General features: G+C 72.5%; 49 protein-coding genes (1 of these 49 running past the window's edge). 30 read left to right on the forward strand and 19 right to left on the reverse strand.

The window, feature by feature from the left end:
- Positions 1–268: 268 nt before the first annotated feature.
- On the forward strand, positions 269–847 hold the full coding sequence (locus AC6EI4_RS08305) for a GNAT family N-acetyltransferase (RefSeq protein WP_498451171.1): 579 nt from the start codon (positions 269–271) through the stop codon (positions 845–847).
- Positions 848–914: 67 nt separating this feature from the next.
- On the opposite strand, the gene AC6EI4_RS08310 is transcribed toward AC6EI4_RS08305, so the two are convergent.
- The 4 genes from AC6EI4_RS08310 to AC6EI4_RS08325 form a co-directional block, all read right to left on the reverse strand.
- Positions 915–3,041, reverse strand: a complete 2,127-nt coding sequence (locus AC6EI4_RS08310) for a xanthine dehydrogenase family protein molybdopterin-binding subunit (RefSeq protein WP_498451172.1) — start codon at positions 3,039–3,041, stop codon at positions 915–917.
- A complete protein-coding gene (locus AC6EI4_RS08315) occupies positions 3,038–4,033 on the reverse strand; it encodes an FAD binding domain-containing protein (RefSeq protein WP_498451173.1) in 996 nt (331 codons plus the stop codon). Before AC6EI4_RS08315 ends, AC6EI4_RS08310 begins: the two co-directional genes overlap by 4 nt.
- Positions 4,030–4,551, reverse strand: a complete 522-nt coding sequence (locus tag AC6EI4_RS08320) for a (2Fe-2S)-binding protein (RefSeq protein ID WP_498451174.1) — start codon at positions 4,549–4,551, stop codon at positions 4,030–4,032. Before AC6EI4_RS08320 ends, AC6EI4_RS08315 begins: the two co-directional genes overlap by 4 nt.
- Positions 4,552–4,656: 105 nt before the next feature.
- Positions 4,657–5,070 carry a CoA-binding protein gene (locus AC6EI4_RS08325; protein WP_498423382.1) on the reverse strand — a complete coding sequence of 138 codons (414 nt, stop codon included), beginning with the start codon at positions 5,068–5,070 and terminating at the stop codon, positions 4,657–4,659.
- Between the two features lie 87 nt (positions 5,071–5,157).
- Between AC6EI4_RS08325 and AC6EI4_RS08330 the strand changes: the two genes are divergently transcribed.
- A complete protein-coding gene (locus AC6EI4_RS08330; protein ID WP_498451175.1) occupies positions 5,158–6,342 on the forward strand; it encodes an acyl-CoA dehydrogenase family protein in 1,185 nt (394 codons plus the stop codon).
- 33 nt (positions 6,343–6,375) lie between these two features.
- On the opposite strand, the gene AC6EI4_RS08335 is transcribed toward AC6EI4_RS08330, so the two are convergent.
- Complete coding sequence (locus AC6EI4_RS08335) at positions 6,376–6,894, reverse strand: MarR family winged helix-turn-helix transcriptional regulator (RefSeq protein WP_498451176.1); 519 nt, start codon at positions 6,892–6,894, stop codon at positions 6,376–6,378.
- A 54-nt stretch (positions 6,895–6,948) separates the two neighbouring features.
- Here AC6EI4_RS08335 and AC6EI4_RS08340 point away from each other — a divergent pair, with 54 nt between their 5' ends.
- A complete protein-coding gene (locus AC6EI4_RS08340) occupies positions 6,949–8,412 on the forward strand; it encodes an MFS transporter (RefSeq protein ID WP_498423525.1) in 1,464 nt (487 codons plus the stop codon).
- 35 nt (positions 8,413–8,447) lie between these two features.
- Here the strand turns inward: AC6EI4_RS08340 and AC6EI4_RS08345 are convergent, their stop codons facing one another.
- From AC6EI4_RS08345 to AC6EI4_RS08375, 7 genes are all read right to left on the reverse strand, one after another.
- Positions 8,448–9,086, reverse strand: coding sequence for a maleylpyruvate isomerase family mycothiol-dependent enzyme (locus AC6EI4_RS08345; protein ID WP_498451177.1), 639 nt, complete (start codon positions 9,084–9,086; stop codon positions 8,448–8,450).
- Between the two features lie 77 nt (positions 9,087–9,163).
- Positions 9,164–10,801: a ribosomal protection-like ABC-F family protein gene (gene abc-f / locus AC6EI4_RS08350; protein WP_498451178.1), complete on the reverse strand. Its 1,638-nt coding sequence runs from the start codon at positions 10,799–10,801 to the stop codon at positions 9,164–9,166.
- Between the two features lie 173 nt (positions 10,802–10,974).
- Positions 10,975–12,612 (reverse strand): catalase, encoded by a 1,638-nt coding sequence (locus tag AC6EI4_RS08355; protein ID WP_498451179.1) that lies wholly within the window; start codon positions 12,610–12,612, stop codon positions 10,975–10,977.
- A 46-nt stretch (positions 12,613–12,658) separates the two neighbouring features.
- Entirely contained in the window at positions 12,659–13,138 is a 480-nt protein-coding gene (locus AC6EI4_RS08360) for a Fur family transcriptional regulator (RefSeq protein WP_498451180.1), read from the reverse strand.
- 19 nt (positions 13,139–13,157) lie between these two features.
- Positions 13,158–14,033 carry a crotonase/enoyl-CoA hydratase family protein gene (locus AC6EI4_RS08365; protein ID WP_498423369.1) on the reverse strand — a complete coding sequence of 292 codons (876 nt, stop codon included), beginning with the start codon at positions 14,031–14,033 and terminating at the stop codon, positions 13,158–13,160.
- Positions 14,030–15,283, reverse strand: coding sequence for an LCP family protein (locus tag AC6EI4_RS08370; protein ID WP_498423368.1), 1,254 nt, complete (start codon positions 15,281–15,283; stop codon positions 14,030–14,032). The genes AC6EI4_RS08365 and AC6EI4_RS08370 overlap by 4 nt, the downstream gene beginning before the upstream one ends.
- A gap of 10 nt (positions 15,284–15,293) precedes the next feature.
- Positions 15,294–16,676, reverse strand: coding sequence for a WS/DGAT/MGAT family O-acyltransferase (locus AC6EI4_RS08375; RefSeq protein WP_498423366.1), 1,383 nt, complete (start codon positions 16,674–16,676; stop codon positions 15,294–15,296).
- 205 nt (positions 16,677–16,881) lie between these two features.
- Here AC6EI4_RS08375 and AC6EI4_RS08380 point away from each other — a divergent pair, with 205 nt between their 5' ends.
- From AC6EI4_RS08380 to AC6EI4_RS08420, 9 genes are all read left to right on the forward strand, one after another.
- Positions 16,882–17,439, forward strand: a complete 558-nt coding sequence (locus tag AC6EI4_RS08380) for an acyl-CoA thioesterase (RefSeq protein WP_498423363.1) — start codon at positions 16,882–16,884, stop codon at positions 17,437–17,439.
- Positions 17,440–17,588: 149 nt separating this feature from the next.
- Positions 17,589–19,070 carry an LCP family protein gene (locus AC6EI4_RS08385; protein ID WP_498451181.1) on the forward strand — a complete coding sequence of 494 codons (1,482 nt, stop codon included), beginning with the start codon at positions 17,589–17,591 and terminating at the stop codon, positions 19,068–19,070.
- A 48-nt stretch (positions 19,071–19,118) separates the two neighbouring features.
- Positions 19,119–20,039, forward strand: coding sequence for a glycosyltransferase (locus AC6EI4_RS08390; protein WP_498451182.1), 921 nt, complete (start codon positions 19,119–19,121; stop codon positions 20,037–20,039).
- Entirely contained in the window at positions 20,036–20,941 is a 906-nt protein-coding gene (locus AC6EI4_RS08395) for a glycosyltransferase family 2 protein (protein ID WP_498451183.1), read from the forward strand. Before AC6EI4_RS08390 ends, AC6EI4_RS08395 begins: the two co-directional genes overlap by 4 nt.
- Before the next feature lie 36 nt (positions 20,942–20,977).
- Positions 20,978–22,171: a UDP-galactopyranose mutase gene (gene glf / locus AC6EI4_RS08400; RefSeq protein WP_498451184.1), complete on the forward strand. Its 1,194-nt coding sequence runs from the start codon at positions 20,978–20,980 to the stop codon at positions 22,169–22,171.
- On the forward strand, positions 22,168–24,225 hold the full coding sequence (locus AC6EI4_RS08405; protein WP_498451185.1) for a glycosyltransferase: 2,058 nt from the start codon (positions 22,168–22,170) through the stop codon (positions 24,223–24,225). Before glf ends, AC6EI4_RS08405 begins: the two co-directional genes overlap by 4 nt.
- A complete protein-coding gene (locus AC6EI4_RS08410) occupies positions 24,218–25,102 on the forward strand; it encodes an ABC transporter permease (RefSeq protein ID WP_498423352.1) in 885 nt (294 codons plus the stop codon). The genes AC6EI4_RS08405 and AC6EI4_RS08410 overlap by 8 nt, the downstream gene beginning before the upstream one ends.
- Entirely contained in the window at positions 25,103–25,879 is a 777-nt protein-coding gene (locus AC6EI4_RS08415) for an ABC transporter ATP-binding protein (protein WP_498423350.1), read from the forward strand.
- Positions 25,880–26,236: 357 nt separating this feature from the next.
- Positions 26,237–29,170 carry an FG-GAP-like repeat-containing protein gene (locus AC6EI4_RS08420; RefSeq protein WP_498451186.1) on the forward strand — a complete coding sequence of 978 codons (2,934 nt, stop codon included), beginning with the start codon at positions 26,237–26,239 and terminating at the stop codon, positions 29,168–29,170.
- A 169-nt stretch (positions 29,171–29,339) separates the two neighbouring features.
- On the opposite strand, the gene AC6EI4_RS08425 is transcribed toward AC6EI4_RS08420, so the two are convergent.
- Positions 29,340–30,050: a TIGR03089 family protein gene (locus AC6EI4_RS08425; protein WP_498451187.1), complete on the reverse strand. Its 711-nt coding sequence runs from the start codon at positions 30,048–30,050 to the stop codon at positions 29,340–29,342.
- A 51-nt stretch (positions 30,051–30,101) separates the two neighbouring features.
- On the opposite strand from AC6EI4_RS08425, the gene AC6EI4_RS08430 reads away from it, so the two are divergent.
- Positions 30,102–31,274, forward strand: coding sequence for a mannose-1-phosphate guanylyltransferase (locus tag AC6EI4_RS08430; protein ID WP_498423344.1), 1,173 nt, complete (start codon positions 30,102–30,104; stop codon positions 31,272–31,274).
- A 53-nt stretch (positions 31,275–31,327) separates the two neighbouring features.
- On the opposite strand, the gene AC6EI4_RS08435 is transcribed toward AC6EI4_RS08430, so the two are convergent.
- Genes AC6EI4_RS08435 through cofD form a run of 3 tightly spaced genes read right to left on the reverse strand, consistent with a single transcriptional unit; the run spans position 31,328 to position 34,132 of the window.
- Positions 31,328–32,068: a DUF3105 domain-containing protein gene (locus AC6EI4_RS08435; protein ID WP_498423342.1), complete on the reverse strand. Its 741-nt coding sequence runs from the start codon at positions 32,066–32,068 to the stop codon at positions 31,328–31,330.
- 40 nt (positions 32,069–32,108) lie between these two features.
- Positions 32,109–33,134 (reverse strand): coenzyme F420-0:L-glutamate ligase, encoded by a 1,026-nt coding sequence (cofE, locus tag AC6EI4_RS08440; protein ID WP_498451188.1) that lies wholly within the window; start codon positions 33,132–33,134, stop codon positions 32,109–32,111.
- Positions 33,131–34,132 carry a 2-phospho-L-lactate transferase gene (cofD, locus tag AC6EI4_RS08445; RefSeq protein ID WP_498423338.1) on the reverse strand — a complete coding sequence of 334 codons (1,002 nt, stop codon included), beginning with the start codon at positions 34,130–34,132 and terminating at the stop codon, positions 33,131–33,133. The genes cofE and cofD overlap by 4 nt, the downstream gene beginning before the upstream one ends.
- A 285-nt stretch (positions 34,133–34,417) precedes the next feature.
- Between cofD and AC6EI4_RS08450 the strand changes: the two genes are divergently transcribed.
- From AC6EI4_RS08450 to AC6EI4_RS08460, 3 genes are all read left to right on the forward strand, one after another.
- Entirely contained in the window at positions 34,418–34,633 is a 216-nt protein-coding gene (locus tag AC6EI4_RS08450) for a WhiB family transcriptional regulator (RefSeq protein ID WP_498423523.1), read from the forward strand.
- 68 nt (positions 34,634–34,701) lie between these two features.
- Entirely contained in the window at positions 34,702–37,644 is a 2,943-nt protein-coding gene (locus AC6EI4_RS08455; RefSeq protein ID WP_498451189.1) for a glycosyltransferase family 2 protein, read from the forward strand.
- Complete coding sequence (locus AC6EI4_RS08460; RefSeq protein WP_498451190.1) at positions 37,641–39,050, forward strand: DUF5719 family protein; 1,410 nt, start codon at positions 37,641–37,643, stop codon at positions 39,048–39,050. Before AC6EI4_RS08455 ends, AC6EI4_RS08460 begins: the two co-directional genes overlap by 4 nt.
- 121 nt (positions 39,051–39,171) lie before the next feature.
- Here AC6EI4_RS08460 and AC6EI4_RS08465 read toward each other — a convergent pair whose 3' ends face one another.
- Positions 39,172–39,543 (reverse strand): metallopeptidase family protein, encoded by a 372-nt coding sequence (locus tag AC6EI4_RS08465; protein ID WP_498451191.1) that lies wholly within the window; start codon positions 39,541–39,543, stop codon positions 39,172–39,174.
- A gap of 163 nt (positions 39,544–39,706) precedes the next feature.
- On the opposite strand from AC6EI4_RS08465, the gene AC6EI4_RS08470 reads away from it, so the two are divergent.
- The 14 genes from AC6EI4_RS08470 to secA all read left to right on the forward strand — a co-directional run bounded on the left by AC6EI4_RS08470 (position 39,707) and on the right by secA (position 56,489).
- Positions 39,707–40,087, forward strand: coding sequence for a DUF3499 domain-containing protein (locus AC6EI4_RS08470; RefSeq protein WP_498423332.1), 381 nt, complete (start codon positions 39,707–39,709; stop codon positions 40,085–40,087).
- 58 nt (positions 40,088–40,145) lie between these two features.
- The gene (locus AC6EI4_RS08475) at positions 40,146–41,522 is read left to right on the forward strand and encodes a phosphomannomutase/phosphoglucomutase (RefSeq protein WP_498451192.1); all 1,377 of its coding nucleotides are present in this window, start codon (positions 40,146–40,148) and stop codon (positions 41,520–41,522) included.
- Positions 41,519–41,689, forward strand: a complete 171-nt coding sequence (locus AC6EI4_RS08480; protein WP_498423328.1) for a Trm112 family protein — start codon at positions 41,519–41,521, stop codon at positions 41,687–41,689. Before AC6EI4_RS08475 ends, AC6EI4_RS08480 begins: the two co-directional genes overlap by 4 nt.
- A 17-nt stretch (positions 41,690–41,706) precedes the next feature.
- Complete coding sequence (locus AC6EI4_RS08485; protein ID WP_498423326.1) at positions 41,707–42,759, forward strand: SIS domain-containing protein; 1,053 nt, start codon at positions 41,707–41,709, stop codon at positions 42,757–42,759.
- 147 nt (positions 42,760–42,906) lie between these two features.
- On the forward strand, positions 42,907–43,908 hold the full coding sequence (locus tag AC6EI4_RS08490) for a DUF808 domain-containing protein (protein WP_498423324.1): 1,002 nt from the start codon (positions 42,907–42,909) through the stop codon (positions 43,906–43,908).
- 77 nt (positions 43,909–43,985) lie between these two features.
- Positions 43,986–45,431, forward strand: coding sequence for an adenosylhomocysteinase (ahcY, locus tag AC6EI4_RS08495; protein WP_498423322.1), 1,446 nt, complete (start codon positions 43,986–43,988; stop codon positions 45,429–45,431).
- Between the two features lie 58 nt (positions 45,432–45,489).
- On the forward strand, positions 45,490–46,182 hold the full coding sequence (gene mtrA / locus AC6EI4_RS08500) for an MtrAB system response regulator MtrA (protein WP_498423320.1): 693 nt from the start codon (positions 45,490–45,492) through the stop codon (positions 46,180–46,182).
- Positions 46,183–46,224: 42 nt separating this feature from the next.
- Positions 46,225–47,823, forward strand: coding sequence for an MtrAB system histidine kinase MtrB (gene mtrB / locus AC6EI4_RS08505; protein ID WP_498451193.1), 1,599 nt, complete (start codon positions 46,225–46,227; stop codon positions 47,821–47,823).
- Entirely contained in the window at positions 47,820–49,586 is a 1,767-nt protein-coding gene (locus tag AC6EI4_RS08510) for an LpqB family beta-propeller domain-containing protein (RefSeq protein WP_498451194.1), read from the forward strand. The genes mtrB and AC6EI4_RS08510 overlap by 4 nt, the downstream gene beginning before the upstream one ends.
- Before the next feature lie 65 nt (positions 49,587–49,651).
- On the forward strand, positions 49,652–50,461 hold the full coding sequence (locus AC6EI4_RS08515) for a ComF family protein (RefSeq protein WP_498451195.1): 810 nt from the start codon (positions 49,652–49,654) through the stop codon (positions 50,459–50,461).
- 427 nt (positions 50,462–50,888) lie between these two features.
- Positions 50,889–51,521, forward strand: a complete 633-nt coding sequence (gene hpf / locus AC6EI4_RS08520; protein WP_498451196.1) for a ribosome hibernation-promoting factor, HPF/YfiA family — start codon at positions 50,889–50,891, stop codon at positions 51,519–51,521.
- A gap of 136 nt (positions 51,522–51,657) precedes the next feature.
- A complete protein-coding gene (locus tag AC6EI4_RS08525; RefSeq protein ID WP_498423310.1) occupies positions 51,658–52,341 on the forward strand; it encodes a response regulator in 684 nt (227 codons plus the stop codon).
- Between the two features lie 10 nt (positions 52,342–52,351).
- Positions 52,352–53,563, forward strand: a complete 1,212-nt coding sequence (locus AC6EI4_RS08530; RefSeq protein ID WP_498451197.1) for a winged helix-turn-helix domain-containing protein — start codon at positions 52,352–52,354, stop codon at positions 53,561–53,563.
- Positions 53,564–53,672: 109 nt separating this feature from the next.
- A complete protein-coding gene (gene secA / locus AC6EI4_RS08535) occupies positions 53,673–56,489 on the forward strand; it encodes a preprotein translocase subunit SecA (protein ID WP_498451198.1) in 2,817 nt (938 codons plus the stop codon).
- A 7-nt stretch (positions 56,490–56,496) separates the two neighbouring features.
- Here secA and AC6EI4_RS08540 read toward each other — a convergent pair whose 3' ends face one another.
- Positions 56,497–57,012, reverse strand: a complete 516-nt coding sequence (locus tag AC6EI4_RS08540; RefSeq protein WP_498451199.1) for an Rv3235 family protein — start codon at positions 57,010–57,012, stop codon at positions 56,497–56,499.
- Positions 57,009–57,671 carry the 3' portion of a LysM peptidoglycan-binding domain-containing protein gene (locus AC6EI4_RS08545; RefSeq protein WP_498451200.1) on the reverse strand. Its footprint extends 69 nt past the window's final position, so the window shows 663 of its 732 coding nt (coding positions 70–732); the start codon falls outside the window, past its right edge; the stop codon is at positions 57,009–57,011. Before AC6EI4_RS08545 ends, AC6EI4_RS08540 begins: the two co-directional genes overlap by 4 nt.

The raw sequence follows: 57,671 nt of genomic DNA on the forward strand, positions 1-57,671 counted from the left end.
CCCAGCCCAAGCGCTGGCCGCGCTGCTGACAACAACGCCAGCAGCCTGACCCGTTGCTTCCACCGATAGACCCAGCCCACGGTGGCAGTGGGCATAACCCCGCGTTACAGCTGGCCGTACGTCGGGCGCCGGCTGTACGTCGTACGTCGGGCCGTACGTCGGGCGTCGGGCGTCGGGTCGGCCGGAGCGAGAGCGGGCGTTGAACGCGGGGGGCTCGAAGCGGGGTGTCGGCGGTGGGAGACAGTGCGTCGACCCCGACGATGGGGGCATGGTTTCCATGCTCGACGACGTCCCCTGGCCGGTCCTCACCGATCGGCTCTCCCTGCGTCCGCTGCGGATCGACGATCTGCCCCAGCTATGGGCTATCCGCTCCCTCGAGCCGGTCAGCCACTGGATGAGCTTCGCCGCACCGGACTTCGCGACCTTCGAGGAGCTCTTCGCCGATGACTCTCGGCGCGCCAGGACCTTGGTCGTGGAGCGCGAGGGCGCGATCATCGGCGACCTCATGCTGTCCATCCAGGACGCGTGGGCCCAGCGCGAGGTGGCCGATCGGGCCACCGGTGTGCAGGCCGAGATCGGCTTCGGGCTCAGCCCGGACCACGCGGGGCAGGGCTACGCCACCGAGGCGGCCCGCGCGCTGCTGCGGATCTGCTTCGTGGACCTCGGGCTGCGGCGGGTCACCGCCGAGTGCTTCGCCGACAACGAGCGCTCGTGGCGCCTCCTGGAGCGGATCGGGATGCGCCGCGAGACGCACAGTGTCCGCGACTCCCTGCACCGCTCGGGCGCCTGGCTCGACGGCTACGGCTATGCCCTGCTCGCCGAGGAGTGGCACTCCCAGTCGGCGTGAGTTCACGCCGACTCGGCGTCGTACGGCGGTGAGTTCACGCCGACTCGGCGTTGTGGGGCGCGGCCGGCTACTGGACGAAGTTGTCGGGGGTGACGGGCAGGTCGCGGACCCGCACGCCGGTGGCGTGGTAGGTCGCGTTGGCGACGGCGGCGGCGGTGCCGACGATCCCGATCTCCCCGACCCCGCGTGAGCCCATCGGGGTCACCGCCGGGTCGGACTCCTCGAGCCACTCCGCGTCGATCTCGCGCACGTCGGCGTGCGCGGCGATGTGGTAGGTCGCCAGGTCCTGGGTCACCACGTGACCGAACCGCGGGTCGCGCACGCCCTCCTCGAACAGCGCCGCGGAGAGGCCCATGGTGAGGCCGCCGATCAGCTGCGAGCGGGTCGTCACCGGGTTGATCACCCTCCCCACCGAGTAGACGCCGAACAGCCGCGGCACCCGGATCTCGCCGGTGAAGCGGTGCACCCGCGCCTCGGCGAACACCGCCCCGAACGAGTGCAGCGCGAACTCGCCGGCCATCGGGTCGTTGGCGGGGCTCGCGGTGAGCTCGCAGCCCGGCGTCGGGCGGTCGCCGAACCGCTCGCGGAACGCCTGGGCCGCGGCCACCACCGCGGTGCCCCACGAGCTCGTCCCCGAGGAGCCGCCGGCCACCGAGGCGGCCGGGAGGTGGCTGTCGGCGAGCTCCAGCTCGATGTCGGCGACCTCGACGTCCAGCGCGTCGGCGGCGATCTGCGCCAGCACCGTCCACGCGCCGGTGCCGATGTCGACGGCGCCGATCTGCACGGCGTACCGGCCCGACTCCAGTGAGCGCACGGTCGCCTCGTTGCCCGGCATCACCATCGCCGGGTACGTCGCCGCCGCCACGCCGGTGCCGACCCACCACTCGCCCTCGGCGGTGGCGCGCGGCTGCGGCGGCCGCTGCGCCCACCCGAAGCGCTCCGCGCCGCGGCGGAAGCACTCCATCAGCTGCCGGTCGTTGAACGGCTGCCCCGTCTCGGGGTCGAGCTCGGGCTCGTTCCGCGAGCGCAGCATGATCGGGTCCACGCCGCAGGCATACGACAGCTCGTCCATCGCCGTCTCCAGCGCGTAGGCGCCCGGCATCTCGCCCGGGGCGCGCATCCACGACGGCACCGCGACGTCGAGCTCGGCCACCCGGTGCGTGGTACGGCGGTGCGGCGCGGCGTACATCATCCGGGTCACCGTGGCGGTCTGCTCGGCGAACTCCTTGATCGCCGACGTCTGCGAGCTTGCGTGGTGCTCGATCACGTCGAGGCGGCCGTCGGCGTCGGCGCCGAGCCGGAGCCGCGAGACCGTCGCCGTGCGGTAGCCGGCCAGCGAGAACATCTGCTGGCGGGTCAGCGCCAGCCGCACCGGGCGCCCGGCGTGGGCCTGGGCGGCCAGCGCCGCGACCACCTCGTGGCAGTGCGGCAGTCCCTTGCTGCCGAAGCCGCCACCGACGTAGGGAGCCACCACCCGCAGCTCGTGCTGCTCCATTCCGAGCACCCCCGACAGCGTCGCGGCGACGGCGTGCACCCCCTGGGTGGAGTCCCACAGGGTGAGCCGCGGCCCGGAGCCGGACAGCGACCACAGCGCGGTGACCGCGTGCGGCTCCATCGGGTTGTTGTGCTCGTGCGGGGTCCGGTAGGTCGCCTCCAGCAGCGTCTCGGCCTCGCCCAGCGCGGTGTCCGGATCGCCGTCCTCGGTGTCGGTGGTCGCGCCCCCGTTGACCTCCTCGGGGGCGTAGAGCTCGCTGGCGTCGGAGAAGTCGGCGGCGTGCGGCTCGACCTGGTAGTCCACCTGGACCAGCCGGGCGCCCTCGCGCGCCGCCTCGGAGGTGCGGGCGACCACGCAGGCCACGACCTGGCCGTGGAAGCCGACCGCGTCGTCCTGGAGGACGGCGAGCTCACGGTCCTCGGTGTCGGCCAGCCGGGGGGCGTTGGTGTGGTCGAGGACCGCCACCACGCCGGGGTGGGAGAGCGCGGCGCCGGCGTCGACGCCGACCACGCGTCCCTTGGCGATCGTCGAGGTCACCAGCCACAGGTGCAGCGGGTTCTCGATGCCGTCGTCGGCACCGCGCTCGACGGCGTACGTCGCGGCGCCGGTGACCTTGGCCGCGCCGTCGTGGCGCCGCTCGGGGGTGCCCATCGACCGGGCGGCGATCGGGGCGGCCAGGTGCTCGGGGGTGGGGCTCATCGCTGGTCTCCTCGCGCGGCGGCGAGCCGGGTCAGCACCAGGGCCGTGGCCCCGCGCACCATCGCCACCTTGTAGCCGGTCTGCTCGGTGGTCACCGCGTCGACGAGCTCGGCGTCGGCGGCCGCGCGGACGGCCTCCTCGGTGAGCTGTGCGCCGCGCAGCGCCTCCTCGGCACGCAGGGCACGCCACGGCTTGTGCGCCACCCCGCCCCAGGCGATGCGGACGTCGCGCACGGTGTCGCCGTCGAGGTCGAGGGCCGCGGCCACCGACACCAGCGCGAAGGCGTACGACGCGCGGTCGCGCGCCTTGTGATAGCCCGAGAGCGCCGCCATCGGCAGGTCCGGCAGCTCGATGGCGGTGATCAGCTCGCCGTGCTCCAGGGTGGTGTCCTGCTCGGGGTGCTCGCCCGGCAGCCGGTGCAGCTCAGCGAACGGGAGCCGTCGCTCCCCGTCGGGTCCGAGCACGACGACGCTCGCGTCGACCGCGGCCAGTGCCACCGCGAGGTCGGAGGGGTGCACGGTCACGCACTCCGGCGACGCGCCGAGGATCGCGTTGTAGCGGCCGTAGCCCTCGGCCGCCGAGCACCCGGTGCCCGGCTCGCGCTTGTTGCACGGGGTGCTCAGGTCCTGGAAGTACACGCAGCGGGTGCGCTGCAGGAGGTTGCCGGCGGTCGTGGCCTGGTGCCGGATCTGACCCGAGGCGCCGGAGAGCAGCGCCCGCGCCACCACCGGGTAGCGCCGGCGCAGCTCGGGGTGGGCCGCCAGGTCGCTGTTGCGCACGTTGGCGCCGATGCGCAGCCCACCGTCGTGCTCCTCGACGGCGTCCATCCCCAGCCGGCGCACGTCGACCAGCGTGGTGGGGGTGGCGATCCCGAGCTTGAGGTGGTCGACCAGGTTGGTGCCGCCGGCCAGGAAGGCGGCGTCGGGGTCCGCGCTCACCGTGGCCACGGCGCCCGCCGCGTCGTCGGGGCGCCGGTAGTCGAGCTCCCTCATGCCGGGCTCCCGCTGGCGGCCTCGCGCACCGCGGCGCGGATGTTGGCGTAGGCGCCGCAGCGGCACAGGTTGCCGCTCATCCGCTCCCGGATCTCGTCGTCGCCGAGCTCGGCGTGCGCGCACAGGTCGTCGCTGACGCTGCTGGGGTGGCCCTGGGCCGCCTCCTCGAGCATGCCGACCGCCGAGCAGACCTGACCGGGGGTGCAGTAGCCGCACTGGAGGCCGTCGGTGTCGAGGAAGGCCCGCTGGACGGGGTGCAGCTCACCGTCGGCGGCGTCGGCCAGCCCCTGGGCGGTGACGACCTCGGAGCCGTCGAAGGCGACGGCCAGCGCGAGGCAGGTCAGGTGCCGGCGTCCGTCCAGGAGCACGGTGCACGAGCCGCACTGGCCGTGGTCGCACCCCTTCTTCGGCGACGTCACGCCGAGGCGCTCGCGCAAAGCGTCCAGCAGCGTCGTCCGGGTGTCGACCCGGACCCGTCGGGGCGCCCCGTCGACGGTGAGCTCGATCTCGGTCTCCACTCGCTTCTCCTCGTCCGGGGCCGGTGCGCGAGGGGCGGTATCCCAATCACCCGCGGGCAAACCCCTGTGGCGCCATGCCCGCCGGCTCGACGGGGCGGCGATGCGTCAGCGAGCGCGGCGCCACTCGATGGCGGGGCAGGTGTCCATCACCATCGCGAGGCCGGCCTGCGTCGTACGGCGGAAGGCGAGCTCGTCGATGACGCCGAGCTGGAACCACACGCCCTTCGCCCCGACCGCCACGGCCTCGTCGGCGAACTGACCGGCCGCCTCGGAGCGGCGGAAGACGTCGACCACGTCGATGTCGAACGGCACGTCGGCCAGCGTCGGGTAGCCCTGTTCGCCCAGCACCGTCGGTGCGGTGGGGTGGATCGGGACGATCCTCTTGCCGCGCTCCTGCAGCAGCCGGGCGATCTCGTAGGCGGTGCGGCTGGGGTCGCCGGAGAGCCCGACGACGGCCCAGGTCTCGAGCTCGTCGAGCATCAGTGCCACGGCCGCGGGATCCTGCCAGTCGGTGCTCATGGGGCCACGCTACGACGACCGGCAAGCCCTCGGCCGGCATCCCGGTCTGGCTGCATGGCACAACTACCCGCGGGTAGCATTGGGCGCATGAGCAGCCAGGACTCGTCGACCTACCCGCTGTACGCCCTCTCCGAGGAGCACCAGGCGATCCGGGAGGCGGTCCGGGCGGTGTGCGACGCCAAGGTCGCGCCGTACGCCGCGGCCGTCGACGAGGAGGTCCGCTTCCCGCGTGAGGCGGCTGCCGCGCTGCAGGCCGCCGACTTCCACGCCGCCCACGTGCCCGAGCAGTACGGCGGGGCGGGCGCCGACGCGCTGGCCACCGTGCTGATCATCGAGGAGGTGGCCCGCGCCTGCGTGTCCTCCTCGCTGATCCCGGCGGTCAACAAGCTGGGTTCGCTGCCGGTGCAGATCGCGGGCTCCGAGGAGCTCAAGGCCAAGTACCTCGGCAAGCTGGCCGCCGGCGAGGGCGGCTTCTCCTACTGCCTCTCCGAGCCCGACGCCGGCTCCGACGCACTCGGCATGAAGACCCGCGCGGTGCGCGACGGCGACGAGTGGGTGCTCAACGGCGTGAAGCGCTGGATCACCAACGCCGGCGAGTCAGAGTTCTACACGGTGATGGCGGTGACCGATCCCGCCGAGCGCAGCCGCGGCATCTCGGCGTTCGTGGTGGAGAAGTCGGACCCGGGCGTCTCGTTCGGGGCCCCGGAGAAGAAGCTCGGCATCAAGGGCTCCCCGACGCGCGAGGTCTACCTCGACAACGTCCGGATCCCCGCCGACCGGATGATCGGTGCCGAGGGCACCGGGTTCGAGACCGCGATGAAGACCCTCGACCACACCCGGGTGACGATCGCCGCGCAGGCGGTCGGCGTCGCCCAGGGGGCGCTGGACTACGCGCTGGAGTACGCCAAGGAGCGCCAGCAGTTCGGCAAGGCGATCGCGGAGTTCCAGGGCCTGCAGTTCATGCTCGCCGACATGGGCATGAAGGTGGAGGCCGCCCGGCAGATGACGTACGCCGCGGCCGGGCGCAGCGAGCGCGGGGACGACGACCTGACGTTCTTCGGCGCCGCCGCCAAGTGCTTCGCCTCCGACGTGGCGATGGAGGTCACCACCAACGCCGTGCAGATCCTGGGCGGCTACGGCTACACCCGCGACTACCCGGTCGAGCGGATGATGCGCGACGCCAAGATCACCCAGATCTACGAGGGCACCAACCAGGTGCAGCGGATCGTGATGGCACGCCAGCTGCTGGCGGGGGTGCAGAGCGAGCTGTGACGGGCTGGGGCCCGGGCTGGGGCGCCCAGCAGGTCACCTGGGCGGGGTTTCGCCGAGCGCCGGATCGGGCCCCTCGGTGGCCAGGGTGAGCAGGCGCAGGTCGCCGGCCAGGCGCTCCATCAGGTCGCGGTCGACGTCGCCGAACAGCTCCGCCTCGACTTCTCCGACCGCGGCGAGCACCTGCGCGAAGCGCGCGCGCCCCGCCTCGGTGAGCTCGACGTTGACCTGGCGCCGGTCGCGGCTGTCGAAGGCGCGCCGTACCGCGCCGGCCTCCTCGAGCTTGGCGATGCGGTGCGTGATGGCCCCCGGGGTCACCTGAGCGAGGTCCTGCAGGGCGCCGACGCTGAGCGGATCCGGCGAGCGGATCAGGCTGGAGAGCAGCGGCAGCTCCCAGAACTCGATGCCCTGCGGAGCCAGCCTGCGGCGGGCCTCGGTGTCGAGATGGTGAGCGAGTCGGCGCAGGCGGGTGTGCACCTCCTTCACGGTGAGGTCCACCCCCGGCCCGCGGACGTGGTCCAGGATCGAGTCGACGCGGTCTCGTCGCTGCGCCATCGGACCTCCTCGTTGGCATTACTTCAACGCTGCGACTATTTTAGCGTGAACCAAATGGAGGTCTGCTCGCCGATGTCGTCACCCACCACCTCAGCTCCGCGGGGCGCCGCCCTGCCCGCCGGACACGCCGATCACGCCAGGGCCACCATCGCGCTGGCGATCCTGGGCATCTTCGTCACCTACGTGCCCATCACCGCCGTCAGCGTCGCGCTCACCACCATCGGCGCCGACACCGGAGCCTCGACGGCCGGGCTGCAGTGGGTCTCGGACGCGTACGTGATCCCGATGGCGGCGGCGGTGCTCTCGGCAGGCGTGTTCGGCGACATCCACGGACGGCGCCGGGTCTTCCTGGTGGGGATGGTGCTCACCATCCTCGGTGGCGCGACCGCCGGCCTCGGCTCGGCTGTCCTCGACGACCACGCCCTGCGCGTCCTGTGGATCGGGCAGGCGATCGCCGGGCTCGGCGCCGGTCTGCTGATCCCGACCACCCTGGCCCTGATCGCCCAGGCGGTCCCGGACTTCCGCGCCCGCGGCAAGTTCATCGGCTTCTGGTCGATGGGCCTGATGTCCGGCCTCGCCCTCGGCCCGATCTTCTCCGGGACCGTGCTGCAGGTCGGTGCCTGGCACTGGATCTACGCCCCGTCCACCACGCTCGCGGTGGTGGCCACCGGGATTGCGCTGCGGCTGCTCCCCGAGTCGGCCCCGGTCGAGGGCCGTCGCCTCGACTGGCCAGGCCAGCTGGCCGCCACGGTCGCGATCGCATTCTCGATCTTCGGCATCATCGAGGGTGGCGAGCAGGGCTGGACGTCCTGGCAGGCGCTGGTCGGGCTGTGCGTGGGCGCGGTCGCCCTGCTGGCGTTCCTGGTGATCGAGCGGCGCAGCGAGGCCCCGCTGATGGACCTGGCGATCTTCCGCTCGCCGGCCTTCTCCGCCTCCGGGTTCGCCGGGGTGATCGCGATGTTCTCCATCGTCGGCGGCATGTTCCTGCTCAGCCTCTTCCTGGGTTTCGTGCAGCGCCTCGACGCGCTCGAGATCGCGCTGCGGCTGCTCTTCGCCACCGGGCTCGGTGTCGCGGTCGGGCCGTTGGCGGCCCTGCTGATGCAGCGGCTCAAGGCGATGCACGTCCTGGCCCTCGGGCTGGTCATCGGCGCCACCGGTCTGTTCTCGCTGACCTTCATCACCGCCGAGACCGGTGTGTGGGACCTCGGCTGGCGCCTGGCGATCTTCGGCCTCGGCAACACCACGATGATGACCGCGGTGACGACCGCCGCGATCAACTCGACCCCGCTGCGGATGGCCGGCATGGCGGCCGCCACCAACACCGTGCTGCGCCAGTACGGCGCCGCGCTCGGCCCCGCGATCCTCGGCGTGGTCTTCAGTCACCGGCTCGCCGGGGGCGCCACCCCCGAGGACGCCTTCGCGGCCGCGCTGATCACCAACGTCGCCCTGCTGCTGCTGGCCGCGGTGGTCTGCCTCGTGGCGGCGCGTCGAGAGACGCACCCGGCCGGCGCGCACTGAGCCGCCCGGCCCCCCGCCACTGCCGGGGGAGCGGATCAGGGCGAGGCGCCGGCCCAGGCGCGCAGCGTCGGCGCGCCGGGACCGGCCAGCTCCTCGGCGAGCGCGGCGCGCCCGGCGGCGGTGGTGGCCAGGGCCGCCGCCGGCCCGGTGACCTCGGGCCCGCTCCCGTGCCGCCACTCGAGGTCGACGGCGCGGTAGGACAGCGACGGCCGCCCACCCCGGATCATCCCCATCATCGGCAGGGGGCCGAGCAGGAAGTCCAGCACCGGAGACCAGTGCTCTACGGGCCGGTCGACGGGCAGGCCCAGCGGTACGACGATGTCGACGCGGTGGACCATCACGTCGGTCAGCGACGAGCGTGAGCCCAGCCCCGGCGGAGCGAAACGGTTGTCGGCCTGGCGGCGCAGCGCCGCGGCGAGGTCGGCGCCCGACCAGTCGGCGAGGGTGGTGGTGAGCCACTGGGTGGCCCGGCGCGGCACCCCCCGGCCGTGCACGAACGCGGCCGCCATCGTGCGCCGGTCCGCCTCCAGCACGCTGACCAGGTGGCAGGCCACCGCGTGCACCGTCCAGTCCGGGCACAGGCTCTGGGTCGCCCACTGCTCGGGACCGAGGGTGTCCCACAGATCCGCCATCGCCCGGCGCTCGGCCGCGATGCTCTGCCAGTGTTCGGACATCGTCCCAGTCTGGGCCGCGATCCCGCCGGGCGCGACCCCCTCGCCCGGAGCCCTACACCGGCGGCTTGCTCGCGAGGCTAGCGGAGCGTGACCCGACCGGCGTCGACGTCCCAGCGCGCGTCGAGCCGGACGTTGTCGAGCAGCCGCCGGTCGTGGGAGACCAGCAGCAGGGCGCCGTCGTAGCTCTCCAGCGCCTCCTCGAGCTGCTCGATCGCGGGGAGGTCGAGGTGGTTGGTCGGCTCGTCGAGCACCAGCAGGTTCACCCCGCGGGCCTGGAGCAGGGCGAGCGCGGCCCGGGTGCGCTCGCCGGGGGACAGGCGCGCCACCAGGCTCGCCACCTGGTCGGCCTTGAGGCCGAACTTGGCGAGCAGCGTGCGCACCTCGGCCGGCGTCATCTGGGGCACCACGGCCTCGAACGCGTCGCCGAGTGCCAGGTCCTCGGCCAGCCCGGTGCGGGCCTGGTCGATCTCGCCCACCGCCACCGAGGCGCCGAGGCTGACGCTGCCGGAGTCGGGGGTCAGCCGGCCCAGGAGCAGGCCGAGCAGGGTGGACTTCCCGGCGCCGTTGGGGCCGGTGATGGCGATCCGGTCGCGGGCGCTGACCTGCAGCGACGCCGGACCGAACGTGAAGTCGCCGCGGCGCAGCGTGGCCTCGTTGAGGGTCGCGACCACCGAGCTGGACCGGGGGGCCGCCCCGATCGTGAACTGCAGGGCCCACTCCTTGCGCGGCTCCTCGACCTCCTCGAGCCGGGCGATGCGCGACTCCATCTGGCGCACCTTCTGGGCCTGCTTCTCCGAGGACTCGGTGCTGGCCTTGCGCCGGATCTTGTCGTTGTCGGGAGCCTTCTTCATCGCGTTGCGCACGCCCTGGGAGCTCCACTCGCGCTGGGTGCGCGCCCGGGCCACGAGGTCGGCCTTCTTGGTCGCGAACTCGTCGTAGGACTCGCGGGCGTGGCGCCGGGACACCGCGCGCTCCTCCAGGTAGGCGTCGTACCCGCCGTCGTAGACCGCCACCTTCTGCTGGGCCAGGTCCAGCTCGACGATCCGGGTGACGCACCGGGCCAGGAACTCGCGGTCGTGGGAGACCAGCACCACTCCGCTGCGCAGCCCGCGGACGAAGGACTCCAGCCGCTCCAGCCCGGCCAGGTCGAGGTCGTTGGTCGGCTCGTCGAGCAGGACGAGGTCGAAGCGGCTGAGCAGCAGCGCGGCGAGCGCGGCACGGGCGGCCTGGCCGCCGGAGAGCGAGGTCATCAGCGCGTCGGCGCCGACGTCGAGGCCGAGGTCGGCCAGCACGGGTGGGATCCGCTCGTCCAGGTCAGCGGCGCCGCTGGCCAGCCAGTGGTCGAGCGCGACGGCGTAGGCGTCCTCGACGCCGGGGGCGCCGGACTCCAGGGCCGCGGCGCTCGCCTCCATCGCGGCGGTGGCCCGGGCGGCGCCGGTGCGCCGGGCGATGTAGTCGGCGACGCGCTCACCGGGGACCCGCTCGTGCTCCTGGGGGAGCCAGCCCACGAACGCGTCGGAGGGGGCGGTGGAGACGGTCCCGGCCAGGGGCGCGTCGAGGGCGGCGAGCAGCCGGAGCAGGGTGGTCTTGCCTGCCCCGTTGGCGCCGACGACGCCGACCACGTCCCCGGGGGCGACCGTGAGGTCGAGGGACTCGAAGAGCGTGCGGTGGGCGTGCCCTCCGGACAGATCCTTGGCGACGAGGGTTGCGCTCACGGGGGCATCCTAGGCGCCGGTGGATCGGCCCCCGACCGCCGTACCGGGCGAGCTCACGCCGACTCGACCGCCGTACGGCGCGAGCTCACGCCGACTCGGCGTTGTTCGTGCGCGAGCTCACGCCGAGTCGGCGCGAAACTCGGGTGAGTTCGCGCCGACTCGGCGTGGGTGGGTCAGCGGGTGACGATTACGTGCTCGTTGGGGACGCAGTGGGTCATCGTGTGACCGGTGACGTCGCGCGGGCCGTTCTTGCCCAGGTTCTCCAGGCGACGCTTCTCCTCGTCGTTGAGCTGCTGGGTCTCCAGCGGCGCGAGGTGGCGCACGTCGTCGGCAGTGATGCCGAGCCCGTCACCCACGCGCTGGCCCAGCTCGTCCTCGCACATGAAGAAGTGCCAGACCATCCGCTCCTGGACCTCCCGGGTGGCCTCGGAGATGTTCGCGACCAGGTTCGCGACCAGGTCGTCGCGCTCCCAGTCCTCCATCAGCCGGAACCGCTCGCCGGCCTGGGCGTAGTCGTTGGTCCGCGGGATCCGGGACCGGGTCAGCCGGCCGCTGATCTCGGGGCCGGTCTCCACGTGCCCGGGCTTGATGGCCTCGCTGAGACCGTTCATCGTGGACGGCTCGTAGTTCACGTGCGGGTTCTGCCCCTCGGCGAGGTCCACCTGGTAGGACATCTCGCCGCCGCGCTGGTTGGTCTGCACGCGGGCGTTCTTCGGCGCGTTCACCGGCAGCTGCAGGTAGTTCGGGCCGACCCGGTAGCGCTGGGTGTCGCTGTAGGAGAAGGTCCGCCCCACCAGCATCTTGTCGTCGGAGAAGTCCAGGCCGTCGACCAGGACACCGGTGCCGAAGGCGATCTGCTCGTTCTCGTTGTGGTGGTCCTCGACGTTGCGGTTGAGCGTCATCGTGCCGACGAACCTCGGCTCGAAGATCTCCTCGGGCCAGACCTTGGTGTCGTCGAGCGGGTCGAAGTCCAGCTCGGGGTGGTCGTGGTCCTCCATCAGCTGGACGAAGAGGTCCCACTGCGGGTAGTCACCGCGCTCGATGGCCTCGTAGAGGTCCTTCGAGGCGTGTCCCAGGTCGCCGGCCTGGATGTTGGCGGCGTCCTCCTCGGTCAGGCTCTTCACGCCCTGCCGCGGCTGCCAGTGGTACTTGACCAGGTGCGAGACGCCCTCGGCGTTCACCCACTTGTAGGTGTTCACCCCGAAGCCCTGCATGTGCCGGTAGTCGGCGGGGATTCCGCGCGGGCTGAACAGGTTCACCAGCATGTGCATCGACTCCGGCGTCTGCGACATGAAGTCGAAGATCCGGGCCGGCTCCTGGCGGAACGTGACCGGGTCCGGCTTCAGGGAGTGGATCACGTCGGGGAACTTGATCGCGTCGCGGATGAAGAAGACGCCCAGGTTGTTGCCGACCAGGTCCCAGTTGCCGTCCTCGGTGTAGAACTTCACCGCGAAGCCGCGCGGGTCGCGGGCCGCCTCGGAGGAGTCGCGCCCGCCGATCACCGTGGAGAAGCGGATCGCCAGCGGCGTCTTCTTGCCGGCCTCGGCGAAGAGCTTGGCTCGGGTGTACTTGGCGATCGGCTCGTCGCCGACCTTCCCGGAGGCCTCGAACTCGCCGTAGCAGACGAACCCGCGCGCGTGCACGACCCGCTCGGGGATGCGCTCGCGGTCGAAGTGGCTGATCTTCTCCAGGAAGTGGTAGTTCTCCAGCGTGGCCGGGCCGCGGGACCCGACCGTGCGCTGGTTCTGGTTGTCGTAGACCGGATGCCCCTGGCGGGTGGTGAGCATTCGACGGCCGTCGTCCTGGGTCATGGTGAATCCTCTCGTCGGTCGATGGTCGTGCGGGTGCGGGCGGGGGTCACGCGCGCGACGACTCCGGGGACGCGGCGCACGCGGGGCACAGGCCCCAGAAGGTCACCTCGGCCTCATCCACGACGAAGCCGTCGGTGGTCGACGGTTCCAGGCACGGCGCGGCACCCACCACGCAGTCCACGTCGACGGTCCGCCCGCAGGAGCGGCAGACCAGGTGGTGGTGGTTGTCGCCGACCCGGGCCTCGTAGCGGGCCGGGGAGCCGGCCGTCTCGACCCGGCGGGCGACACCGGTGCGTCCGAAGGCGTCCAGACAATCGTAGACCGTCTGGATGGAGACATCACCGGCCCGGGCCCGCGTGCGGGCCACGATGTCCTGGACGGGCAGGTGCTCCCCGTGTACGAGGGCATCCTCGAGCACGGCGAGCACGGCTACCCGCGGGCGCGTGACACGTAGGCCCGCTGCGCGGAGCCGTTCGGCTTCGGCTGCCTCCATGGGCGCCCTGGTACCCGATGCGACCCGATCCATGCCCGTCGCGCGGGCGGCGTCAGCCGGGGAAGATCCGCGGGAGGTCGCTGGCCCGGCCGGTGAACTTCGGCTCACGCTTGTCGCGGAACGCCGCCACGCCCTCCTTGCCGTCGCCGACCGAGGTGTGCCACATCGCCAGCGAGTCGGCGAGGTGCGCCTCGAGGGGGTGAGCGGCGGCCGAGTTGCGGTAGAGCATCTGCTTGGCCAGCGCCAGCGCGACGGGGGAGCGGCCCACCACGAAGGAGCGCGCGAGCTCGAGGGCGGCCGGCAGCAGGTCCTCGGGCTCGTGCACCGAGCGGACCAGCCGCCCGGCGTGGGCCTGCTCGGCGGTGAGGATGTCGGCGGAGTAGATCCACTCCAGGGCCTGCTGGATCCCCACGATGCGCGGCAGGAACCACGTGGAGCACGCCTCCGGCACGACCCCGAGGCGACCGAAGACGAAGCCGATCCGCGCCTTGGTCGAGGCCAGCCGAAGGTCCATCGCCAGCGTCATGGTGGCGCCGATGCCGACGGCCGGGCCGTTGATCGCGGCGATCACCGGCTTGGGGCAGGCGTGGATGGCGAGCGTCACCTTGCCTCCGGTGTCGCGCACGCCCTGGTCGTACGGCGCCTCGGTGAGGTGCGCGCGCAGCCCCTCCGGGGTGGGGTCGGCGTCCTCGTCGAGACCGAAGACGTTGCCCTCGGCGGAGAGGTCCATGCCGGCGCAGAAGGCCCGGCCCGCGCCGGTCACGACGATCGCCTTCACCTCGTCGTCGCGCGCCGCGTCGAGGAAGACCTGCTCGAGCTCGGCGGCCATCGTGACCGTGAACGCGTTCAGCGCGTCGGGGCGGGCGAGGGTCAGCGTGGCGACGCCGTCGGCGTCCACGCTCCAGTCGAGGGTGGAGAAGGAGGTCATCTGGGGAGTCCTGACGGTGTGCAGAGCTTCTTGGGGATGTCGTCGGTCTTGTCTTCGGCGATGTAGTCGAACATCTGCTGGGAGCGCTCCGCGTCCCAGGTCACCCGCAGGTCCGAGATCGGCACGCCGCAGGTGAGCCCCTTGTCGCCGTTCACCCGGGTCATCGCCATCGCGAACTTGCCCAGCGTGAAGACACCGGTGCCCTCGCTGACCCGCACCGCGTCGGCTGCCGCCGTGTTGAGGCGGAAGTAGCGCACCGGGTTGAGCACCGTCCACGGCGAGAGCACCTTGGCACCGAGCGCGGAGACCACCTCGCGCTGCGCCGCGGCACGGTCCACGTCTCCGCGCGCCGAGTAGGTCTTGCGTGAGCGGGCGTAGCCGAGAGCGGTGAGCCCGTCGACCTCCTGGCAGCCCTTCTTGATGTTCAGCCGCGCGGCGGGGTCCTTCATCGCCTGCTTCGGGCAGATCTCCACGCCCCCCACGGCGTCGACCATGTTGATCACGCCGCCGAAGCCGATCTCGATGTAGTGGTCGACGCGGATGCCGGTGTTCTGCTCGATGGTCTCCACCAGCAGCGGCGCCCCGCCGTAGGCGAAGGCAGCGTTGACCTTGCCGGTCCCGTGCTCGGGGATCTCCACGGTGGAGTCCCGGGGGATCGACATCAGCACGTTCGGGCCCGAGCCGGTGTGCAGCAGCATGATGGTGTCGGTGCGCTGGCCCTGGCGCTCGCCGGCGCGCACCGCCTTGCGCTGCTCGTCGCTGAGGTCGTCGGCCTTGTCGCTGCCGACGACCAGGTACGTCGTGCCGGGCTGCTCGCCGGGCCGGTCGCCCTCGGGGGTGGCGTCCACCTTCTCGACCTTCTGCAGGGCCCAGATGGGGGTCGCCACCAGGAAGATCAGCCACAGGATGAGCAGCGCCCACACCCAGCGCAGGCGGGGGCGCGGACGCCAGCGGCGGCCTCGAGGCGGCTCGCCGGGCGGGGCCGGAGCGGGGCGCGGTGGCGCGGTGCGCGTGGACGACGAGGGCCGAGGGGCCGGGCGCGGCGTGGGCTCGGCGGCGGGCCGACGGACACCGGGGGCCGGCTGCACCGGCATCACCTGGGTCTCGTCGGGGCGCGGGCGCCGGCGGGGCGTGGTGGGGATCGCCCGGGTGGCGTCGTCGGGCGGCGTGCCCGTCGCGCCGGAGCCGTAGAGCCAGTCGTACTCCGGAGTCCCCTTGTCGGGTCCGCCGTTGGGGGGACGGTCAACCATGTTCCAGACGCTACCGCGCCGCGCCCACCAGTTCGGTGACCGACGCCGCCATGGCGTCGACGAGCACGTCGAGGTCGGGGGCCGCGTCGTAGTCCGCGGTGATCCCGAAGGTCAGGGTGTCGCAGTAGGAGAAGATCGCCACGCCGAAGCGCACCTGGTCCGCGATCGGCACGTAGGGCAGCAGCGACACCGCCTCGCGGCCCAGGGCGTAGAGGGGCTGTCGTGGTCCCGGCACGTTGGTCGTCACCGTGCTGATCTGGCGCTGGGGCAGGCCCAGGCCCAGCTTCATCGCCCAGGCGACCGGGGCGAAGGCACTCAGCTCCAACGCGGCGGTCAGGTTGCCGCCGGCCTCGATCTGGTGGCTGGCGCGCAGCTTGCCGATGCGCTCGTGCACCGCCAGCAGCCGCTCGACGGGATCGGCGAGGTCGACGGGCAGGTGGGGCAGCATCATCGAGACCCGGTTGTCGGGGATCGACTCCTCGCCCGGCGCGCGGGTGGAGACCGGGACCAGCGAGCGCAGGGCCCGCGCGTCGGGGGTCTCCCCGCGGTGCAGCAGCAGCGCGCGGAAGCCGCCGGCCACGGCGGCGAGCGCGACGTCGTTGACGGTGACGCCGTAGGCCTTGCGCACCGCGCGCACGTCCTCCAGGCGGGTGTCGGTCCAGGCGTAGCGGCGGCTGCCGTCCAGGGCCCCGGTCAGCGAGGTGGCCGGGCCGGGGCGCAGCGTGCCGGCCAGGGCCAGCAGCCCGCGGGCGGAGTCCAGGCTCGAGCGCATCAGCCGGCCGGGGCTGCGCACGGTCCGGCCGAGCGCCGCCACCGTGTGGGCCGGGGTGGTGCTCAGGTCCCACAGGGCCTGCGCGGTGAACGCCGCCGTCGAGACCGGTGCCGCGGGCTGCCAGTCGTCGGGCACCGCGGGACGGGGCTCGGGGGTGGGGTCGAGCACGAGCTTGTAGAGGTCGGTGCCGGAGACCCCGTCGACGACGCTGTGGTGGAGCTTGGACAGCAGCGCCCACCGACCCTCGGGCAGGCCCTCGCAGAACCAGTACTCCCACAGCGGCCGGCCGCGGTCCATCCTGCGTGACATCACCCGGCTCAGCAGCCGGCCGATCTCGGCGGGACCGCCGGGCGAGGGCAGGGCGGTGTTGCGGATGTGCCAGCGCACGTCGAAGTCGGGGTCGTCGACCCAGGCCGGGGGAGCGATGTCGAAGGGGACCTGGCGCAGCTTCTGGCGGTAGCGCGGCACCAGCGGCAGGCGGCCGGCGATCGTCTCGACGAACTCGTCGAAGTCCGGGGCTGGCCCCTCGAAGATCGCGAACGATCCGATGGCCATCGAGGCGGTGGGATCGACGTCCTCCGCCTCCAAGAAGGCCGCCGCCAGCGGTGTGAGTCGCTCCATGTTCACTCCCTGTCCGGGAGCACCTCGGCCCCCCGCCAGGCGTCGGCCCCGTCACCACGCCCGGATCGACCATGGCAGAAGGGCGCCGCGCTGTCCACGGGTCGCACGCCCCCCGAGCGGGCTCGAGGAGATCCCCGCCACTTCTGCGCCCGATGCCCGCGGCCCTTCGGCGCCGCGGCCCTCGGGCGCGACTAGCGTTCCGCGCATGAGCGAGCACCAGACCGAGCTGATGGACCCCTCGGCACTGGCCCATTCGGCACTGGCGGAGCCGGTACTGGCGCATCCGCCGGCCTACGCACGGGTGTCGCTGGCGATGCTGATGCACACCGCCGAGGCGAACCTGCTCGGCAACGTGCACGGGGGCGAGATCATGAAGCTGGCCGACTCGACGGCTGGCGCGGTCGCCCAGCGGCACAGCGGCGGCCCGGCGGTCACCGCGGCGATGGACGAGATGGTGTTCCTCAACCCGGTCCGGGTTGGCGACATCGTCAGGACCTCGGCACAGGTCAACTGGGCCGGGCGCTCCTCGATGGAGATCGGCGTGCGGGTGGAGGCGCAGCCCTGGGACGACGCCGCGGAGCCCCGCCACGTCGCCTCGGCGTACTTCGTCTTCGTGGCCGTCGACGCCGACGGCGCGGCTCGCCCCGTGCCCGCCCTGGTGCCCGAGACCCGCACCGAGGTACGGCGCTCGCGTGAGGCCGAGATCCGGCGCTCCCACCGGCTCGCCCGCAAGCAGGAGATCGACCGCGGCCGCGACCGCTGAGCCGGGCCGTCCGGCGAGGAGAGTGAGCCGACACCGGCGCGTCGTACCCGCCTGTGACTGCTGGGACTGGTGATACTGGCTGTCTTGGGTCGGCCAGCTCCGCACGACCCATCAGCTCAGCAGGACCCATCAGTAGAGAGGCACTTCGGATGCCACCCGAATCTTCCCCCGGGTTGCCCGATCGAGACGGCGACCTGCCCGGCCCCGGACGACCGGTCGCGCTGAGCGCGGACGACCGTGCCGGGCGCGTGCGGTTCCGTCGCGCGATCACGCTGATGCTGATGACGCTGGTCCTGCCGGGCTCCGCGCAGCTGGTCGCCGGCAACCGGCGCGTCGGGCGGATCGCCCTGCTGACCTGCGCCGCGGTGCTGGCGATCGCACTGCCGGTGCTGCTGCTCGGCTTGGTCTGGCACGGCCTCCTCTACTGGCTCGGCACCAACACCTTCTTGCTGGGGGTCCTGCGGCTGCTGCTGATGGCGCTGGCCATCGGCTGGGCGGTGCTGTTCATGGACGCCTGGCGCCTCGGCGCCCCGCTGACCCTGCGCCAGAACCACCGGCTCGCGGTCGTCGGCGTCAACGGCCTGCTGTGCTTCTCGGTCGCCGGGACGCTGCTCTTCGGCGCCCACGTGGTGGGAGTCCAGCGCGACTTCCTGACGATGTTCGGCGACGGCAAGGTGGCCGGCTCCTCGGACGGGCGCTTCAACGTGCTCCTGCTCGGCGGGGACTCCGGCGCCGGCCGCTGGGGGCTGCGCCCCGACTCCCTCACGGTGGCCAGCGTGGACGCCGAGACCGGGCGCACGGTGCTGATCGGGCTGCCGCGCAACATGGCGAACTTCCCCTTCGCCAAGGGCTCGACGATGGCCGAGCAGTTCCCCGACGGCTTCGACTGCGACGACTGCTACCTCAACGGCGTCAGCACCTGGGCCGAGGACAACCCCGAGCTCTTCGGAGACTCCGAGCACCCCGGCATGGACGCCACCGTCTCCGCGGTGGAGGGCATCACCGACCTCGACATCAGCTACTGGGCGATGGTCAACCTCGAGGGCTTCAAGGACCTGGTCGACGCGTTCGGCGGCGTCACCCTCAACGTGCGCGACCGGATCCCGGTGGGCCTCCCGCACGACGACTTCTTCCACTACATCGAGCCCGGCGAGCGCAAGCTCGACGGTCACGACACGCTGTGGTTCGCCCGGGCCCGTGAGGGCTCCGACGACTACTCGCGGATGGCGCGGCAGAAGTGCGTGATGAACGCGATGATCACCCAGATCAGCCCGACCACGGCGGTCCGCAACTTCGAGAAGATCGCCGCGGCGAGCTCGGCGATGGTCTCCACGAATCTGCCCGGCAGCGAGTTGGACCGGTTCCTCCCGCTGGCTCTCAAGGCCAAGGGTCAGAAGATCTCGACGCTCTCGCTGGTCCCGCCGATGATCCAGACCGCGGATCCCGACATCGACCTGGTCCACCGCAAGGTCGCCGAGGCGATCGACGCCTCCGAGGGCACGGCGAAGGCGCCGAAGAAGAAGAAGGCGAAGGCGGCCCAGTCGCCGACCTCGGTGACCGGCGGCTCGATCGGCTCCCTGCGCGAGGGCTACGCCGCCAACCAGGCCGAGGACCTGGGCTCGGCCTGCTGAGCGGCGGCGGGTGCGGACCGGCTCAGGCCACGCCCTAGGGTGTATGCCGTGCCCCCCGACGACCATCCGAACGAGCGCGTGCTCGCCGTCGTGGTCACCTTCAACCGCCTGGCGCTGCTCCAGCGGCTGCTCGCCCGCCTCGCCCAGGTCGGCCGGCTCGACGGCGTGCTCGTGGTCGACAACGCCTCCACCGACGGCACCGGCGCCTGGCTGGCAGCCTCGGCCCCGGCGGGCGTGGAGACCCTCACCCTGCCGGAGAACCGGGGCGGCGCCGGAGGCTTCCACGCCGGTCTGGCCGCCGCTGTCGAGCGCGGTGCCGACCTGGTCTGGCTGATGGACGACGACGGGGTCCCCGAACCGGACTGCCTCGACGTGCTGCTGGGCCACCGCGACCTCGACTTCTGGGGCCCCGCGGTGCTGGCCGAGCAGGACCCGACCCGGCTGTGCTTCCCGATCCGCCTGCCCGGCTCCACCCAGGTCGTGCACGCGATGGCGCAGGTCGAGGCGGCCGCGCGCGACGGGCTGATCCCCGACGTGGTCATCCCCTTCAACGGCGTCCTGCTCACCCGCGAGCTGGTGGAGCGCATCGGCCTGCCGCGCGAGGAGTTCTTCATCTGGGGCGACGACGTGGAGTACCTCTGGCGCGCCCGCGCCGCCGGCGCCCGGGTGGCCACCGTCGTCGACGCCCGCTTCCTGCACCCGGCCACCGACGACCTGGGCACGCCGATGGCGCACGGGCGCACGACGTACAACCACAGCCCGAGCGACCTCAAGCACTACTGCATGGCGCGCAACAACCTGCTCAACCTGCGCGACTACCGCGGCCGCCTGCACGCGCTGGCGTTCGTGGCCAAGACCGCGTGGTTCTACACCTTCACCCGGCCCAGCGTCCGTCGCCTGCGGCTGAGCGCCCGCGCGATGTACGCCGGGCTGCGCGGTGACTTCACCGGGCACCGGAGGTACCTGTGAGCGAGAGCGTCGCGGTCGTCATCGTGACCTACAACCGGGCCGAGCTGCTCGCCCGGATGCTGGACGGGCTGGCCGCCCAGACCCGGATGCCCGATGCCGTCCACGTGATCGACAACGCCAGCTCCGACGAGACCCGCGCGGTCCTGCAGGCACGTCGCGACCTGCCCCTGGTGCTCACCCACAGCGACGAGAACCTCGGTGGGGCCGGCGGCTTCCACCTCGGCGTCCAGCAGGCCTACGAGGCCGGGCACGACCGGATCTGGCTGATGGACGACGACGTGGTGCCGGCCCCGGACTGTCTCGAGGTGCTGCTGCGCCACGACGCGCCGTGCCTGGCCGCGGTGCGCGAGGACCTCGCCGGACGGCTGGTGGAGAAGGCGGCCGTCCGCTTCGACCTGCGCAACCCGCTCGCGGTCCGGCCCAAGCGGGCCACCGTCGACTCGACGTACGCCGACCGGGGCGCCATGCCCGAGACGGTGCCGGTCGAGAACGTGGCCTTCGAGGGCTTCCTGGTGCACCGCCGGGTGATCGACGCGATCGGCCTGCCGGACCCGTCGTTCTTCATCTTCTACGACGACGTCGACTTCGCCGTGCGGGCCCGCCACGCCGGTTTCCCGGTGCTGGCCGTGCGCGACGCGGTGCTGGTGCGCCAGCTCGACTTCGACCAGCAGCACTCCCTGGACACGTGGAAGGGGTTCTACATGTTCCGCAACCTCTTCGTCGTCCACTTCCGCTACGGCGAGAACGCCCTCGTCCGACTCAAGCCCTACCTCATCGCCCTCGCCGTCGTCTGTCTCAGCCCGCTGCGCGGCGGACGGGCGGAGGCGGTGAACGTGATCCGTGCCATTCGCTCGGCGCGGACCATGCGTCGAGTGCCCGAGCGTGCCCTTTCCCGTCGCTAGACTGACGGTCGCGTCAACCCACAGGAGAAGCTCCCCTTGACTGACCCCGGCAACCCGCCCCTGCCCGACCTCGTCGTCGTCGGCTCCGGATTCTTCGGTCTGACCATCGCCGAGCGCTGTGCCGATGAGCTGGGACTCAAGGTCCTGGTGCTCGAGCGTCGTGCCCACCTCGGTGGCAACGCCTACAGCGAGATCGACCCCGAGACCGGGATCGAGGTGCACAAGTACGGCACTCACCTGTTCCACACCTCCAACGAGAAGGTGTGGGCCTACGTGAACCGGTTCACCGACTTCACCGACTACCAGCACCGGGTGTTCGCGAAGTACCAGGGACAGGTCTACTCCTTCCCGATGAACCTGGCGCTGATCAACCAGTTCTTCGGCCGCTCCCACACGCCCGACGAGGCGCGTGCGCTGATCGCCGAGCAGGCCAGCGAGATCGCCACCGCCGAGGCGACGAACCTCGAGGAGAAGGCGATCTCCCTGATCGGGCGCCCGCTCTACGAGGCGTTCGTGAAGGGGTACACCGCCAAGCAGTGGCAGACCGACCCCAAGGAGCTGTCGGCCGACATCATCACGCGGCTGCCGGTGCGCTACAACTTCGACAACCGCTACTTCAACGACAAGTACGAGGGCCTGCCGGTCGACGGCTACACCGCCTGGCTCGACGCGATGGCGGACCACCCGAACATCGAGGTGCGCCTGGAGACCGACTTCTTCGACGTCGCCGACGACTACCGCGGCAAGGTCCCGATCGTCTACACCGGCCCGGTCGACGAGTACTTCGACAACCGCGAGGGCCGGCTGTCGTGGCGCACCATCGACCTGGAGGCCGAGACCGTCGACGTCGACGACTACCAGGGCACCGGGGTCGTCAACGCCAACGACGAGGACGTGCCCTGGACCCGGGTCCTGGAGTTCAAGCACCTCCACCCCGAGCGCACCTACCTGCCGGGCAAGACGATCGTCGTGCACGAGTACTCCCGCTTCGCCGAGGAGGGTGACGAGCCCTACTACCCGGTGAACACCGCGGAGGACCGGGCCAAGCTGCTCAAGTACCGCGAGCTGGCCAAGAAGGAGGAGATGGTGCTCTTCGGCGGCCGGCTCGGCACCTACAAGTACCTCGACATGCACATGGCGATCGGCTCGGCGCTGTCCATGTTCGAGAACAAGCTCAAGCCGCACTTCGCCGAGGGTGCGCCGTTGACCAGTGGGGGAGTGGACGAATGAGCACCACAGAGATCGCGACCGGGACCCTGCAGAGCCAGGCGACGGGCACCGGCCCGCGCCGGGTGCTGATGCGCCAGGTGCTGCCGGCGGACCGGGACCTCGACGTCCTGCCGCTCTACGTGGACACCCAGCCGGTGTCCCTGGACGCCGACAAGTACGAGATCGGCACCAACCGCAACGCCCGGGCGCTGCACGCGGCCGCCATGCGCCAGTCCGCCTCGAGCGGCGACAGCATCCACCCCGACCAGATCGTCGGGCGCCACACGGTGCGGATCCTCTCGGGGGCGAAGCTCTCCTTCGGCACCTACTTCAACGCCTTCCCGGCCGGCTACTGGCGGCGCTGGTCGGTGGTCAGCCAGGTGCGCCTGACGGTGTCGCTGAGCGGGCGCGGCGCGTCGGTGGTGGTCTACAAGTCCACCGCCAACGGGCGCTCCCAGCGCGTCGACCAGGCCAGCACCGAGGACGTGGACAGCGCCACCTTCTCCTTCGACCTGCCGCTCAAGCCGTTCGTGGACGGCGGCTGGTACTGGTACGACGTGGTCGCCAGCGACGAGGACACCGAGGTCAGTGCGGTCTGGGACGCCGAGGTTCCCGAGGACCGGGCCACGCCCGGCTCGGTCGCCATCGCGATCACCACCATGAACCGCCCCGACTTCTGCGCCGAGCTGCTCACCCAGATCGGTGACGACGAGGGCGTGCACGAGCTGCTCGACGAGGTGCTCGTGATGGAGCAGGGCACCCAGAAGGTCTCCGACAGCCCGCTGTTCCCCGGCGTCGAGAAGTCGCTGGGCGACAAGCTGCGGGTGATCGAGCAGGGCAACCTCGGCGGGTCCGGCGGCTACGCCCGCGGGCAGCTGGAGACGCTGCGCAAGGGCACCGCGACGTACGTCATGTGCATGGACGACGACGTCGTCTGCGAGCCCGAGGGCATCATCCGCGCGGTCACCTTCGGCGACCTCGCCCGGCGCCCCACCATCGTGGGCGGTCACATGTTCAGCCTGTACGCCCGCTCGCGGCTGCACAGCTTCGGCGAGATCGTCCAGCCGTGGCGCTTCTGGTGGCAGTCCGCGCCGGGCGTCTTCACCGACTGGGACTTCGCCGCGCGCAACCTGCGCTCGACGCGGTGGCTGCACAAGCGCATCGACGTGGACTTCAACGGCTGGTTCATGTGCCTGATCCCGACCGTGGTGCTCGAGGAGATCGGGCTGTCGCTGCCGCTGTTCATCAAGTGGGACGACAGCGAGTTCGGGCTGCGGGCCAAGGCGGCCGGCTACCCGACGGTGAGCTTCCCCGGTGCCGCGGTGTGGCACGTGCCGTGGACCGACAAGAACGACGCGCTGGACTGGCAGGCCTACTTCCACCAGCGCAACCGCTTCATCGCGGCGCTGCTGCACTCGCAGTACGACCGCGGCGGGCGGATGCTGCGCGAGAGCCTCAACCACCAGATCGCCAAGCTGGTCGCGATGCAGTACTCCACCGTCGAGCTGCGCCACCAGGCGCTCGAGGACGTGCTGGCCGGGCCCGCCGCGCTGCACCGCGACCTGCCGGTGCGGCTGCCGCAGATCAACGCCTTCCGCAAGCAGTTCACCGACGCCCAGCTCGAGGCCGACCCGGACGCGTTCCCGCGGGTCCGGCGCTCCAAGCCGCCCCGCAAGGGCAAGGACGGCACCGAGATGCCGGGGCGGTGGGCGCTGCTGGTCACCGCCGGCGTCGCCCCGCTGCGCCAGCTCAAGCGGCCGCGTGCGCTCTCGCGCAAGCACCCCGAGGCGGAGATCCCCGCCATGGACGCGCAGTGGTACCGCCTGGCGCGCTACGACTCGGCGATCGTGTCGATGCCCGACGGCACCTCCGCGGCGCTGTACCAGCGTGATCCCGAGCGCTACCGCGACCTGCTGCGCCGTACGATCCTGATCCACCAGCGGCTGCGCCGCGAGTGGCCGCGACTGGCGCAGGAGTACCGCGACGCGCTCGACGAGGTGACCTCTCCGCAGGCCTGGGAGGAGACGTTCCGTCCCTGGATGGACCCGGAGGGGGAGGACCAACTCGGTGACTGAGCACGCGCAGGCGGTGCGGGTGGTGGACGCCCCCCTCGCCCCGCCGTCTGCCACCAGCGGCTTGTTCGAGGTGTTCCGGCGCCGCTACCTGCTCAAGCTGTTGGTGCGCCGGGAGATCTCGGCGCGCTACCAGGGTTCGTTCCTGGGTCTGTTCTGGTCCTACCTGCAGCCGGCGTTCCGGTTGGCGATGTACTACTTCGTGATCTCGGTGATCCTGGATCGCGGGATCGAGAACTTCGCGATCCACCTGTTCGCCGGCATGGTGATGGTGCACTTCTTCACCGAGACCTTCGGGGCCGGGACCCGCTCGATCGTGCGGAACAAGGGCTTCGTGAAGAAGATGGCGGTGCCCCGGGAGATGTTCCCGGTCGCCTCCACCCTGGTCTCGGCCTATCACGTGGTCCCCGGGCTGGTACTGCTCGTCTCCCTGTGCCTGTGGCTGGGCTGGACGCCGGACCTGACCGGGATGGCGGCGGCGGTGCTCGGCTTCGCGCTGGTCGCGGTCCTCGGCACCGCGCTGGGGTTGCTGTTCAGTGCGGCTAACGTGTTCTTCCGCGACTTCGGCAACGTGGTGGCGACGCTGACCCAGTTCACCACCTTCAGCGTGCCGATGATCTACCCCTACAGCATGGTGGCCGACCGCTTCGGGGAGTTCGCGCACTACTACCTGCTCAACCCCATCGCCGAGGCCGTGCTGCTCTTCCAGCGCGCCTTCTGGGTCGGCACCACCGACGACCCGACGGCCACCATCGCCGAGCACATGCCCGACCACCTCTTCGCGATCGGCTTCGCCCACCTCGGGGTCGCGGTGGTGCTGCTGGCCGTGGCCCAGCTGGTCTTCACCCGACTCGAGAACAAGATCCCGGAGCGTCTGTAGATGACCAGGTCCATCGTCGTCGAGGACGTCTCCAAGTCGTTCACCCTGCGCTACCACCGCACGCTGAAGCAGATGTCGGTGGCGGCGCTGCGCGGCAAGCCGCTCAGCGAGACCTTCCAGGCCCTCGACCACGTCTCCTTCACCGTGGAGCAGGGTGAGTCGATCGGCCTGATGGGGCTCAACGGGTCGGGCAAGAGCACGCTGCTCAAGCTCATCAACGGGATCATGCGACCCGACTCGGGCTCGGTGCTCACCCGCGGCCGCATCGCCGGGCTGATCGCCACCGGCGCGGGGTTCCACCCGCAGCTCAGCGGTCGCGAGAACATCTTCCTGAACGCCGCGGTCCTCGGCATGACCGAGGCCGAGACCCGGCGCAAGCTCGACGACATCGTCGAGTTCGCCGACGTGGGCAAGCACCTGGACTCGCCGGTGGGCCACTACAGCTCGGGCATGTTCGCCCGGCTGGGCTTCGCGGTGGCGATCCACGTCGACTCCGACATCTTCCTGGCCGACGAGGTGCTCGCGGTGGGCGACAAGCCCTTCAAGGAGAAGTGCATGCAGCGCATGCAGGAGGTGCGCGACAGCGGTCGCACCCTCTTCTACGTCAGCCACGCCGCCGGCTCGGTGCGCAAGATGTGCGACCGGGTGCTGGTGCTGGAGAAGGGCCGGCTCGCCTACGACGGCGAGGTCGACGCCGGCATCCACTACCTGAAGTACGACGCCCCGTCCGGCACCGACCAGGAGATCGCCGACGAGGAGCTCGCCAACGACGTCTGAACTCGTGTGCGTGGGGGAGCAGCGACCGTTCGGAAGGAAAACGCGACCCCTGCACAGCCGGGCCGACCCTGGGGGCTCGTGAGTTTTCCTTCTCAACGGTCGCTGGCCGGCTGACCCTGCCTCGTCCGCGGGGACAGGCCGGGGTGACAGCGGGGGATCCCGGGCGTGTCGGGGTGGCGAGACGGTGTCGGAAAGCCCACAATCACCTGCCCCGGTTTGACAAACTTCGAATCCGTCGGCGTGTCGACTGGAAATTACACTCTTGTAGTTACTCGCGAAGTCTTGCGGTGACCAGTGTGACTGATGTGAAACTTGCTACCCATGTGAATCACTTCCCCCGCACTGGAGTAGCAGACGATGCGTCCCAGCAAGGCCCGATACGTCACTGCCTGCCAACAAGCGCTGGCTCTGGCTGCCGTCTTCGCGGTCTTGGCGCCCGCAGCCACCGTCATCTCGCTGGACGTCGTGCACCAGGGGCCGAGCGGGTCGGCGGCCGTGGCGGATCGGGCCGAGCCGGAGACGGCCGTCGTGCCGACCGCTCCCGTCGACGCCGTCGTCCGCGAGACCCGGCTGACGCCGGCAGCCCCCGGCTCGGCGCGCCGCGGCCAGGGCGGCGCCGAGCCTCAGACGCCCCGCGAGGCGCCCCAGGGCGGCGCGGGGGAGGCGCCCCAGGGTGGCGAGGGGGAGAACCCTGGTAGCGGCGACAAGCCAGGCGACAAGCCGGGCGGCAAGTCGGGCGACGCGGTCGTCAGCGCGCCGGAGCGGGTCAGCGGCTACGGGGCGGTCGGGGTCACCTGGAGCGGCCAGGACCGGATCGACGACGAGACCATCACGGTGCAGGCCCGTACCCGCACGGCGGACGGTTGGTCGGAGTGGACCGAGCTGGCCTACCACGACGAGCACGGTCCTGACCCGTCCACCACCGAGGGTGCGAAGGCCCGCCCCGGCACCGACCCGCTGTTCGTCGGCAACGTCGACGAGGTCCAGGTCCGGGCGAGCACCGACGCCGGTACGGCGGTGCCGGCGGACATGAAGGTGGCCGTGATCGAGCCCGGCCAGGCCGAGGGCACCGAGGTCGAGACGCCGGCGTACGGCGCCGGCGCGCCGGCCGCGGTGTCGCCGTCCACCAGCCCCTCCGCGGCGCCGTCCTCGGCTCCGGAGCCCGCGGACGCGGCCGAGTCGGCGGACCCGGCGATCGCGCTCCAGGCGGCCGCTCTGCCGGCCCGCCCCCAGATCTTCTCCCGCGCCCAGTGGGGCGCCGACGAGCGCCTGCGCGACAACGGCTCCCTGCGCTACGGCAAGGTCACCGCCGGCTTCGTGCACCACACGGTGAACGCCAACAACTACACCCAGGCCGAGGTGCCGGGCATCATCCGCAGCATCTACGCCTACCACACCCGCTCGCGCGGCTGGAGCGACGTGGGCTACAACTTCCTGGTCGACCGGTTCGGGCGGATCTGGGAGGGACGCTACGGCGGCGTCACCAAGGCGGTCGTCGGGGCGCACACGCTCGGCTACAACGACTACGCGTTCGCCATGTCGGCGATCGGCAACTTCGAGCTGGTCCAGCCGTCCGCGGCGATGGTCAACGCCTACGGAGACCTGTTCGCCTGGAAGCTCGGCCTGCACGGCGTCTCCGCCTCCTCGGCGCGCCAGAAGGTGGGCTCGGGCACGTTCGCGGCCATCAGCGGGCACCGCGACGCGGGCTCCACCGCCTGCCCCGGCCGCTACCTCTACGCCAAGATCGGTGCGATCCGGACCCGGGCGGCCAGCCTCCAGACCAACGCGCCCACCCCGACCCCGACCCCGACTCCGACGCCCACTCCGACGCCCACGCCCACGCCGACTCCGACGCCGACGCCGACGCCTGATCCGAAGACCCCGGTGACCGTCAACCCGGCCCCGGACTCGAACCTGGTCGGCAGCGCGCACCCCGACATCGTGATGCGCAGCGCGACGGGCAAGAAGGGCGTGATCCTGCCGACCCGCGGGCTGCTCAAGTTCTCGGCGCCGATGCGCCGTGCGGGTGCCTGGGCCGGACACCTCGTGGTGACCAGCCCCGACCTCAACCGCGACGGACGCAGCGACCTGGTCGCCATCAACCGCAAGACGCGGGTCACCACGACGTACGCCGGCAACGGCGCCGGCCGGTTCACCACGCGGCTCAAGCAGATGCGCAAGCTCTTCGTCGGCTTCGACCAGATCGTCGCGGTCGGTGACCTCGACGGCAACGGGCGCAACGACCTGGTTGGACGCCGCAAGAAGGACGGGCGGCTCTTCCTGTTCTCCGGCAGCGGCAAGGGCGGCTTCACGGCCCGCCAGCTCACCAAGGGGTGGAACGCCTACAACCACGTGACCTCCACCGGCGACGTGACCGGCGACGGGCGGCCCGACCTGCTGGCCCGCGACCGCTCGGGGAACCTGTGGATGCACGCCGGTGCCGCCGGCGGCACCGTGGCCGCGCGGGTGCGCGTCGGCAGCGGTTGGGGCGGCTACGACGTGATCGCCGGCTACGGCGACTACAACGGCGACGGGCGCGCGGACCTCTTCGTGCGTCGGCGCAGCGATCAGCTGGGTTTCGTGGTGCCCTCGACCGGCACCGGCTCGTTCGGCCACCCGCTGGGTCCGATCGGCTCGTTCGCCGGGCTCTCCTCGGTCACCGGTGGCGGGAACGTCCTCGGTGACAGTGCCCCCGACCTGGTCGGCCTGCAGGGGGCGCGACTGACGGTGCTGCGCCACCTGGGGGAGTACGACCTCGGCGAGCCGGTCCCGACCAACCTCAAGCTGGGCACGGCCGACCTGGTCCTCAACGTGGGCGACTGGAACAAGGACGGCATCGGCGATGTGATGAGTCGTCACGCCGAGTCGGGTGCGATGAGCCTGCGGCTGGGCAAGGGTGGCGGCCAGTTCGCGCCGCCGAAGCTGCTGGCCAAGGGGATGGGCAAGCTCAAGGGACTCGCCGCCGTGGGCGACGTGACCGGCGACGGCCTGCCCGACCTGATGGGCCGCGTCGGTGCCAAGAGGTGGGTCTACCCGGGCCGCGGCGCCACGCTGGCGCTCGGCAAGCGGATCCCCGCCGTGATGGCCGACGACCGGCTCGCCAAGGTGAACCTGTCCGGCTACGACTGGGTGATCGAGACCCGTGACGTCACGCTCAGCCGCCGGTCCAGCCTGATCGTGCGGGAGTCCAGCACCGGACGCCTCTGGGTGCTGCGCGACAACGGCCAGGGCGGCTTCGAGGCCCCGCGCTTCCTCGCCGACGGGCTGCTCGGCTACGACCTGGCCGGCTGACCCGCCGCCCGCCGCCCGCCCGCCGCCCGCCCGCCCACCGCCGGCTGTAACGCGGGGTTATGCCCACTGCCACAGCGAAATAACGCTGCGGGAGTGGGCATAACCCCGCGTTACATGGGGGCTGGCGGGGCGCCGGAGCGCGGGCGCCGGAGCGCGGGGGGCGCGCGGGTTAGGGGGCGGGGTAGAGGGCGGTGGCCCGCTCCGCGTCGTACGTCGCGGTACGGCGCGCGGGGTCGGGGTGGGCGACGAGGACCACCGAGCCGGCCTGCGCCAGCGGGCTGAGGAAGCTGAGCAGGCCATCGGCGGACGCCGGGTTGGCGGTGCTCAGCAGCCGGCCGCCGGCCTCGACGAGCCCGGCCTCGCGAGCGCGGGCCCACAGGTCGGCCCAGCCGGCCCCGGCCACGGCGGGGTCGTCGTCGCTCGGCGGGTCCACGGCGGCGAACGCGTCCGGCTGGGACCACACCTCGATCCCGAAGTCGAGCACCGGGCCGGGCACCGGCTCGGCGAAGCGGACGCCGAGGGGCCGCAGCGAGCACGCCACGACGGGGGTCTGCGCGGCCGTGGGGGCCCAGGTCTCCAGCGAGTCCGGGCCGCACACGACCACGTCGGCGGAGCCCTCCCAGACCACCTCGAGCCCGACCGTCCAGGCGGCCCCCAGGAAGACCGTGCCCAGCCAGTGCGTGGGCAGGTCGAGCAGCATCCGGTCGCCGCGCTCCAGGTCGAGCTCCTCGCTGAGCAGCGACGCCGTCTTCGCGACCCAGTTGGCGTACGTCGTCACCGAGAGCTCGACGCGCTCGCCGCTCGCGTCGTCGTAGAACGTCACGAGGGGACGGCCGGGGTCGCGGCGGAGCAGGGCGGTGAGCGTGCTGGTGAAGGTCACCGGCCAAGCCTAGGGGCACCCGTGCGCGAGCCCACGTCTACGCTTCGGCCCATGATGGACGACGCGTCGCTCGACGACTTCTGGGCCGTGATCCCCGCCGGCGGCGCGGGCACCCGGCTCTGGCCGCTCTCCCGGGCCGGGGCGCCGAAGTTCCTGCACGACCTCACCGGCAGCGGGCGCTCCCTGCTCCAGGACACCGTCGACCGGCTGACCCCGCTGGCCGAGGACCGCTTCCTGGTCGTCACGGGCGCCGCCCACCGCGAGGCCGTGCGCGCCCAGCTGCCCGCGCTCCCGGCGCACGCGGTCGTCGCGGAGCCCTCCCCGCGCGACTCGATGGCCGCGATCGGCCTGGCCGCCGCACTGCTCGAGCTCCGGGCGCCCGAGGCAGTGATGGGCTCGTTCGCCGCCGACCACGTGATCACCGACCCGGCGCTCTTCGAGCAGTGCGTACGGCGTGCGGTCGGCGCCGCGCGCGAGGGCTGGCTGGTGACGCTGGGCATCGAGCCGACGCACCCGGCGACCGGCTACGGCTACATCGAGGTGGGTGACCCGCTGCCCGGTCTCGACGCCGCCCGGGCGCTCGGCTTCGTCGAGAAGCCGTCCCTGGAGGTGGCCACGGGCTACCTGGCCTCGGGGACGCGGCGCTGGAACGCGGGCATGTTCGTGGTGCGCCCCACCGTCCTGCTGGACCTGCTGGCCCAGTGGCATCCCGGCTTCGCCGCCGACCTGCGCGCCCTGGCCGCGGCAGCCCACCAGCCCGCGTCTACGCCTGTGCCCGCGCCTGTGCGGGGGAGCGCCGACGCGACCGCGGGTGAGGAGGGGCAGCGGGCGCTGGAGGCCGCCCTGGCGCGCTGGTGGCCAGGGCTGCCCAAGATCGCCCTGGACCACGCGGTCGCCGAGCCCGCGGCCGCCGCCGGGCGGGTCGCCGTCGTCGCGGGTTCCTTCGGCTGGGAGGACATCGGCGACTTCCGCTCCCTCGACGAGCTGCTGCGCGCACCGGGCGAGGAGGTCGCGGTGCTCGGCGAGCGCGCGCTGGTCCACGCGGTCGACGCCAGCGGGCTGGTGGTCCCCGACGGGTCGCGCACGATCGCCGTGGTGGGCCTCGACGACGTGGTGGTCGTGGAGACCCCCGACGCGCTGCTGGTCACCACCCGCGAGCGCGCCCAGGACGTCAAGGCGGTCGTCGCGGCCCTCAAGCATGCGGGCCGCGACGACCTGACCTGACCCGGCTGCCTCGGTCGAGACCGCCGGTCAGGCTGCCCGGTCAAGGCCGCCGATCAGGCGGCGTTGGGCTCGGGGGAGTCCAGGTAGGGGTAGTCGAGCATGAACTTCTCCAGGGCCTCGCCGCTCGGCTCGGCGCAGTACTGCCACACGCCCTTCTGCTTGCCGCTGTCGGGGCTCTCGCCCTCGCCGCCGATCGACCAGTGGGTGAGCGCGATGTGCTTGCCCTCGGGGAACGGCTTGCCGTCCTCCTTGGTCCACGGCACGGCCTTGAACTTGTCGCGGAAGTTCTTGGTGCCCTCGAACTTGGTCGCGATGCCGGTGATGGTGTCCATCGTCTCCTCGTCCGCGGCGGCCGTCTCGTCGTACCAGAGGATCGTGAAGCCGTGCTCGAGGTTGTGCACCATCAGGCCCAGACCGGGGCGGTCGTCGGGGGTGTACATCTTGCGGTCCATGGAGTCCCACTGGTCCCAGTGCTGGCCGAAGGCCGGCGGCGCGTCCTCGTAGGAGATCTCGGTCCCGACCGGGACGTGGTCCTGCTGGCCGACGGCCGGCTTGGTGATGACCTCGTCGCACGTCGTCGCGGAGGCGCCGATGGCGGCGAGGTCCTTCTCCTCGAACTTCTTGCGGTCCCACTGGTCCTTGAGCGGCTTGTAGGCGGCCGCGGCCACGATGAGCAGGGCGATGCCGACACAGACGCCGACGATCGCGAAGCCGCGGCGCCGGTCGGCGCGCTTCTGCTGGTTGCGCATCTTGTCGACGACGGCGCGACGATCGTTCTTGGCGGGCTTGACCACGAAAACCAGCTTCCTCGGAGGGGACCTACGAGGGAGGATCCTACGGAGTGCTGTCCAGCGGCTGCAGGAAGACCTCGCCGAGCGCCGGTGCGCCGGCCCGGTCCGCGGCCGACGCAACGGCGAGGGACCAGCCGTGTGCGAAGGCCAGCGCGGACAGCACCGGGCGCATTTCGGGTCCCACGCCCGCCACTCGCAGCCCCGCCCGGTCGGCGGTGTCGAGCGCGGGGTCGTCGACCGGGACGGCCTCCTGGCCGAGCACAAGCCTGATCGCGGACGCCAGCTCGCCGGCGGCAGCGGGACTGCCGAAGGGCAGGCGGTCCTCGGGGCGACCGGCCAGCGCGCGCACGACCGCCTCGCGGGCGCCGTACCCGAACAGGTCGCCTCCCTCGGCGCGCACCAGCGCCGCGGCGCCCGGGCCGTCGTCGGTGGGCGACAGCACCAGGTCGGCCCGGCCGCGGACGACCGCGCAGGGCCGGGCGCCGAGCTTGCCCTGGGCGAGCTCCGCGGCACCGGCGATCTCGTCGGCGACGGCCGGGGCGGTGACGGCCAGCGGGTTCCCGTAGGCGTCGACGCGCCCGGCGAAGTCCTCCAGGACCCGCAGGCCGGCCGCGCCGACGGCGATGTCGGTCTGGCCCTCGCGCCAGGCGCGCCCGGCGGTGTCGGTGACGACCACGCCCACGTTGAGCCCGGTGCGGCCGCGGATCTCCGCGCGCAGCCGGCGGGCCGAGGCATCGGGGTCCAGCGGCAGCAGCACGATCCAGCCGGCCCGCACGTTGGAGGCGTCGATGCCGGCCGCGGCCATGGTCAGCCCATGCCGGGTCCGGACGATGGTGGTGGGGCCCCGGCGCGCCACCACCCGCACCGTCTCCTCGGCCAGCGCGGAGTCGCGATCGCCCTCGCGCACCCGGCCCTCGGCCTTCGAGACGACCTTGCTGGTGACGACGAGAATGTCGCCCGCGCGCAGGTCGACCGCGGCGAGCAGGGCCGCGGCCAGGTCGCCGCCCGGCTCGATCTCCCCGATCCCGTCGGGCGCGACGACCTCGATGCGGCCGCCCGAGGTCGTCATCGGGTGCCGGCGAGGGCGACGGCGGCCGCCGCCATCGTGGCGGTCGCCTCGGGCGAGGTCATCATCAGCGGGACGGCGCGACACGCGATCCCCGCGGCCTCCACCGACGCGACGTCCGCGGCGTCCGCCTCGTCGACGAGCCAGCCGTCGAGCACCCCGCCCGCCGAGCGGGCGCCGTAGTGGCGCGCCACCGCGGCGGCCGACACCTCGACGCCGATCGCGGTCAGCATCTGCTGGGCCATGCCGCGCACGTGGGTGCCGCCGACGATGGGGGACAGGCCGACGACGGGGGCGCTGGTGTCCAGGAGCGCCTCCCGGATCCCGGGAACCCCCAGGATGGTGCCCACCGAGACCACCGGGTTCGACGGGGGCACCAGCACCAGGTCCGCCCCGGTGATCGCCTCGACGACCCCGGGCGCGGGACGGGTGGCCTCGAGCCCGACGAAGACCACGGCCTCGGCCGGCACTTCGGCGCGCAGCCGTACCCAGTACTCCTGGAAGTGCACGACGCGCCGGCCGCTGGGCTCGGCGGCGTCGGCGATCGCGACATGGGTCTCGACGCGCTCGTCGGTCATCGGCAGCAGCCGCACCCCGGGCTGCCAGCGCCGGCACAGCGCCTCGGTGACCGCGGAGAGGGGATAGCCGGCCTCGAGCATCTGGGTGCGCACCAGGTGGGTGGCCACGTCGCGGTCGCCCAGCCCGAACCAGGTCGGCTCCACGCCGTACGCCGCGAGCTCCTCGCGCACGCTCCAGGTCTCCTCGCGCCGTCCCCAGCCACGCTCGAGGTCGATGCCGTCGCCCAGCGTGTACATCACCGTGTCGAGGTCGGGACAGACCTTGAGGCCGTGCATCCACAGGTCGTCGGCGGTGTTGGCCACGACCGTGACCCGGGCGTCGGGCTCGACCCCGGGGAGCCGGCCCTCGCGGATGCCGTGGAGCAGGCCCTGCAGGAACCGGGCGCCGCCCATGCCGCCGGAGAGGACCGTGATTTCGCGCATGCGGATACCTTGCCGCACAGGGGGCACGGTGGAGTCCAGGGGGGCCTGGACCGGTTGTCCATTACCAGATGCGGGCTTGACTTCCGGTATCCGACAGGCATGTAATTCCAACAGTGTCACTCGTGCTCTCATTGTCTCTGACTGCGAGTCGCAGCCGCAGGGATGAGGGGGGCGTCACATGAGGACGACAAGCGGGGGTTTCCGAGGGCCAGTCCCTTGGCTGGCCGGGTCGAAAGGGCGGAAGCCGTGAGAGAACTGTTTCTCCTCGACGGGGACGCCGAGGACATGGGTTGGCAGGACCGGGCGCTGTGCGCGCAGACGGATCCTGAAGCGTTCTTCCCTGAGAAGGGTGGATCCACCAGGGAGGCCAAGAAGGTCTGCCTGACCTGCGAGGTGCGCGACGACTGCCTCGAGTACGCGCTGATGAACGACGAGCGCTTCGGCATCTGGGGCGGTCTGTCCGAGCGTGAGCGTCGCAAGCTGAAGAAGCAGGCTGTCTGAGCCGCGTCCCTCACAGGGGCGACGGCTCGGCCGCGCCCCTCTGAGGGGCGCGGCTAGGGTGGTCCGACGTGAGTGACGCCGAGAATCATCCCGCCCACGTCACCCTGATCCTGGTGGCCCACGACGGTGCGCGCTGGCTGCCGACGGTCCTCGACGGGGTGCGTGACCAGCGTCGCCGCCCCGACCGCGTGGTCGCGGTCGACACCGGCAGCAAGGACGAGAGCCCCGAGCTGCTGCGCGCCGCCCTGGGTGGCGGCGCCCTGGTGCAGGCACCCGGCTCCACCTCGTTCCCGGCCGCCGTCGAGCTGGGGCTGGCCCACGCCGACTCTGCGGCCGAGGGGCGGGCCGGTGCCGAGGAGTGGATCTGGCTCCTGCACGACGACTCCACCCCCGACCCCGGCGCCCTCGAGGCGCTGCTGGCCGCGGCGCAGGCCGACCCGACCGCCGACGTGCTCGGGCCGAAGCTGCGGGAGTGGCCCTCGCTGCGCCGCCTGCTCGAGGTCGGGGTGACGATCTCCGCGACCGGACGGCGTGAGAGCGGGCTCGAGCGCGGCGAGTACGACCAGGGCCAGCACGACGAGGTGCGCCAGGTCCTCGCCGTCAACACCGCCGGGATGCTGGTGCGCCGCTCGGTGCTCGAACGGCTCGGCGGGTTCGACGAGCAGCTGCCGATCTTCGGCAACGACATCGACTTCGGCTGGCGCGCCGCCGCCGCCGGGCACCGCACCGTCTGCGTGCCCCAGGCGGTGGTCTTCCACGCCGAGGCCGCGCACCGCGGCGTACGGCGCACGCCGCTGACCGGGCGCCACACCCACTACGCCGAGCGTCGCGCCGCCCTGTTCACGCTGCTGGCGAACTCGCCGCGCCGGGCGCTGGCGTTCCGCACGCTGCGACTCGCGCTGGGCACGCTGCTGAGGATGGTCGGCTTCCTGCTCGTCCGCTCGGTCGGCGAGGCCCTCGACGAGCTGGCCGCTCTGGTCTCCCTCTATCGCCGGCCCGGCCAGATCCGCCAGGCCCGCCGCGCGCGTCGCGAACTGCAGGGCGCGGATCCGGAACGGGTCCAGCCGCTGCTGGCGCCGCGCTGGCTGCCCTACCGGCACGGGCTGGACTTCGTCAGCGACCTCGCCGCCGCCGCCACCCACCAGGCCGCCGACGTGGCGGAGCGCCGTCGGGCCGCCAGACTGGAGGCGGAGGGGCCGGCGCCGGTGACGGCGCAGCACCGCGCCCCGCGCACCCCCAGCGCCGACGAGGAGATGCTGGAGGAGGACTCCGGCCTGGTCGCCCGGTTCCTCACCAACCCGCTCGCGGTCTGCGTGCTGCTCTTCGTGGTGCTGGCCGTGGTGGGCGCCCGCGCGGCCCTCGGGTCGATCGGCGGCGGCGCGCTCTCCCCGGCTCCCGACGGGGCGGGGGACTGGTGGCGGCTGTACCTGGAGTCCTGGCACCCGCTCGGCCTGGGCACCGACGTGCCCGCCCCGCCATACCTGCTGCCGCTCGCGCTCGGCGCCACCCTGCTGCTCGGCCACGCCGGCGCCGTGGTGTCGCTGCTGATGCTGGGCGCCGTCCCGATGGCGATGTGGGGAGCCTGGCGGTTCCTGCGGGTGGTCTCCCGGCTGGTCGACCCGCGGATGCCGTCCCGGTGGGTGCTGGCCTGGGGCGCGGCGACGTACGCCCTGGTGCCGGTCACCAGCGGCGCGTGGAGCGAGGGCCGGCTCGGCACGGTGGTCACCGCCGTCGTGCTGCCGTGGCTGGCCCACGCCGCCCTCGGCTTCGCCGACCCCGACGCCGACCGTCGCTGGCGAGCGGCGTGGCGCACCGGGCTGCTGCTGGCGCTGGCCGCCTCCTTCGCCCCGGTGACCTGGCCCTTCGCCGCGCTGCTGTGCCTGGCGGTGCTGGGAGCCGGCTTCGCGCTGGCCCCGCGCGCGATGCGCGACCGGTCGGTCTGGGCGCCGCCCGTGGTGGCGCTGCTGGTGGTCCTGGTGCTCCTGCTGCCCTGGCTGGTGCCGTTGTTCGGCACCGGGTCGTTGGCCGGCCTGCTGCTCGAGGCGGGGCGCCTTCCCGTGGCCGACATCGACGGGTTCCGGCTGCTGGTCGGGGCCGCCGCCGACCAGAGTGCTCCGTGGGTGCTCGGCGCCCTGGTCGGGGTGCTGGCGGTCGCCGCCCTGCTCGCCCGGCGGGCCAGGGCCGCGGTGGTGGTCTGCTGGATCGTCGCCCTGGTCGCGGCCGTCGTCGCGGCCCTGCTCAGCCGGGTGCGCCTGGACCTGGCCACCGCGGACACGGGCCCGAGCCTGGGGCTGTTCGTCGTCGTGCTGCAGGGCGCGGGGGTCGTCGCCGCGTCGCTGGCCGGACAGGACCTGGTGCGCGCGGTGCGGGCGACCCGCGAGCCCGCCGGCGGTGCGAGGCTGCGCATCGGCGCGGTCCGGGCCGGCGCGCTGGTGGCGGCCGTGGCCGCGCTGGTCGTGCCGCTGGGCGGGCTCGGCTGGTTCCTGGTGTCGGCCCCCGACGCCCTCGACGAGGACGCCGAGGCCGACATCCCCGTCTACATGCGTCAGAGCGCGCTGCGGGGCCCCGAGCACGGGGTCCTCGTGGTGCGCGGCAGCGTCGAGGACGGGCTGACCTACCGGGTGCTGCGCGAGGACGGGACGACGCTGGGGGAGGACGAGATCCTCGCCCTCGCCGACGAGGACGCCGCGTTCACCGACACCGTCACGGACCTGGTGTCGCGACCGACCGCGGAGGTGGTCGACGAGCTCGCGGACTCCGGCATCGAGTACGTCGTACTGCCCTCGCCCGCGGACGGCCGGATCGCCGCCACCCTGGACGCATCCGAGGGCCTGGTCCAGGCCAGCGCCGAGGATCGCTCGACGCGGGCGTGGGAGGTCGCCGAGGAGCCCTCGACCGATGCGGTGCAGGGCTCCGACTCGTGGCTGCGGCCCGCGCTGCTCGTCCTCCAGGGGCTGGCGCTGCTGGTGGTCGCGGTGCTGTGCGGACCGACCCGGAAGGACAAGCGATGAACCACCTCCCACCCGAGGCCACCCACCCGGACTCCGCTCACCGGGCGGCTGCCCGGGGTGGTCGTCGGGTCCACCCCCTCACCGTGCTGGCGGTGCTGGTGCCGGTGCTCACCGTGGCGGTCCTGACGCTGGTGCGGAGCCCCGACTCCGCGGCCGACGCGGACCGGGAGCCCTCGCGCACCCCGTTGACCGCCACCGCGCTGGCCTGCCCCTCGGGGCTGGGCGCGGGCGACCAGGTCAGCGTGGCCAACGTCGAGGGCGCGACCGGGGAGGTCGCGCTGCGCGGCCCCGGCGAGAGGGACGCGCTGCGGCTGCGCAAGCGGCTGGCGACCACGCGCATCGACATCGACGAGCCGGTGGTCGTGCGAGGCACCGACGAGCTGGCGCCCGGTCTGCTGGCCGGCGTCGAGGCGGCGCGCGGGCGGGCGGCCGCGGTCCAGTGCCTGCCCCCCGAGCCGACCCAGTGGTTCACCGGCCTCGGTGCCGGCGCCGCCCACGCGTCGGTGCTCGAGTTGGTCAACCCCGACGCGGGACCGGCGGTCGCCGACATCACGGTCCTGGGCGAGAACGGCGTCCTGGACGTGCCCGCGCTGCGCGGGGTGACGGTGCCCGGAGGCACGTCGGTGAGCCTCGACCTGGCCGCGGTGGTACCCGAGCGCGACGAGCTCGCGCTGCGGGTGCTCACCTCGCGCGGGCGGCTGTCCGGCCACGTCCGTGACGAGATCGACGAGCTCGGCGGCGGGGTGCGCAGCGAGGACTGGCTGGCCTCGCAGCGCGAGCCGGCCGTCGCGAACCTCCTGCTCGGCCTGCCCGGCGGCTCCGGTGCGCGCACCCTGGCGGTGGCCAACCCCGGCGACGACGAGGTCCGCGTCAGCGTGAAGGTGCTCACCGAGGAGAGCTCGTTCGCCCCGGTCGGCGTCGAGGAGGTGCGGGTGGCGCCGCAGAGCGTGGCCACCGTCGAGCTCGACGAGGTCGTGGCGCGCGAGGTCGAGGCGGGGGCGCGGGGACTGCTGGTGACGTCCAGCGCCCCGGTCACCGCGACGCTGCGCTCCGTGGTCGGTGACGACCTCTCGCACGCCGTCACCGCGCAGTCGTGGCAGGAGTCGGGGATCATGCTGCCCGAGGGCGGCTCCCGGCTGGTGCTCGGCGCGGACGGCGTCGGCACGGCGCGGGTGCGCACCTGGGACGCCGCCGGTCGTCGGCTGACCTCGAAGCGGGTGGAGGTGGCGCCCGGCCGCGCGTCATCGGTGGCGCTGCCAGCCGCCGCGGCGATGCTGCGGGTCACCGCCGAACGCGCCCGGGTCTCCGGGGCGGTGCTGGCCCAGGACGGGGGCGCGGTGTCGCTGGTGCTGCGTCCGCTGGTGCTCGACGGACTGGTCCCCGCGGTCACGCCGGCGCTGCAGTAGCCGCCGGCGCCGCTGCGCGCCGTACTGGCCACACGAAACCCGTACTTCCCACGTGTTCCTTCACGTGGGAAGTACGGGTTTCACGAGTTAACTCGTGAAAGCCCAGCCGCGGGAGCCCCGGCTACCCCTCGCCCTCGTAGCGCGGGTCGACGTCCTCCGCGTCGAGGCCGAGCAGCTCGGCCACCTGCTCCACGACGATCGTGAGCAACATCGCCTCGAGCTCCGCGCGCCCCTCGCAGCGGTGCTCGATCGGGCGGCGGAAGAGCACCAGCCGGGTCGGCTCCTCGCCGGTGCCGCGCACCAGGGAGGAGAGCGGCACGGTGTCGGGCTGCCAGTCGTCGGGGATCTGGGGGGCGTCCTCCACGGCGTACTCGACGACGCCGAGACGGTCCTGCCAGCGCTGGTCGACCTCGGTGACGATGCTCAGGGCCAGGTCGTCGAACCGCTCGCGCCGGCTCCGACCGGCGGGCCGGCCCGGGAGCTGGGGGAGCACGCCGGGGCCTCGCGCGCCGCGCCCACGCCGGTCGCGCGAGCGTCCACGCGGACCGGCGGGGGAGGGCGTCGTGCGCTCGTGCGGCGAAGGCGACAGAGGCGGGACCGGGTCCATGCCCGCGAGCCTAATCCGGTCCGGGGGCGGCGAGGGGTACCTTCGTCGCGTGAACCCCGCCCGTCGATGCTCGCGTACCGCCTGTGGCCGCGCTGCGGTGGCCACGTTGACCTACGTGTACGCCGATCAGACGGCCGTGCTGGGCCCCCTGGCCACCTATGCCGAGCCGCACGCCTACGACCTGTGCGAGCAGCACAGCGAACGACTCTCCGCGCCCCGCGGATGGGACGTGCTGCGCCTGGCTCGCGACACCAGCGAGGCCGGACCCTCCGGTGACGACCTGCTCGCGCTGGCCGACGCCGTGCGTGAGGCCGGCCGTCCGGCTCCGCCTACCGCGGCCGGACCCACCGGGCTGTCGGCGCAGATCGGCGGGGAGCACGGCCGCGAGACCGGTCGCCGCGGACACCTGCGCATCCTCACCTCCGACTGACCTGGCCCGCGAGCCGCGCCGGGCCAGCGCGAGCGCGCGGACCGCTAGGCTCAGCCCCATGTCGCCGACCAGCACCCTCGATCCCGAGAACCTCGCCGCGATCTTCAAGGCCTACGACGTCCGGGGCACCGTCCCCGACCAGCTCGACGAGGAGCTGGCGCGACGCACCGGAGGCGCCTTCGTCCAGGTGACGGGGGCACCGCAGGTCGTGGTCGGCCACGACATGCGGCCCAGCTCGCCGGGGATGGCGCGCGCCTTCGCGGAGGGCGCCAGCGCCGCCGGCGCCGACGTCGTGCTGATCGGGCTCGCCTCCACCGACGAGCTGTACTTCGCCTCGGGCCATCTCGGCCAGGCCGGGGCGATGTTCACCGCCAGCCACAACCCGGCGCAGTACAACGGCATCAAGATGTGCCGGGCCCACGCCGTGCCGATCGGCATGGAGACCGGGCTCGCGCAGATCCGGGACACGGTCGCCGCGGGCGAGGTCGCCGCCGCGGCGACCCCGGGCACCATCACCGAGCAGGACGTGCTCGACGCCTACGTCGCCCACCTGCTCACCCTGGCCCCGGTGCGTGGACGCCGCCTCAAGGTCGTGGTCGACGCCGGGAACGGGATGGCCGGCCTGACCGCGCCCGCCGTCTTCGAGGCGCTCGGCGACACGGTCGAGCTGGTGCCGATGTACTTCGAGCTGGACGGGTCCTTCCCCCACCACGAGGCCAACCCGATCGAGGCGGCCAACCTGGTCGACCTGCAGCAGCGGGTGCTCGCCGAGGGGGCCGACATCGGGCTCGCCTTCGACGGCGACGCCGACCGGTGCTTCCTGGTCGACGAGCAGGGCCGGGCGGTCTCCCCGTCCACGCTGACCGGACTGATCGCGGCGCGCGAGCTCGCCCGCGAGCCCGGCTCGACCGTGATCCACAACCTGATCACCAGCCGTTCGGTGCCGCAGATCGTCACCGAGCTGGGGGGCACGCCGGTGCGCACCCGGGTGGGCCACTCCTACATCAAGGCCACGATGGCCGAGACCGACGCCATCTTCGGTGGGGAGCACAGCGGGCACTTCTACTTCCGCGACTTCTGGCGCGCCGACTCCGGGATGCTCGCCGCGCTGCACGCCATGGCTGCGCTCGCCGAGAGCGACGGCACCCTCAGCGAGCTGCTCGGCCAGTACGAGCGGTTCGTCGCCTCGGGTGAGATCAACACCACGGTCGCCGACCAGGCGGCGGTGCTGGCGGAGCTCGAGGCGTCGTGGACCGGGGACGGGATCACCAGCGACAAGCTGGACGGGCTGACCGTGGAGCACCACGACTGGTGGTTCAATGTGCGGGCCTCCAACACCGAACCGCTGCTCCGGCTCAACGCCGAGGGCAAGGACGAGGCGACCATGACCCGCATCCGCGACGAGGTGCTCGCGGTGATCAGGAGAGACGCATGAACCTGGACCCCAAGCTGCTGGAGATCATCGTCTGCCCGGCGTGCCACGCCGACCTGCGCCCCGAGGAGGCGGCCGGCGAGCTGGTCTGCACCGGCTGCGGCCTGGCCTACCCGGTGCGCGACGACATCCCGGTGCTGCTGGTCGACGAGGCACGTAAGCCGGACTGAGCGGACGGGGCGAGGGCGTGGGCATCTGGTTCGACGAGTCCCGGCTGGACGACCAGTCGGTGCTCGAGCTGCACGACGGCGTGCTGCGCCGTCTGGCCGAGTCCGGCGCCCGGGTGCGCCGCGAGAGCGACGAGGCGGCGGCGGCGATCCTCGACGCGGTGGAGCGCATCGGCGACCAGCGCCCCCGCGCGATCGTCGCCGCGGGGCCGGACTCGAGGCTGCTGCGCGCGGTGCTCGAGCCGTGGTGCCCGGTGCCGTTCGTGGCCTGGCCCGCCCCCGGCCTCCCGGGCTGGGCCGGCAGCCTCGACCTGGTCGTGATGCTGTGCCCGGAGGGCTCCGACGTCGGCTCCGCGTCGGCCGTGGCGGAGGCGGTGCGTCGCGGCTGCCAGGTCGTGGTCGCCTGCCCCGAGCGCTCGATGGTCGCCGAGCACGCCGCCGGTCGCTACAGCACGGTGCTGCCCACCGTCACCGGTGACCAGCTGGCCACCGCGGTGGTCATGCTCGACTTCCTCGACCGGGTCTCGCTGGGCCCCAGCGCGAACCCGCAGACCGTCGCCGAGGCGCTCGACGCGGTGGCGATCCGGTGCGCGCCGCTGCGCGATCTCGCCGTGAACCCCGCGAAGATGCTGGCCATCGCGCTCGCCGACACCGTCCCGCTGGTGTGGGGCGGCTCGGTGCTCGCCGCGCGTGCCGCACGCCGGGTGGCGGAGTCGATCCGGCGCGCCAGCGGGCGCACCGCCCTGGCCGGCGACGCCGAGCACCTGCTCCCGGTGCTGGAGGTCACCCGCGAGCGCGACGTCTTCGCCGACCCTTTCAGTGACCCGGGCGCCGACGGGACCGGCGAGATGCGCCCCGTCCTGGTCGTGCTCGACGACGGCTCCGAGGACCCGGCGGTGCGCGAGCAGCGCGGCCGGCTCCAGGCGGCCGCGCAGAGCCGCGGCATCCGCGTGGAGACGCTGACCTCGGGGCTCGCGGACGCCGAGGAGTGCGAGGTGTCGCGCTACGCCTCCCTGGTGCTGCAGGGCACGTACGCCGCGGAGTACCTGCGCGCCGGCCTGGCCGAGGACTGAGCACCGGCGGCGCGGTCTCGAGGAGACGATCGTCGGGCCTCGCGAGGGCGGCTAGGCTTTGCCGGTGACGACGAAAAGGCGCGACCCGCGCACCGCTGACGCCGCCCCGCTGCCGGGAGCCACCCTCCGCACCCGCGAGGGCCGGCGATGAGCGGCGGCCTGTTCGCGCTGCTCGACGACGTGGCGGTCCTCGCCCGTCTGGCAGCGGCCTCGATCGACGACGTCGGGGCGGCCGCGGGCCGCGCCAGCGCCAAGGCCGCCGGCGTGGTCATCGACGACACGGCCGTCACCCCGCAGTACGTGCACGGACTGGCCGCCGAGCGCGAGCTGCCGATCATCAAGCGGATCGCCACCGGCTCCCTGCGCAACAAGCTGGTCTTCATCCTGCCGGTCGTGCTGCTGCTCAGCGAGTTCCTGCCCTGGCTGCTGACCCCGATCCTGATGGCCGGCGGCACCTTCCTGTGCTACGAGGGCGCGGAGAAGATCTGGGGGAAGATCGCCGGCCACGAGGCGCACCCCGAGGAGCTGGCAAGCGAGATCAGCCCCGAGCGCGAGAAGGCGATGGTGGCCGGTGCCGTGCGCACCGACCTGATCCTCTCGGCCGAGATCATGGTGATCGCCCTCAACGAGGTCGCCGACGAGGCCTTCTGGTCGCGCGCGATCATCATGGTCGTCGTCGCCCTGGGCATCACCGTGCTCGTCTACGGCGTGGTCGCGCTGATCGTGAAGATGGACGACGTCGGGCTGCGCCTGACCACCCGCAGCTCCAGCATGGCCAAGAAGGTCGGCCACGCGCTGGTCAAGGGGATGCCGCGGCTGCTGAGCGCGATCTCGATCGTCGGCACCGCGGCCATGCTCTGGGTCGGCGGACACATCCTCCTGGTCGGGGTCGACGAGCTGGGCTGGCACCCGCCCTACGAGCTCGTGCACCACCTCGAGGAGCTGGCCCACGACCTCGTTCCCGCGATCGGCGGGCTGCTGGGCTGGCTGGCCAACACGGCGGCCTCGGCCGTGATCGGCCTGGTGGTCGGTGCCGTGGTGGTGGCGGTGCTCACGCCGTTCGGGATCGGTCACGGCTCCAAGACCAAGCACGACGAGGCTCCGGCCGGCCACGGCGAGGATTCTTCCGCCCAGCCGGGTTCGCCCTAATCTGGAGCGCACGTCATCTGAGGCGCCCGTCGGTCTCCGCCGCGCGCTGCAGCCAGCATCGCCTTAAGGGGAGATCCATGGACTACAAGGTCGCAGACCTGAGTCTGGCCGACTACGGCCGGACCGAGATCACGCTCGCCGAGCACGAGATGCCGGGCCTGATGGCCATGCGTGAGCGCTACGGCAAGGACAAGCCGCTCGCGGGCGCCCGCATCGCCGGCTCGCTGCACATGACCGTGCAGACCGCGGTGCTCATCGAGACCCTGGTCGACCTCGGCGCCGAGGTCCGCTGGGCCTCGTGCAACATCTTCTCGACGCAGGACCACGCCGCCGCGGCGATGGTGGTGGGCCGTGAGGGCACCCCGGAGAACCCGCAGGGCGTCCCGGTCTTCGCCTGGAAGGGCGAGTCGCTGGAGGAGTACTGGTGGTGCACCCAGCAGATCCTGCTGTGGCCCGGCGGCGAGTTCGCGAACATGATCCTCGACGACGGCGGTGACGCCACGATGCTGGTCCACCTCGGCCTCGAGGCGGAGAAGACCGGCCAGGCCCCGGACCCGGCCAGCGCGAAGAGCGTCGAGCAGAAGGTCGTCTTCGAGGTCCTCCAGGCCTCGCTCGCCGAGAGCACGGACCGGTGGACCAAGGTCGCCGGCGAGCTGCGCGGCGTCACCGAGGAGACCACCACCGGCGTGCACCGCCTCTACGACATGATGCGCGAGGGCTCGCTGCTCTTCCCGGCCATCAACGTCAACGACTCGGTCACCAAGTCGAAGTTCGACAACCGCTACGGCTGCCGCCACTCGCTCATCGACGGCATCAACCGCGCCACCGACGTGCTGATCGGCGGCAAGGTCGCGGTGGTCTGCGGCTACGGCGACGTCGGCAAGGGTTGCGCCGAGTCGCTGCGCGGCCAGGGCGCCCGGGTCATCGTCACCGAGATCGACCCGATCTGCGCGCTGCAGGCCGCGATGGACGGCTACCAGGTCTCCACCCTGGAGGACGTCCTCGACGTCGCCGACATCGTCATCACCGCGACCGGCAACAAGGACGTCGTGTCCGCCGAGCAGATGTCGCGGATGAAGCACCAGGTCATCATCGGCAACATCGGTCACTTCGACAACGAGATCGACATGGCCGGTCTGGAGTCGTGGCCCGGTGTGGTGCGCAAGAACGTCAAGCCGCAGGTCGACCTGTTCAGCTTCCCGGCCGCCGACGGCCGCGACGGCCACACGGTGATCATCCTCTCCGAGGGCCGGCTGCTGAACCTCGGCAACGCGACCGGTCACCCGTCGTTCGTGATGTCGAACTCGTTCACCAACCAGGTGCTGGCGCAGATCGAGCTCTTCACCAAGCCCGAGGAGTACCCGGTCGGCGTCTACGTGCTGCCCAAGCACCTGGACGAGGAGGTCGCTCGCCTGCACCTCGATGCGCTGGGCGTGAGGCTCACGACCCTCAGCGAGGAGCAGGCGTCCTACCTCGGGCTCGACGTGTCCGGTCCCTTCAAGCCGGACCACTACCGGTACTGACCGCCTGCGGGCAACCGGCCGCAGGCACATCCGCAGCTCGGTGAGGGAAGAAACCAGCATGAACGACTTCACGCCGCGGGGGCGCGTCCTCGTCGTCGACGACGACGCGTCCCTCGCGGAGATGCTGTCGATCGTCCTGCGGCAGGAGGGCTTCGACAGCCGGGTCTGCCTGCGCGGGGACCAGGCCCTGGCAGAGTTCCGCGACTACCGCCCGGACGTGCTGCTGCTGGACCTGATGCTCCCGGGCAAGGACGGCATCGACGTCTGCAAGGAGGTCCGTGCCGAGTCCGGCGTGCCGATCGTGATGCTGACGGCCAAGGGCGACACCGTCGACATCGTGGTCGGGCTGGAGTCGGGCGCCGACGACTACGTCGTGAAGCCCTTCAAGCCCAAGGAGCTGGTGGCGCGGATCCGGGCCCGGGTGCGTCGACTCGACACACCCAGCCCGGAGACCCTCACCGTCGGCGACCTGACCATCGACGTGGCCGGGCACTCGGTGACCCGCGACGGCGCGCCGATCAACCTGACCCCGCTGGAGTTCGACCTGCTGGTCTGCCTGGCGCGCAAGCCCTGGCAGGTCTTCAGTCGTGAGGTGCTGCTGGAGCAGGTCTGGGGCTACCGCCACGCGGCCGACACCCGGCTCGTCAACGTCCACGTGCAGCGCCTGCGCTCGAAGGTCGAGCACGACCCGGAGAACCCCGAGATCGTGCTGACCGTGCGCGGCGTCGGCTACAAGGCCGGCGGCGCCTGAGCGGATCCCCCGTTCAGCCGCGCGACCTGTCACCCTTGCCTCATGGCTGCGCGCATCCCTCCCGCCGTACGGCGGGGGCTGACGTTCTGGCGCCGCTCCATCCAGGCGCGCGTCGTGGCGAGCACCGTCCTGCTCTCCGCGGCCGTGGTCGGCGTGGTGGGGTGGTTCCTGCTCCAGCAGACCCGTGAGGGGCTGCTGGACCAGCGCGTCGAGCAGGTGCTGGCCGAGGCGGCCAACGAGACCGACGAGGCCGCGCAGCGGTTGGCGGCGGTGCCCGGCACCGACATCGACGTCGCCGGCCAGCGCTCCCAGTTGGTGGAGCCGATCATCCTGCGCGGGGCCGGCCGCGGCTTCAGCGTGGTGCTCGCGCCCCCCGCCGCCCCGGCCGGCGACCTCGCCGAGGCGGGTGCCCTGCGCACCCAGGGGCTGAGCCCGGGCAGCGTGCCCACGTCGCTGCAACGCCACTTCCAGGGCGGTGGGGACACGGCCTGGACCTACACCCGGATCACCAGCACCGACGAGGCCGGCGCGACCACCAGCGGCCCCGGCGTCGCGGTCGGCTCGCAGGTCATCCTGCCGGCCGACGGAGAGACCTACACGCTCTACTACCTGTTCCCGCTCACCGAGCAGGAGGAGACCCTCAGCCTGGTCACCCGGGCCCTGCTGACCGCGGCGGGGCTGCTGCTGGTCTTCGTGGCCGGGTTGACCTGGCTGGTGACCCGCCAGGTGGTGGCCCCGATCCGACTCGCCCGGCAGGTGGCCGAGCGGCTGGCCTCGGGGCAGCTGCAGGAGCGGCTCAAGGTCACCGGGGAGGACGACCTGGCGCGACTGGCGACCTCGTTCAACCAGATGGCCTCCAACCTCCAGCGCCAGATCCGCCAGCTCGAGGAGCTCAGCCGGATGCAGCGCCGCTTCGTCTCGGACGTCTCCCACGAGCTGCGCACCCCGCTGACCACCGTGCGGATGGCCAGCGACGTCCTGCACGACGCCCGCGAGGACTTCGACCCGGTCACCGCGCGCGCCGCGGAGCTGCTGCAGCAGGAGCTCGACCGGTTCGAGATGCTGCTGGTGGACCTCCTCGAGATCAGCCGCTTCGACGCGGGCGCCGCGGTGCTCGAGCTCGAGGACGTGGACCTGGTCGACGTCGCGCAGCGGATCGTCGACACCCTCCAGCCGCTGGCGCGCCAGCGCGGCACCCGGGTGATCGTGCAGGCACCGCAGGAGCCCTGTCTCGCGGAGGCGGACGTACGGCGCGTGGAGCGGATCGTGCGCAACCTGGTGACCAACGCCATCGACCATGCCGAGACCGGAGACATCGTGGTGCACGTGGCCGGAGACGACCATGCGGCGGCCATCGCCGTACGCGACCACGGGGTGGGCCTGGCGCCGGGGGAGCCGGCGCTGGTCTTCAACCGCTTCTGGCGCGCGGATCCGGCCCGAGCCCGCACCAGCGGCGGCACCGGGCTCGGCCTCTCGATCGCGTTGGAGGACACCCACCTGCACGGGGGCTGGCTCCAGGCCTGGGGCCGCTCGGGCGAGGGCGCGCAGTTCCGGCTGACGCTGCCTCGCCGGGCCGGCGCCACCCTCGGCCAGAGCCCGCTGCCGCTGGTCCCGCTGCCGGACGTGGAGCGTGCGCGATGACAGGACCTGGTCGTCTCCGAGGTCGTCGCCTCGCCGTGGCGCTGCTGCTGGTGGGGATCACCGCGCTGCTCAGCGGGTGCGTCACCCTGCCGGAGAGCGGTCCGGTCCGCGAGGGCGACACCGAGACGCAGGGCGCCGACGTGCCCGGGATCAGCTACGAGCCACGGCCGCCGCAGCCCGGCGAGTCGGCGGCCGAGATCGTCAGCCACTTCATGGAGGCGATGACCGCCACCCCGGTCCAGACCGGGGTGGCGCGCAAGTTCCTCACCCAGGACGCCCGCAGCGTCTGGAACCCCGAGTTGGAGACGATCCTGTACGAGGACGCGGGGACCCCGCGTGGCTCCGGCGTCCTCGAGGTCGAGCTGAGCGGGGCCCACCACCTGAACTCGCGCGGAGCCTGGCTGGGTGCGCTGCCCCGCGAACGCCGCACCCTGCGGTTCACCATGGCGGTCGAGGACGGGGAGTGGCGCATCGCCAACGCGCCGAACGCGCTGGTCGTGCCCACGTCGTGGTTCGAGCAGAGGTTCCGCCAGGTCTCGCTGTTCTTCCTCGACCAGAGCGCGCGGATCCTGGTGCCCGAGCCGGTCTTCGTGCCGCGCGGGGACCAGCTGGCCACCACGCTCACCCGGGGCCTGGTCAACGGCCCCGGGCCGGGGCTGGCACAGGTCTCGCGCACCTTCTTCCCTGCCGGCACCCGCTGGGAGCTGTCGGTCCCGGTGAGCAACGCCGGGATGGCGGAGGTCTCCCTGCAGGGGGAGCCGGGGGCGCTGACCCCGGAGGGGGCCGAGCTGGTCATGGCCCAGCTGGCCTGGACGCTGCGACAGGTGCCGACGATCCGCTCGATCCGCCTGCTCGTGGGCGGCGAGCCGGTCGCCACCCCCAGCGGGGCGACCGAGTTCCCCGTCACCTACGGCACCGAGGTCGATCCCACCGTGCTCACCGCCAGCGCCCAGGTCTTCGGGCTGCGCGAGGGCCGGGTCGTGCTGGCGACGCCGGGCGCCGACGACGAGAGGCTGGACGGGCCCCTGGGAGCGCCGGGAGCCCGGTTGCGCGACTTCGCCGTGGACCTGCAGGCCACGCACGTCGCCGGCATCAGCCGCGACGGCAGCCGGGTGCTGCTGGCGTCGCTGAACGAGCACAGCCCGGTCACCACGGCGGTCGTCGGCGCGCGCGACCTGCTGAAGCCCGCCTGGGACTTCGCCGACCGGCTCTGGCTGGTCGACCGGACCGGACGGGGTGCCGAGGTGTCGGTGCTGGTCGGCGATCGGCGGCGCGTCGTCGACGTGCCCGGCATCAGCGGGCGCCGGGTCAGTGACTTCGTCGTCTCGCGCGACGGCAGCCGCCTGGTCGTGGTCATCGACTCCGCGGCCGGCGACTCGGTGATGGTCAGCCGGATCATCAGCGACGAGCGCGGCCGGGTGCTGCGCGCCGCGCCGGCCGATCGCATCGGCTGGCCGCGCGACGAGGCGCTCGACATCCGCGACATCGGGTGGCGCACCCCCACCGCGCTCGCCCTCGCCCACGTGGTCACCCAGGACCTGGCCGAGATCCGCACCATCTCGGCCGACGGCTCCCCGGGAAGCCTGGAGGACCAGGTGGCGCCGATCCTGCTGCGCGAGGACGTCCGGCGGCTGATCAGCTCGCCGGACCTGACCGAGGAGCTCTACGTGGCCACCACCGCCGGGGTCTTCGACCTCAGCGACCGGGAGCGGGGCACCACCACCATCGACCCGGCGATCACCGCGCTGAGCTACGTGGGCTGAGGGATCGCGGGCGTCCTCCACAGGGCCGGCCGCGGGCCTTGCCAGCGCGGCCCCGGCGGGCTGCGATGGCCGTTGTGATCGATGCCGCGGCCGACCTGCTCACCGGCTCCTCGTGCGTGGGCTGCGGGCGACCCGGCAGGCTGCTGTGCCGGGCCTGCGCGGCGGCGCTCCCCGATCGCCCGTTCCCGGCCTGGCCGACCCCGGTGCCGCCCGGTCTCGCCCCGCCGTGGGCGGCCGCGGAGTACGACGCTGCGGTGCGCGAGATGGTGATCGGACACAAGGAGCACCGGCGGCTTGCCCTGCGCCCGCACCTGGCCCGGCTGCTGGCGCTCGCGGTCCACGGCGCGCTCGCCTGCGCGACCGGACCGGTGGTGCTGGTGCCGGTGCCCTCGCGCCGGGCCACGGTGCGGGCCCGGGGGCACGAGCCCACCTGGGCCCTGACCCGCGACGCGGCGCGCCTGCTGCAGGGCGACGGGCTCGCGGTTGCGGCGCGCCGGGTGCTCGCCGTACGGCGCGGCGTGCTCGACCAGGCGGGGCTGGGGGCCCAGGCCCGTGCGGCGAACCTGGCCGGCTCGCTGTGCTGCCCCACGCCCGCGCTGCGCCGACTGGGCAGGCAGCATCCGCGCGCGTGCCTGGTGGTGTGCGACGACGTGCTCACCACCGGTGCCACCGCGCGCGAGGCGCAGCGGGCACTGGAGGCGGTCGGGCTCAGCGTCCTCGGCGTCGCCGCGGTCGCGGCCACCCGCCGTCGGCACCCGCCGCGCCTCGGTGAAGGCCCCGCAGAGGTGTCCGGCAGGGACCCGTACGGCGTGGTGACGACGGTCACCGACCACATTGAGACACCCCTCCTTTCTTCCGTCAGGCCGACGGACTAACGTCACGTCATGGAGTCCGTCCGGGTCCGTGGTTGCGTCACTGGGACGCTTCGGGTCTGCCCGGACGTCAGGTGGCAAGCCGATGCCAGTCGCAGGCGAAACGGCCCACGTAAGGCCCGCACGCGCACCTCGTCCCTGCGGGGGTCCGAGGTGATCGGGCAGCTGATCACGGTGCGGCTTAGAAGTAAGTCCTGCCTCGCCCCCGCCGTCAGATACGGCGACGGGCGGGAGAAGGTGGGTAGTGGCATCAAGCTGCGAGAGCCTCAGCAGGCGATTGTGGGGACGAAGACCAGGTCGGCCGGGCGGACTCCATCCCACCCGAGCACCGGGCCCTGCGCGGCCCGCGCTGCTCCCTGCTCCCGCAGGGGCGTGCCCGGGAGGTGGAACAGCCATATTGGTTGCTACATGAGAAGCACGGAGGTTCACCATGGACGTCGTGGTCACCAGCAGGCACTGCGAGGTGTCGGATCGGTTCCGCAGTCACGTCGACGAGAAGCTCGCCCGGCTTGAGAAGCACGATCACCGCATTCAGCGTGTCCAGGTGGAGGTGGAGAAGGAGCGCAACCCGCGCCAGGCCGACCGCAGCGTGCGCGTCGAGCTGACCGCCTTCTCCAAGGGACCTGTGATCCGCGCCGAGGCGGCCGCCGAGGACAAGATGGGGGCCCTCGACCTGGCCATCGACAAGATGGCCGCGCAGATGCGCCGTGCCGCGGACCGTCGACGCGTCCACCGTGGACGGCACACGCCGGTCTCGGTGGGGGAGGCCCTCGCCGACGTGGTGCCCAGCAGTGACGAGAGCGACGAGTCCGAGGTGACCGAGCGTCGCGTCGGGCCGATCGCGGTGACCGGCGACGGGCCGCTGGTGGTGCGCGAGAAGACGCACGCGGCCTCGCCGATGACGCTGGACCAGGCGTTGTACGAGATGGAGCTCGTCGGCCACGACTTCTACCTGTTCGTGGACAAGGAGAGTGAGCGTCCTTCGGTGGTCTACCGCCGCCGCGGCTACGACTACGGCGTGATCTCGCTGGACCTCCAGGCCCAGGCGAGCGAGCTGGGCTGAGCATCCGGGGCCGCTGGCGGTCCTGATCAGCTGAGCGGCGGGGCGGTCCCTACGGGGCCGCCCCGTCGGCGTCCGGGAGGGCGTGCGCGCGTGGGCGCGGGTGGTCCTCAGCCCCGAGGGCGGGCATGATGCGTCTGTGAGCGACCCAGATGGCACCGCCGGACCAGAGCCGATCCGCGTCCTGGTCGTCGATGACCAGGAGCTGTTCCGTCGCGGGCTGACGATGCTGCTGGGGGTGGAGCCCGGCATCGACGTCGTCGGCGAGGCCGGGGACGGGATCGAGGGCACCGACCTGGCGACCCAGGTGATGCCCGACGTCGTGCTGCTCGACGTGCGGATGCCGCGCCGCTCGGGCATCGAGGCGTGCCTGGCCATCAAGGAGGCGGTCCCGTCGGCGAAGATCATCATGCTCACCGTCTCCGATGAGGAGGGCGACCTCTACGAGGCGGTGAAGAGCGGCGCCGCGGGCTATCTGCTCAAGGACTCCTCGATCGAGGAGGTGGCCCAGGCGGTCCGTCTGGTGGCCGAGGGGCAGTCGCTGATCAGCCCCTCGATGGCGGTCAAGCTCATCGACGAGTTCAAGCAGATGTCACGCTCCGAGCGCAGCCAGGTGCCGGGCCTGCGGCTCACCGAGCGTGAGCTCGAGGTGCTGCGGCTGGTCGCCCGGGGGCTCAACAACCGCGAGATCGCCCGGCAGCTGTTCATCAGCGACAACACGGTCAAGAACCACGTGCGCAACATCTTGGAGAAGCTCCAGCTGCACTCCCGGATGGAGGCCGTGATGTACGCGGTGCGGGAGAAGCTGCTCGACCTGCCGTGAGCGAGCCGAGATGAGCGGGACGAGCCTCTCCCTGGCCCAGGCCCGACGGGTGGTGCTGGGGGCCCAGGGCTTCCTGGACCGGCGCCACACACCGCCGACGATGCGCACCCTGGACCGCACCCTGACCCGTACCGGCGTGCTTCAGGTGGACTCGGTCAACGTGCTGACCCGCGCGCACTACATGCCGCTGTACTCCCGGATGGGGCCCTACGACACCGACCTGCTGCACCGCGCCAGCGAGCGCCGTCCCCGGCGGATGGTGGAGTACTGGGCGCACGCCCAGGCACTGATGCCGGTCGAGCTGTGGCCGGTGATGCACCACCGCCGCGAGCACTACCGCGCCGCGCGGGGCAAGTGGTCGGGGATGGCGGCTCGCCCCGAGCTGATGGCGTCGGTCCTGGAGCAGGTGCGGGTGCGTGGGCCGGTGACGGCTCGCGACCTCGACGACGGGCGGCCCCGCGCTCGCGAGCACTGGGGCTGGAACTGGTCGGAGGCGCGCAAGGTCCTCGACTACCTGTTCCTGGTCGGGGACGTCGCCATCGCGGGCCGCAACCGGCAGTTCGAGGTGGTCTACGACCTGCCGGAGCGGGTGCTGCCGCGCAGCGTGCTGGAGCTGCCCGTGCCCGGCGAGGCGGAGGCCCACCGCGAGCTGGTGCGCCGGGCCGCCCGCTCGCACGGGATCGCCTCCGCCCCGTGCCTGCGCGACTACTACCGGCTGCCGGCGGGGGCGGTGGAGCCGGCGATCGCCGAGCTCGTCGGGGCCGGCGAGCTGCTCCCGGTCTCCGTGCAGGGCTGGGGCCGCCCGGCGTACCTGCACCGCGACGCCCGGCTGCCGCGCAAGGTGCGCGCCCGGGCGCTGCTGAGCCCCTTCGACCCGCTGTGCTGGGAGCGCAGCCGCACCGAGTCGCTGTTCGGCTTCCGCTACCGCATCGAGATCTACGTTCCCGCCGAGCGACGTGTGCACGGCTACTACGTGCTGCCGTTCCTGCTCGGCGAGCGGATCGTGGCCCGGGTCGACCTCAAGGCCGACCGGGCGACGGGGCGACTGCTGGTGCGCGGCGCGTACGCCGAGGAGCACGCCCCCGAGGAGACGGCCGCCGAGCTGGCCGCCGAGCTGGTCCAGCTGGCCGGCTGGCTCGGGGTGGGCGAGGTGGTGGTGGAGCCCCGTGGAGACCTCGCGCCTGCCCTGGCCAGCGCGCTGACCTGCCCAGACGCGCCGTAGTCGGGTTCCGTGGGCGGTGCTGGGTAGCATGACCGCTGGGGCGCCGTGTCGCGGTGCCTGCACCGTGCGGCAGCAGCTGCGCCCAGTCCACCATCCAGGAGTTCAGCCCGTGGCCATCCTCGACAGAATCCTCCGCATCGGCGAGGGCAAGATCCTCCGACAGCTCGAGGCCGTCGCCAAGGCCGTCAACGCGATCGAGGACGACTTCGTCAAGATGAGCGACGAGGAGCTGCGGGGCATGACCGCGGAGTTCCGCGAGCGCCTCGAGCAGGGCGAGAGCGTCGACGACCTGATGCCGGAGGCGTTCGCCACGGTCCGCGAGGCCGCCAAGCGGGTCATCGGCCAGCGTCACTACGACGTGCAGGTGATGGGCGGTGCGGCGCTGCACCTGGGCAACATCGCCGAGATGAAGACCGGTGAGGGCAAGACCCTGGTCGCGACCATGCCGGCGTACCTGAACGCGCTGCCGGGCAAGGGCGTGCACATCGTCACGGTCAACGACTACCTGGCGAAGTACCAGTCCGAGATGATGGGCCGCGTCTTCCACTTCCTGGGTCTCAGCGTCGGCGTCATCCTGCCGAGCATGCGCCCCGACGAGCGGCGCGCGGCGTACAACTGCGACATCACCTACGGCACCAACAACGAGCTCGGCTTCGACTACCTGCGCGACAACATGGCCAGCTCCATCGAGGAGTGCGTCCAGCGCGCCCACCACTACGCGATCGTCGACGAGGTCGACTCGATCCTGATCGACGAGGCGCGGACCCCGCTGATCATCAGCGGCCCCACCCAGGACGAGGTCCGCTGGTACGGCGAGTTCGCCAAGATCGCGCGCAAGCTCACCAAGGACGTCGACTACGAGGTCGACGAGAAGAAGCGCACGATCTCGGTGCTCGAGCCCGGCATCACCAAGGTCGAGGACCACCTCGGCATCGACAACCTCTACGACTCGGTCAACACGCCGCTGATCTCCTTCATGAACAACTCCATCAAGGCCAAGGAGCTGTTCCGCAACGACAAGGAGTACGTCGTCATGAACGGCGAGGTGCTCATCGTCGACGAGCACACCGGCCGGATGCTCGCCGGCCGGCGCTACAACGACGGCCTGCACCAGGCGATCGAGGCCAAGGAGGGCGTCGAGGTCCGCGAGGAGTACCAGACGCTCGCCACGGTCACCCTGCAGAACTACTTCCGCCTCTACGAGAAGCTCTCCGGCATGACCGGAACCGCGATGACCGAGGCGGCCGAGTTCGACAAGATCTACAAGCTCGGCGTGGTGCAGATCCCGACCAACAAGCCGATGCTGCGCATCGACCAGCCGGACCTGGTCTACCGCACCGAGGAGGCGAAGTACCTCGCCGTCGTCGAGGACATCGCCGAGCGCCACAAGAAGGGCCAGCCGGTGCTGGTCGGCACGGTCTCGGTGGAGAAGTCCGAGCACCTCTCGGCGCTGATGAAGAAGAAGGGCATCCCGCACACGGTGCTCAACGCCAAGGTGCACGCCGACGAGGCGGCCATCGTGGCGATGGCGGGTCACCGCGGCGCGATCACGGTCGCGACCAACATGGCCGGTCGAGGCACCGACATCATGCTCGGTGGGTCCGTGGAGTTCCTGGCCGACCAGGAGCTGCGCAAGAAGGGCCTGGAGCCGGTCGGGGACACCGCCGCGGAGTACGACGCGGCCTGGCCCGAGGTGCTCGAGCGGATCAAGGAGCAGGTCGCCTCCGAGCACGAGGCCGTCACCGAGCTCGGCGGGCTCTACGTCGTCGGCACCGAGCGGCACGAGTCGCGCCGCATCGACAACCAGCTGCGTGGACGCTCGGGCCGCCAGGGCGACCCGGGCGAGTCCCGCTTCTACCTGTCGCTGCAGGACGAGCTGATGCGGCTGTTCAAGTCCGACTGGGTCGACCGGGTGCTCACCGTGCTCAAGGTCCCCGACGACGTGCCGATCGAGAACAAGCGCGTCACCGGCGCGATCGCCAGTGCCCAGGGCCAGGTGGAGTCGCAGAACTTCGAGTCGCGCAAGAACGTCCTCAAGTACGACGACGTGATGAGCCGCCAGCGCGAGGTGATCTACCGCGAGCGCCGCGAGGTGCTCGAGGGCAAGGACCTCGCCGAGCAGGTGCGGACCTTCATCGAGGACGTGATGACCGGCTACGTCAACGGGTCCACCCAGGACTACCCCGAGGACTGGGACCTCGAGGGCCTGTGGACCGCGCTGGGTCAGCTCTACCCCGTCTCGCTCGATCTCGAGCAGCTCGAGAAGGAGGCCGGTGGCCGCGCCAACCTGAGCCGCGAGCGCCTGGTCGAGGACCTGCGCGCGGACGCTTTGGACGCCTACGCCAAGCGGGAGGCCGAGGTCGGCGCCGAGGTGATGCGCGAGCTCGAGCGTCGGGTGCTGCTCTCGGTGATCGACCGCAAGTGGCGCGAGCACCTCTACGAGATGGACTACCTGCGCGAGGGCATCTACCTGCGGGCGTACTCGCAGCGCGACCCGCTGGTGGAGTACCAGCGCGAGGGCTTCGACATGTTCTCGGTGATGATGGACGCCATCAAGGAGGAGGCCGTCGGCTTCCTGTTCAACCTCGAGGTCCAGGTCGACGAGGTCGACGAGGAGGACCCGGCCGAGGCGGACCAGGAGCCGGGCCAGAGCGGTCTCGGCGCGCCCGCGGTGGAGCTGGACAAGAAGCGCGAGGCGCCGGTGATCCGGGCCAAGGGGCTCAGCAAGCCGGCTGTCCCGCAGCAGCTCACCTACTCGGCGCCCACCGAGGACGGCGACGTCGAGGTCGTCACCGAGGAGGCCGACGACCCCTACGCCGGGACCGGGCGCAACGCGGACTGCCCCTGCGGCTCGGGCAAGAAGTTCAAGAAGTGCCACGGCGCACCGGGCGGGCCGACGGGTCTCACCACGCGCGTCAACGGCTGAGCCGGGCTCAGGCGAACTCCAGGGCGGTGCACTGCCAGCGCCCGGCCAGGATCTCGAAACGGGCCGCGAGGGCACGCGAGCGCGCGCCGTACCTGACCCGGGCGCTGACCTCGGCGACGTCGCGGGAGACGAAGCTGGCGTGGATCGTCTCGACGTGGGGGCGCAGCTCGGGGCGGCGCTCGCGCCCGTGCCCGGCGCGGTGCAGGCCCGCCTGCGCCACCAGCACCGCCCGCCGGGAGAGGTCGTCGTGGACGCGCGGCGCGGTCCAGCGCACGAGCTGGGACACCGGGCGGTCGCCGTACACGATCTCGACGGCGGCCTGGGTGTAGCGCCGGGCCCACCTCTCGAGGTCGTCGCGCACGCGGACGTCGATGGAGATGACGTCGGCGCCGGCGCCGCGCGGGTGTCCGCCCGCCTCCGGCGGGTCGAGCCGTGGCTGGAGATCGAGGGCCAGGGTGCCCTGCACGCTCGCGAGAGGCACCTGCCCGCGCAGCGGCGTGACCTTGTCGTGGAAGGGCGTCATCGGATCCTCCTGGGGAGCCGCAGGGTGGTGGTGGGCAGGATGAGGTCGGGATCGGGGCCGATGCGCTCGCCGTTGGCGGCGTAGATCGCGCGCCAGTGCGCGTCGACGACGGCGGGCGAGGCGTCGTCGGGCAGCGCCGCGGCCGCGATGTCCCACAGGTTGTCGCCGGGCCGGACGACCACGACGTGGCCGCCGCGGGCCGCGGGCTGCTCCGTCCCGGGGGCGCTGTCGGGGGCGGTGGGCTCCGGGCGCTGCGGGGAGGGCGACAGGGGCCTCGGCGTGTCGCGGGGGCTCGAGGGCCGCTCCGGGAGGGGCAGCCCCTCGAGGGCCGAGCTGCCGCCCTCGTCGCCGTGCACGTGGGTGGGTACGGCGTGCGCGGGCGCGGCGAGGCCGCCCACCAGGGCGACCCCGCACGCGGTGAGCAGGAGCCGGCGCAGCGCCCTGGGGCAGCCGACGGTGCGCGTCGTGGCCCGCCCGCGCGCGGCCTCGGCGGCCACCGCGGTGGTGATCAGCCACAGCCACAGGGCAGCGCCCAGGGCGAGGAGCGCGGCCAGCCAGACCAGCAGGACGTCGAAGGGCTGGGCGGCCAGCGTGGCGTGCGCCCAGGCGTGGTGCGCGGAGCGCAGCTCACCCGCGGTCGCCGCCGCGAGCAGGGCGAC

The organism is Nocardioides sp. Z43_10 (assembly GCF_059766615.1).

Bases quoted from the DNA above. Each gene is read 5' to 3' on its own strand.
- AC6EI4_RS08305 (WP_498451171.1), top strand. From the start codon at position 269: ATGGTTTCCATGCTCGACGACGTCCCCTGGCCGGTCCTCACCGATCGG.
- AC6EI4_RS08310 (WP_498451172.1), bottom strand. From the start codon at position 3,041: ATGAGCCCCACCCCCGAGCACCTGGCCGCCCCGATCGCCGCCCGGTCG.
- AC6EI4_RS08315 (WP_498451173.1), bottom strand. From the start codon at position 4,033: ATGAGGGAGCTCGACTACCGGCGCCCCGACGACGCGGCGGGCGCCGTG.
- AC6EI4_RS08325 (WP_498423382.1), bottom strand. From the start codon at position 5,070: ATGAGCACCGACTGGCAGGATCCCGCGGCCGTGGCACTGATGCTCGAC.
- AC6EI4_RS08330 (WP_498451175.1), top strand. From the start codon at position 5,158: ATGAGCAGCCAGGACTCGTCGACCTACCCGCTGTACGCCCTCTCCGAG.
- AC6EI4_RS08335 (WP_498451176.1), bottom strand. From the start codon at position 6,894: ATGGCGCAGCGACGAGACCGCGTCGACTCGATCCTGGACCACGTCCGC.
- AC6EI4_RS08340 (WP_498423525.1), top strand. From the start codon at position 6,949: ATGGAGGTCTGCTCGCCGATGTCGTCACCCACCACCTCAGCTCCGCGG.
- AC6EI4_RS08345 (WP_498451177.1), bottom strand. From the start codon at position 9,086: ATGTCCGAACACTGGCAGAGCATCGCGGCCGAGCGCCGGGCGATGGCG.
- AC6EI4_RS08355 (WP_498451179.1), bottom strand. From the start codon at position 12,612: ATGACCCAGGACGACGGCCGTCGAATGCTCACCACCCGCCAGGGGCAT.
- AC6EI4_RS08360 (WP_498451180.1), bottom strand. From the start codon at position 13,138: ATGGATCGGGTCGCATCGGGTACCAGGGCGCCCATGGAGGCAGCCGAA.
- AC6EI4_RS08365 (WP_498423369.1), bottom strand. From the start codon at position 14,033: ATGACCTCCTTCTCCACCCTCGACTGGAGCGTGGACGCCGACGGCGTC.
- AC6EI4_RS08370 (WP_498423368.1), bottom strand. From the start codon at position 15,283: ATGGTTGACCGTCCCCCCAACGGCGGACCCGACAAGGGGACTCCGGAG.
- AC6EI4_RS08375 (WP_498423366.1), bottom strand. From the start codon at position 16,676: ATGGAGCGACTCACACCGCTGGCGGCGGCCTTCTTGGAGGCGGAGGAC.
- AC6EI4_RS08380 (WP_498423363.1), top strand. From the start codon at position 16,882: ATGAGCGAGCACCAGACCGAGCTGATGGACCCCTCGGCACTGGCCCAT.
- AC6EI4_RS08385 (WP_498451181.1), top strand. From the start codon at position 17,589: ATGCCACCCGAATCTTCCCCCGGGTTGCCCGATCGAGACGGCGACCTG.
- AC6EI4_RS08405 (WP_498451185.1), top strand. From the start codon at position 22,168: ATGAGCACCACAGAGATCGCGACCGGGACCCTGCAGAGCCAGGCGACG.
- AC6EI4_RS08415 (WP_498423350.1), top strand. From the start codon at position 25,103: ATGACCAGGTCCATCGTCGTCGAGGACGTCTCCAAGTCGTTCACCCTG.
- AC6EI4_RS08420 (WP_498451186.1), top strand. From the start codon at position 26,237: ATGCGTCCCAGCAAGGCCCGATACGTCACTGCCTGCCAACAAGCGCTG.
- AC6EI4_RS08430 (WP_498423344.1), top strand. From the start codon at position 30,102: ATGATGGACGACGCGTCGCTCGACGACTTCTGGGCCGTGATCCCCGCC.
- cofE (WP_498451188.1), bottom strand. From the start codon at position 33,134: ATGACGACCTCGGGCGGCCGCATCGAGGTCGTCGCGCCCGACGGGATC.
- cofD (WP_498423338.1), bottom strand. From the start codon at position 34,132: ATGCGCGAAATCACGGTCCTCTCCGGCGGCATGGGCGGCGCCCGGTTC.
- AC6EI4_RS08450 (WP_498423523.1), top strand. From the start codon at position 34,418: ATGGGTTGGCAGGACCGGGCGCTGTGCGCGCAGACGGATCCTGAAGCG.
- AC6EI4_RS08460 (WP_498451190.1), top strand. From the start codon at position 37,641: ATGAACCACCTCCCACCCGAGGCCACCCACCCGGACTCCGCTCACCGG.
- AC6EI4_RS08475 (WP_498451192.1), top strand. From the start codon at position 40,146: ATGTCGCCGACCAGCACCCTCGATCCCGAGAACCTCGCCGCGATCTTC.
- AC6EI4_RS08480 (WP_498423328.1), top strand. From the start codon at position 41,519: ATGAACCTGGACCCCAAGCTGCTGGAGATCATCGTCTGCCCGGCGTGC.
- AC6EI4_RS08490 (WP_498423324.1), top strand. From the start codon at position 42,907: ATGAGCGGCGGCCTGTTCGCGCTGCTCGACGACGTGGCGGTCCTCGCC.
- ahcY (WP_498423322.1), top strand. From the start codon at position 43,986: ATGGACTACAAGGTCGCAGACCTGAGTCTGGCCGACTACGGCCGGACC.
- mtrA (WP_498423320.1), top strand. From the start codon at position 45,490: ATGAACGACTTCACGCCGCGGGGGCGCGTCCTCGTCGTCGACGACGAC.
- mtrB (WP_498451193.1), top strand. From the start codon at position 46,225: ATGGCTGCGCGCATCCCTCCCGCCGTACGGCGGGGGCTGACGTTCTGG.
- AC6EI4_RS08510 (WP_498451194.1), top strand. From the start codon at position 47,820: ATGACAGGACCTGGTCGTCTCCGAGGTCGTCGCCTCGCCGTGGCGCTG.
- AC6EI4_RS08515 (WP_498451195.1), top strand. From the start codon at position 49,652: ATGGCCGTTGTGATCGATGCCGCGGCCGACCTGCTCACCGGCTCCTCG.
- hpf (WP_498451196.1), top strand. From the start codon at position 50,889: ATGGACGTCGTGGTCACCAGCAGGCACTGCGAGGTGTCGGATCGGTTC.
- AC6EI4_RS08530 (WP_498451197.1), top strand. From the start codon at position 52,352: ATGAGCGGGACGAGCCTCTCCCTGGCCCAGGCCCGACGGGTGGTGCTG.
- AC6EI4_RS08540 (WP_498451199.1), bottom strand. From the start codon at position 57,012: ATGACGCCCTTCCACGACAAGGTCACGCCGCTGCGCGGGCAGGTGCCT.